This is a genomic window from Lachnospiraceae bacterium (genome assembly GCA_022794035.1).
Lineage (GTDB): Bacteria > Bacillota > Clostridia > Lachnospirales > Bianqueaceae > CALWPV01.
Genome location: JAAWDX010000010.1, coordinates 1 through 57,671 on the forward strand (window position 1 = coordinate 1; position 57,671 = coordinate 57,671).

Below are 57,671 nucleotides of genomic sequence, written 5' to 3' on the forward strand. Positions count from 1 at the left end.
AGCAATTCGCAACCTTCGTCGAACAGACCGACAAATCAAAATATTACAGCTCTTTGAGCCTTAGATACTGCCAAGCGGCAGCGAATACATATAGACAGGAGTGGATGACATGTCGAACTTCGGATTTTTAAAAGATAAAAAGGAGTATGCACTATTTGCCTTGGCTGCGATCGAGGCAGAGAAGGTGTATATTTCCGCACCTGCAATGTGCGCCGTAGGCAGCAGAAAAGCATTGGAATTAGCGGTCAAATGGGTGTACTCGGCTGATAAGACGATGCAGATGCCTTATAAAGATAATTTGCAGGCACTCGTTCATGAGCCGACCTTCCGTTTTGCGGTGGACTACAACACATGGGGCAAGCTGCCGTTTATTATTAAGCTGGGCAATCTGGCCGTTCACACAGAGCGAAGCGTGCAGGCTAGTGACGCCCTCGCTTCCCTGCAGGGACTTTTTGAGTTCATTCAGTGGGTGGATTATTGCTATGGTGCTGATTACAAAGAGCGGCAATTTGATGAGGCTTTGATTCCAACTGAGAAAGTTGTCGTCGACACCAAGAAAATAAAAGAACAAGAGAGTCTGCTCGGTGAGAAAGACGCAGAGATTGAGGTTTTGCGTAAAAAGATCGAGCAGATGTCCGAGCAGATCACTGCAGCAAAGGAACAGCACCAACAAGAACGCACCTTTGTTGCCACAGATCTTTCTGAGTTTAAGACTCGTAAAATATATATCGATGTGGACATGAAGCAGATGGGCTGGAAGTTCTCTGGAGCAGATGCTGACGTTCAGGAAGAGTATCCCGTCGAAGGTATGGCAGGTGTGCTGGGGCAGTTGGGATATGTGGACTATGTGTTGTTCGGAAAAGACGGTTTACCGCTCGCGGTTGTGGAGGCTAAGAGATTCAGCAAAGACCCGAACATAGGCCGTAAACAGGCTGTACTGTATGTTGACTGTCTGGAGAGAAAATTTGGACGTCGCCCCATGATGTTCACGACCAATGGTTTTGAAACCTACTTCTGGGATGATCAGAGCAGCCCGCAGCGTAAAGTCAGTGGTATATTCAGCAAAGACGATTTGCAGAAGCTGATGAACCGTCGTACCGAACGGAAGGATCTGATGACCATCCCGATTGATGACAAAATCACAGACCGTTACTACCAAAAGGAAGCCATCCGTGCAGTATGCGAGCAGATTGGACAAGGGTTTAGAAAGCACCTGCTGGTCATGGCAACAGGAACGGGAAAAACCAGAACAGCATCCAGCCTCACAGATGTACTCAGCCGCGGCAAATACGTCACCAATATTCTGTTCTTGGCAGATCGCACGGCGCTGGTAAAACAGGCAAAGGACGATTTCAAGAACTACCTGCCAGACATGTCTTTATGTAATTTGTGCTCCAATAAGGACGATCGGAGCGCACGGATCGTATTCTCGACATATCCGACAATGCTGAACGCCATAGATGATATGAAAACGAAGGATGGGCAGCGTATGTTTACACCCGCCCATTTCGATCTCATTATCATCGATGAAAGCCATCGTAGTATATTCAAAAAATACCGCGCGATTTTCGAATACTTCGATGCGATTATGGTCGGACTGACTGCAACTCCCAAGACGGACGTTGATCGCAATACTTATGATTTCTTCGAAATGGAGCACGGCGTACCGACGTATGCATATGACTACGAGACAGCAGTATATCAGGATCACGTGCTCGTGCCCTACTATAACTATGAGGTAAAGACAAAGTTCTTGGAAGAGGGTATCACATACGACGATCTTTCCGATGAGGATAAGGAACGGTATGAAGAGGACTTTATCGAGGACGGTTTAATGCCCGACTTCATTCCGTCGGCACAACTGAATAATTTTGTTTTCAATGAGACAACCGTTGACACTGTGCTTCAGGATTTAATGGAGCGTGGTATCCGTGTCGCTGGCGGTGACAGACTGGGTAAAACCATCATTTTCGCACAGAACAAGCGTCACGCGGAGTTTATTTTGGAGCGGTTTAATAAGCTGTACCCTAAATACCATGGCACCTTTGCACAACGCGTTATCTGCGATGATACATACGCGCAGACGATCATCGACGATTTCAAAATGCCAGAGAAAGCCCCGATTATAGCAGTCTCCGTAGATATGATGGATACCGGCATCGATGTACCGGAGTGCGTCAACCTCGTATTTTTTAAGAAGGTGCGCTCAAAGACAAAATTCTGGCAGATGATCGGACGCGGTACTCGTCTCAGCAAGGAGATCACCTGCACCGATCAGATCGACGGAGAGTACACGGCAAAGAGACGGTTCCTTATTTTTGACTATTGCGGAAACTTTGAATACTTTCGCGCTCATAAAGAAGGCTTTGAATCCCGCGAGACGAAGACGCTGTCGGAGAATATATTCGGAAAGCAGATCCGCATTGCGGTTGCGTTGCAGGAAAGTGCGTTTGCTGGGGACGAGTATCAGAACTGGAGATCCGAGCTTGTAGAGACATGCTATTCTCAGGTGTTGGCGCTGAATACCGATCTCATCGCCGTGCGTCTGCACATACAAAGCGTTGAAAAGTTCAAGAAGCAGGGAGCTTTCAATTACATTAGCGAAAGCGATAAAGGTGAACTGATGCAGCAAATCGCACCAATCGTTCATTTAGATGACAACGACGAATTCGCAAAACGCTTCGATAATTTCATGTACGGCCTGATGATTGCCCAGATGGAGCAGATGCCCTCGTTCAAGAATGCGCAAAAGCAGCTCCGAGATATCGGAACATTGTTGGAGCATAAAGTCAGTATCCCACAGGTTAAAGCAAAATTGTCGATCATTAAAGAGGTTAATACCGACGCTTTCTGGGATGCAAACAACGTTCTGCTGTATGAGCGGGTGCGGAAAGAGTTGCGTGACCTGATAAAGTTCCTAAATGATGTTGACCCTCGCAAGCCGATTATTACCCGGCTATCTGATCCGATTATAGATCAGAAAGAAGGAGATCCAATGGAGCCTGGTTATGATTTCGAAGACTATCGCGCCAAGGTCAATCGCTACGTTAACGAAAATGGGAATGCGCTCGCTATCTATAAATTAACACACAACATCCCCCTATCTGCTGCAGATTATAGCGGGCTGGAGCATGCGCTGACGAGCGAATTGGGTAGCAGGGAAGACTATGAAAGAGAGTATGGTGATACACCCTTTGGCTTGCTGATCCGTAAAATCGCCAAGTTAGATCACGAAGCAGCGATGCAGGCTTTTTCACAGTTTATAAACGATCAGTCGCTGAATCAGAAGCAGATTGCTTTTGTGCATAAGATCATTAACCACATCGAGCAGAATGGGTATATGGACAATGTTACTGAATTGCAAAATCCGCCTTTTGACAAGCCTATTAGCTTTGTAAAGCTCTTTGATGCCCGTACACGTGCAGCGTTATTAGCCGCGATCAACAAAGTGAAAGAAAACGCGGTCGTCATTGCTGCTTAATGGCAGCACAAAATATGAAAAATTAAAGATAAGATTTTTCAAAATGTGTTTTGATAACAGGAAAAATATACAGCTGGGAAACAGGCAAAATCTCACTTACTGCTGCACCTCATTTTGGCAGCGTTTCATTCATTTTTTTAACAGTGTGCCAGGCGATCGTATATTGTACAATCCATATAATGATAAAAATGAAAACAAAGATGCCGAAATAACGGAGAATGCCCGCTAGGCTGTGCTCCATCCAGTAGGTGATATAGGCGATGGGCATCATGATCACCGAAATGACCAGAAAATAGATACCGGTCTGTTTTACGAGACCCCAATGCTCAATTTCCCAGATGACAGAGCTGGCGCCGAAGCTTGCGCCTAAGACGCCGCATAAAAGTGTCTGCAGCACGACAGCATATAGCTCATTTCCCAGTCTAAGCGTTAACTCGGGAACACATGGAGAGTAGTGGCCGTCCGCCCATAGGAAAGAAATAAAAATGGTAATTAAATATCCAAGGCAAATGCCGAGCGGGATCCCAAGCAGGCTGCGCAGTAATATCTTTTTTTTCATCGTGATCACCTCATATTCCTAATAATTTTTTTATCTTGGGAACATTACGTCTGGAAACATAGGTTTTGCTGCCATTGGCCAGCATAACGCAAATGGTGCCGGTGAAGCTTAGATCAAAATGCTTTACCTTTTTGATGTTAATAATTTCTGAATTTGAAATGCGAATGAATTGATGAGGGTTCAGCTGTGCTTCGATTTCATATAGCCGCCTCTGCAAAAGATATTCACCTTGGCCGGTCACAGCTAATACTTTGTGATTGCTGGCGTAAATAGTGATGAGCTCATCCGGCTCCAGTATCTCGATGCGGCCTTCTTTGCGGCCGGAAAGAAGATGAGGAGTCTCTTCTGATAATTTCTGAATGATTTGATTTACCTCTTCTGACATGGACGCAGTCAGAATGATGACAGTAGGTTCTATACAGGAGTCATCTATCTTGATTTCAAGCTGCATGATCAACACCTCCCTTATGAAGCAGTAGTATAGAAAAAAGAAAAGGGATTTTCAATGGATTTGTGATAGATGGTCGATTAGCGTATATAAGTGGTATTCTGCATTTTATGAGGTTAGTTTTTAGATACTAATGATTCAGTATGCATTCATATTGAAAACTTACCGGATAGCGGATATAATAGGGAATAAGTCAATGAAAGATTGAGGTGAGTCAATATGGATTATGGAAAATTGCTGCAGATGAAGGAAAAGCTAAGCAGGAAGCGTGACCTGCTTCCTAAAGAGGCGCTGGCCAGTTTTGAACAGAGTTTCAATATTGAATATGCACATAATTCCACGGCCATTGAAGGCAATACCCTGACCTTGATTCAGACAAAGGCGATTATTGAAGACGGTTTATCCGTGGGCGGAAAAACATTGCGTGAAGTTTATGAAGTGGTGAACCATGCAAAAGCGTTTGCTTACGTAAAAAAGTGCACTGCTGAGGGCAGGCTGCTAGATGAGAAAATCGTTAAGGATATCCATGCTCTGCTCATGGAGAATATATTGATCGGAGGCATTTATCGAAATGTAGAGGTACGCATTTCAGGTGCAGGGCATAAGCCGCCGGCACCCAGTGAAATGTACCGGCAGGTTAAAGATTTTTTTGCCGATATACCCTATAAGGCACAATTAAATGCTATTGAACTGGCTGCTTGGACACATGCAGAGTTTGTAAAAATTCATCCCTTTGTGGATGGCAACGGCAGAACCTCTCGTATGATAATGAATTACCAGCTTATGTTACACGGATTTCTTCCAGTTTCTATTGCCAAGGAAGCGAGACTTGAATATTTTACAGCGTTGGAGGCTTATGCGGTGAACAAAGATCTTCAGCCATTTACAGAGATGATTGCACTACTGGAGGAACAGCGGCTGAAAGAATATCTGCGGATTGATCCCTCACCGGAAACGATGTAAAAGCATCAGGCGAGCGGCAGAAATGAAACAGTATTTTAAGGAGGATGCAATTATGAACGTAGAAAATACAAACCAAAGCGTTGCAGGAGTTGTCATTAAGGATAATAGGGTATTACTTGCCCGTCATACATATGGCAATGGCAAAGGAATGCTGATTATTCCGGGCGGCTATGTGAATTTAGGGGAGGCGCCGCAGGATGCCCTCAGACGTGAATTTATGGAGGAAACTCATATACTGGTTGAGCCAAAGAGTATTATCGGCATCCGATTTAATATACAGGATTGGTATATTGTATTTGCTGCAGAATATGTATCAGGACAAGCGCTGTCGGATCATGATGAGAATAGCGAGGTATTATGGATGGATGTTCAGCAGGCGCTGGCAAGGGACGATGTGCCGGAGCTGACCAAAAAAATGATTGAAAGTGCGGTTTCACAATCCTGCGGTTTACAGTATATGGATTATCAGGGAAATCCAAAACAGGCGCCATATTCCCTTTATGCAGTATCTGATTTTGATAAAAAGAGTGCTGCTCTATAAAGAGGGAGAAAATAAAATGATCAAATTGATGCCATATACCGCGGAATTTAAAAGCGACATGATTAAAAGAATAGCAGATTTTTATCATCATCATGCTGCTCTTTTAAATGAAAAAGCTGAATTAACAGAAAGTGCTTATGCAGAGGCAGAAGAGACCTTGGAAAAGTGGCAGAAACCCTCGCATGAATTGTACCTGATTCAGTGGCAGCAGTGTATGGTCGGCTTTTTGCATATTGGATATCGCGGCGGAAATGTAGCTTGGATCGAGGATATTTATGTAGATAGAGATTATCGCAGCAGAGGGATTGCTACAGAGTCCATTCATGTGGCCGAAGAGATTATAAAATCTCATGCAGGATATACATCGATTTGTTTTGAAGTAGCAGCGCGAAATAAGGAAGCCCTGCATTTGTATCATAAATTGGGCTATGACAATCTGAGTATCCTTACAGTAAGGAAAGAGCTGTATGAAAACAAGAGAGATAAAACAGAAAGGCTTATGGGCTTAGATTTTAAATACTAATTCAAAGTGATCGATGAAGTATAGATATGCTTATTAAGCATATCTATACTTTTAAACTAGGTATTGGTTATTTTCTGTTAATACAGGTACAATAGAAGCAGATAAAATTTGGCGGCGGTAGATGTTAGGCCGCCAATACCAATACGGAGGAAAGAGTGATGAATCAAAAGGTGATTTTGCCCGGTACGGATGGACAGCACTATGTACCTTATGAGGAGCGCAGCGGTAATGAGTCTATTGTTTATTTTACCCGTGATCTGTCCGCGGCAGGGCTGCAGAAAATTTATCAGAGAATAAGCGGCAATATAACCGGAAAGGTAGGTATCAAGCTTCATACCGGTGAGAAAAACGGCCCCAATATTATTCCCAGAGATTGGGTAAGACAGCTAATTCAAAAGGAGCTGCCAGAAGCGGCCATCATTGAAACCAATACGTATTATGAAGGCGACCGCTATACTACAGAGCAGCACAGAGAAACGCTGCGTGTGAACGGCTGGACCTTCTGTCCGGTGGACATTATGGATGCAGACGGAGCGCTCATGCTGCCGGTAAATGGCGGTAAATGGTATACAGAAATGTCTGTCGGCAAGAATCTGATTCAGTATGATTCAATGCTGGCGCTTACGCATTTCAAAGGGCATACCAAGGGAGGCTTTGGCGGATCCAACAAAAATATTGGCATTGGCTGTGCGGATGGACGGATCGGTAAAGGCATGATCCACACAACGCCGGGCTCTAAAGATATGTGGGATATCAGCAACGAGGAGTTTATGGAGAGAATGACAGAATCCACCAAGGCGGCGATAGACCATTTTGGGCGGCATGTTGCCTATGTCAATGTGATGCGCAATATGTCCGTTTCCTGTGACTGTGAGGGGGTGGGCGCAGAGCCGGTGGTTACACCCGACATCGGCATCATAGCTTCCACTGATATTCTGGCGGCAGATCAGGCCAGTGTCGATCTGATCTATGCCCTCTCTCCAAGCGACCGGCATGCACTAGTCGAGCGCATGGAAACGCGCCATGGCCTGCGCCAGCTAAGCTATATGAAGGAGCTGGGGATGGGCAATGACCGCTATCTTCTGATAGATATTGATCATGCAGATGCTGTGATTGGTCCCCAAGAAGCCGTAGCAGGCGTAAAGCCCTTTGGACAGTAAATAAAGAGAGAAGGCCTTTTATGGCTTTGAAGTTATAAGTCATAAACAAATAAAACCCGCTGTCTAAGCGGGTTTTTATGATGTCAATATTGACTATATCCAATTTTGATGAATAAATGCTTGACGATTTTTGATAAATAAGTATATACTAATGTCAGAACAATAGAACAAAAGGAGAAGTGAGTATGGAAGAGTTTTGGAAAGATTATGCGGCTCTTGATAAAGATACGCCAATACCGTTATATTTTCAGGTGAAAAACATGGTTAAGAGTAAAATCGAAAATGGGTTGTTAAAAGAGGGGGACAGCATTCCATCAGAAGCAGAATTTTGTGAATATTTGGGGATTAGCCGTGCAACAGTGAGACAGGCTATTACAGAATTAGTGGCAGAAGGATATCTTTATCGAAAGAGAGCGAAGGGAACCTATGTTGCCATTCCTAAGATTTCAGCAGGTTTTTTTAATCGATTAGAAAGTTTCAATACAGAAATGAAAGAAAAAGGGATGAAGCCTAGTACAAAGGTAATTTCTATTAGTAAAATAGAGGCATCAGAAGATATCTGTAACAAATTAGGACTTAATGAGCAAAGTCCTTTGATTTATTTAGAGCGTTTACGTTATGCAGACGGTCAACCGGTTGTTTATGTGGAGACTTATTTGCCTTATCATGGGATGGAGCTGCTTTTAGAGCAGGATTTTGAAAATCAATCTTTATATCAGCTGCTGGAGGAACTGTATGCATATCGCATTACACGGGCTACACGAAAAATCGAAGCGGTTATAGCAAATTCTAAAGAGGCATTACTTTTACAAATGCCAGATCAAGGGGCTATATGCTTGGTACGGACAATCGCTTATACGGCGGAAGGGATACCGATTGAATACTCTAACGCACGCTATCGGGGTGATAGAAATGAGTTTATGGTAGAATTGATTCGTTAAACTTGGAAAGGAGATATTTGTGCAGGTTAAAAGAAATGCTATAGATAAAGCCATTATCATGGAAGCAGAGCTTTTATGTGATTTTTTTACAGCTTCTGATAGGAGAAATCGTGATCTTCTGCGTGAAGCAGAAAAAAGGATTTATGAGGCATTACAACTTGATATTTTTGAGGAAATTGATTTTCGCCGTATTTATTCTATATTAATGTATCGGATAGAGATACAAGAGCGGGAGATATATGATAAAGAAGGAATAGCAAGGAAGGTTTATATGAAAGTATGTAATTTTCATACTCTTGGGGAATTTCATGAAGCATTTGTGAAAAGAATTGACTGTATGGAGCATTTGCATCAGAGCATTTATTCAAGGGCAGTATCTAATACCATATATCATATTCAAAATGAACTTGACAATGAAAATCTGAGTATTCAAATGCTAGCTCGTTATGTACATTTGACGCCAAACTATTTAGCAGCTATATTCAAGAAAGAAACAGGCATCACAATTGGACAGTATTGTTTGAAAGAGAGGATAGAGAAGGCCAAGGCACTTTTAATGAATAGACAGTTCAAATTAAATGAGATTGCTCATCTTATAGGATATTGTGATGCAGGTTATTTTTCAAAAATTTTTAAACGGGAAGTAGGATGCTCTCCTTCTGAGTATCAAAGAGGTAAAATGTCTAATTTATAATGTACGGACAATATAACGTAATATTATACGTATAATCGTAAGAATGACAGATTTTATAATCAATGCAAACATGATATAATACAGGCACAGAACGACCGCAAGAATCCCGAAGGGATTTCTTGCCAAGTTCGGTGAGGGACGAGCCGAACTTGGGGTATAATAAGCGCAGCCAGATATATTTTGGCTATTCATGTATTTGCGCTGCGCTCCAAGTTTGCCAGAGGCAAACTCCGATGTCACTGTGGTATAATTTCAAAATGAAAATCATGGAGGTACAGAAAATGCAAATTAAGAGATTGGATCCTTCTAATGATCCGGTTACGTATGTGAGAGTTGTGGTTACTCAGGGAATTGCTTATTTTACGGATCATATTGCGAGACCTGAATATAAGACAGTACAAGAACAAACTAGGGGAATCCTTGCACGTTATGAAGAACTATTTGAACAATTTGGTTTAAAAAAAGAAAATATAGTTTTTGCTATTAATTATCTGGATAAAAAGTATCAACCGAAAGAGTGTCAGGATATTTTTCAAAAATGGATGGGGGATATTGAAGCGGAAGCTATGTGGATTCCATCCACCTTTTCAATGGATCGCCAGGTAGCCATTACATTTTTTGTAGCAGAGGATGAGGAACATGCTAAACAAGCGCGCGCTGATAAGGAATGGAGATTGACGATGGATGATATGCATCTTGTCAATGGTACATCGATTAGAGTTGCAAAACATAATGGTGTATGCTATTTGGTAGGAGGTGCTTGTTTAGATGGCAGCTCTGAGGCTGAACAAACAAAGAGCTTGTTGAAAGAAATGGAATTGTTATTTAAAATACATGGCTTAAAAAAAGAAAATATGATTTTCCAGTTTTCTTATTTATCAGATAGGCCGGAAGTGGATTTGGATGCGTATGAGGAAATATGGCAAGGATGGGTAGGAAGAGGAACGCCGTATCCGCCATCAGGAATCCGTATGCAGCTTGATACGCCGAAAGACCATGATGTAGATATATCGATTTTAGTAGCAATGGATGATTAAGGGAGAAAGTAAACAGAAGCGTCACAGAGAAGAGGAAAAAAAGGAAGGAATAAATTGAATTTAAAACAAGCATTAACGCCATTATCGTTAGCCCAGTATTTTGATCATACATTACTGAAGGCATATGCAACATCAGCAGACTTTCAAAAACTTTGTGCAGAAAGCGCTGCATATCATTTTAGAATGGTAGCAATCAACCCGGCTGCAGTGACTATATGTAAAGAATATTTAAAAGGGACCGATGTTCATGTCGGAGCGGCTGTTGGGTTTCCCTTGGGGCAAAACATTATTGCAATCAAAAATAGGGAAACGCTAAGTTCTATCGAAGATGGGGCAGATGAAATTGATTATGTTATTAATATTGGTGCGCTGAAAGAAAAAAAGTACGAGTATATCAGCCGTGAAATGGACAGCATAGTGAGTCTCTGCCGTAAGCATAAGGTAATTAGTAAAGTTATTTTTGAAAATTGTTATCTGACAGATGAAGAAAAGCGTACATTATGTAAAATTGCTATGGAAATAAAGCCTGACTATATCAAGACTTCTACTGGTTTTGGAGAGGCAGGCGCAACGTTAAAAGACGTACAATTGATGCTGGATGAAGTGCAGGGCAGTATCAAGGTGAAAGCAGCTGGAGGAATCAGAGATTTGGAAACAGCCATGCGACTGATCGACATGGGCGTGAGTCGCATTGGTTCTACAGCAAGTGTTTCTATTGTAGAAGAATTAAAACATACCATGTAATCAAGACTAATCGAGGAAAGGGGAGAAGAGAATGAATGTAGATCTGGCAAGACGGCTTGCGGATACGATTATGAAAAGGTATCCGAAGGCAGATGATTATCCGTATCGCTCATGGAGTTACCCGCAAGGATATCTTTTAATTGGTATGAAAAAATTGTGGGAAGCAACAGGAGATAGCAGGTATAGAGATTATATTTATGAATTCTGTGAAGCGCATGTAGGAATGGATGGGAGTATATCTGGATTTACCGGGAACAGTATGGATGATATGATGGCAGGTGCTGTTTTGGTGTGGATGTATGAACAGAAGGGCGAGGAGCGATATGCAAAGGCTTGCCATCATATTTATAAGACCTTTTTAGACTATCCCCGTACACGCGAAGGCGGTTTTTTGCATAACCGTTTTGTGTATCCAGGAGAGATGTGGGTAGACGGCGTATTTATGGGTCAAATGTTTTACAGCCGGTATGGCAGAGCCTTTCAAAAACCAGAATGCTTTGATGAAACAAAGCGTCAATTAGAGCTGATTTTTCAGTATTGTCATGCGCATGATGGGCTGTTAAGGCATGCGTATAGTGAAGATAACCTAGCTTCTTGGGCCGGAATGAATGGGCAAAGCGGATATGTGTGGAGCGAGGGGCTGGGCTGGTATGCCCTCATTTTATCTGAGGTTCTTGATATTGTACCGAAAGAGCATATGGCTTGGGAAACGGCCCGGAAGCAGTTAAAAATGCTGCTCGATGGCTTGTTAAAGCTGCAGGATCCGGCAAGCGGCCTTTGGTATCAGGTGGTGGATCGGATATATGAAGATGGAAATTGGTGCGATGTATCTGGTAGCGCTATGTTTACCTATGCGTTTCAGTATGCATTGAAGCATCAACTGGTACAGGGAGAAGAATATGAGCAGGCAGCTGCCCGAGGATATGAGGGCATAGTGCAGCGGGCGGTGACAAATGAACAGGGACTTTTGGATATATATGGTGCTTGTGAAGGACTGTGTGTACAAAATAGTTATGAAGACTATATTCATTATCCTCAGACTGTCAACGGGCAAGAGGCAGTATGCGGATGCCTATGGGCAGCAACGATATCAGAGTGGGGGATTGCATAGGAGGAGCTAACAAGATGAAAGCCTTGACAGTAGATGCAGATGGAGTACTGACAATTAAGGAAATGCCAATGCCTAGTTACGGACGTTGTCAAGCCCTAGTAAAAATGCGCAGCTGCGGTATCTGTAATGGTACGGATACAAAGCTTATCCATCGCACCTTTAAAAATTTTCATACGTATCCAGCTATTCTTGGCCATGAAGGAGTGGGAGAGGTGGTGGAAATAGGAGCTGATGTAAAGAATCTAAAAATAGGAGATATTGTCCTGTTGCCATTTTTAGAATCCCCTATGGATGGATATACTCCGGGCTGGGGAGCCTTTAGTGAATATGCGGTAGTGGGAGATGCGAAAGCATATATAGAGAATGGTATGGGACCGGGAACAGAGGCCTGGAATGAAGGATATTTAGCGCAAACCGTGCTGCATTCAGAAGACAAGGTGAATACGACAGAAGCGGTAATGATTATCACGTTTCGAGAAGTTTTAAGTGCGATTCGGCGTTTTGGATTTGCGCCTAATGAGAATGTGCTCATTTTTGGCGCCGGACCGGTAGGGCTATGCTTCACACAATTTTGCAAATTGCTGGGAATGAGAACGGTAATCAGTACAGATATATTAGATGCTAAAGTAAAAGAAGCGAAGCGGCTGGGAGCAGATTATGCGTTGAATTCGCGTAATTGCGATGTCAATGCCGAAGTCCAGCGTTTGATCCCTGAGGGATTAGACAATGTAGTGGATGCCGTAGGGATCAATTCTTTGTTAAATCAGGCTATGGGGCTCATTCGATACAATGGCAAAATTTGCGGTTATGGGATTTCACCTAAGCTAGGGATGGAGCTTGATTGGAGCTGTGCTCCCTATAATTGGAATTTGAGTTTTGTTCAGTGGCCGAGTAAACGTGAGGAAGCAGAAGCGCATGCACAAATTATGGCATGGATTAATGCGGATGTACTGAAACCAAAGGATTTCATTTCACATACATTTCAGTTTGAAGATGTCGTAGAAGCTTTTGCATTAGTAGAAAGGCATGAACCGGAAACAAAGAAAATTGTTATTGAATTTTAAGGAGAGTAGTATGCGCGAGACAAAATTATTTAGTGTTTTGCCGGAATATATCTGCACACCTGATGGTATGGCCGTAGATAGCAAGGGGAATCTGGTGCTGTCTTGTCCCAATTATGCGGAAGATGCTATGTCTGGTGTAGTGGTGCGCCTGGATAGAGAAGGCAATGTGACGAAATGGTTTGATGTGCCAGTACATCCTGAGACAGGTGTTGCACGAAATATGGGTATTGCTTTCGATGATGAATGGAATATCTATTTGTGCGATAATCAGGGATGGAGCGAGAAGCCCGAATTACTTTATAAGGGGCGGATTTTGAAGTTTACCGTGACAGAGGAAGGAGAGATTCTTAAGACGACCGTCGTTGCTGACGGAATGGAGCATCCTAATGGCATTCGAATTAAAAATGGATATATGTATGTGACGCAGAGCTATCTGCATCCAGTAAAGCGAGAGGATGGAAAGCTTACCAGTTGCGTGTATCGATTTGCTCTAAATGAAGAAAATGTACATGTAACCAATACGCTGGATGATAAAAACATTTTTGCCACCTTTGTAACAGAAAATCCAGCGTGTCAGTATGGTGCAGATGGAATCGCATTTGGACCGGACGGAGCGTTATATGTAGGAAATTTTGGAGATGGAGCCGTATATCGCTTGACCTTTGAAGAGGATGGCAGTCTGAAGGAGAATGCTGTATTTGCACAGGATAGTGCTCAGCTGCAGAGCACGGATGGTATGATTTTTGATGACAAAGGAAATCTATATATCGCCGATTTTTCTGCGAATGCTATTGCAAAAGTTACAGCAGATGGAAAGGTAGAAAGAATTGCACAGAGTCCAGATTGCACGGGCATAGATGGCGGGTTAGATCAACCTGGCGAGCCAATTGTTTGGGATGGACGCGTGATCGTCTCTTGCTTTGATTTAGTTACGGGCCCGGACAAGGTCAATACAAAGCATGAGATGCCCGCAACCCTGGTACAGCTGGCGCTTTAAAAAGGGGGGCTTATGGAGCAATATATTCTTGCTCATGATCTGGGCACTAGCGGAAATAAAGCAACGTTATATCATATAGATGGAACTCTCGCAGCCAGCATGGTAGTGGAATACGAAACATATTACCCGCATTCCGGCTGGGTAGAACAGGACCCTGAGGATTGGTGGAGAGCAGTATGTATATCCACAAAGCGCTTACTGGAGCAGGTTGGGGGCAGGCCCGAAAGCATACTGTGCGTATGCTTCAGTGGGCAGATGATGGGATGCCTGATAGTTGATAAATTGGGGAAGCCCCTGCGGCCGATGATTACTTGGGCAGATATTCGATCTGCCAAGCAAGAAGCTGAAATGATAGAAATAGTAGGGATGGAGAAAGTCTATCAGATTACAGGACATAGAGCGAGCGCCTCATATTCTGCTGCAAAGCTGCTATGGATTCGGGAGAATGAATTTGAGGTATATCAAAGAGCCTATAAAATGATCCATGCAAAGGATTTTATTATCTATTGCCTAACAGGTCGCTTTGTGACCGATTATTCAGATGCCAGCAGCACAAATTTATTTGATCTTAAAAGAAAGGAATGGTCTCAGGAGATTTGTGAGGCTCTTAATATTCCGATGGATTTGTTGCCGGAGGTGCACGCTTCAGCAGATATTGCCGGCAGGGTAACAGCTTCGGCGGCAGCTGATTGCGGGCTTCTCGAGGGAACGCCCGTAGTCATTGGAGGAGGCGATGGAAGCTGCGCATGCGTAGGAGCCGGTGTAGTATCGGATGCCGATGCCTACTGTGTGTTGGGAACATCCTCATGGATTTCCACTGCATCAAAACAGCCGATATATGATCGGAAAATGAGAACCTTTAACTGGATACATTTAGATCCTAATTTATATACGCCATGCGGCACCATGCAGGCAGCAGGAATGTCTTACAGATGGTACAGAGATCAGCTGTGTGAGGCGGAGAGGCGTATGGCAGAAAAAACAGGAGAAAATGTATATGACCTCATGAATACAGCGGCAGAGAACACCTGTCCGGGATCAGGCGGCGTATTATTTTTGCCGTATTTGTTAGGAGAGAGAAGTCCTAGGTGGAACCATGAGGCCAGAGGAGCATTTCTCGGTATGGGAGTAACGACTAGAAAATCAGAGCTTACCCGTGCTGTTATGGAGGGCATAGGATATAACCTGAAAGTGATTCTCGATATTTTGGACAAGCAACACCCGATAGAAGCATTAAAACTCATTGGCGGGGGAGCAAAAGGAAAGCTCTGGAGCCAGATTCTTGCAGATATCTGGCAAAGGCCCCTGATGATTCCTATGTACTTAGAAGAAGCTACGAGTTTAGGAGCCGCCGTATGCGGCGGTGTAGGGATTGGCCTATTTTCAGATTACACGGTAGTGCAGAAATTTAATCGCACCATGGAGATAATCCAGCCTAATCCCATGAATAAAGACTGCTACGCCATGCTTTACAAAGCCTTCAATCAGGCATATCAAGCCTTGATACCCGTGTATAGCAGCTTAGCAGAATTTAGAAGAAAAATCGGCGGATAAAATTAAAAAGGCTCTTCTCTTATGAGAGAAGAGCCTGATCGCTTTTATAACTCAAGCAAAGCCGTATGCGGACGATGGTCGCTCACAACCAGCGCCGGGATCTCCGCCTTCAGGATGCGGACAGGACCGGCCGTCATCACATAATCGATCTTCTGATCTGGCGCATCCGAAGGAAACGACAGATCGCCGCCAGGCGGCAAAAGGCTGCCGGCATCCTCAAAGACGGCGCGTAGCGGAGTCAGTGTAGGACTGTCCGGTGTCAGATTAAAATCACCCATGAGCAGGGTCGGCATGCCGGGCGTTACCTCTTGCAGCACGCTCTGCACTGCATTTTTGGCTTCGGTACTGGCAAGCCCCATATGGGTGACGAGCACCGTCAAAATTGGCGGCTCGCCGCCGTTTTCGGCAGGAAGCTCGATCTCAGCTTTGATGATGCAGCGGGATTCATACCAGGTGGGCTCGTCCTTTACCTCCGGATCGGGGATGGCGATGGTCTGGACGGAGCGGAAGGGGTATTTGGAGACAAGGGCGTTGCCGTAGGGCCCCTTGCCCTCAATGTCGATGGCCTTTCCGAAATGATAATAGTGATAGCCAAGGCCTTCGGCGATGATGCGCGCCTGCGGCAGGAAGCAGGGGTCATGCGCGTCGGATTCGTCGCGGACCTCGTTGATGCCGATGATCTCGGCACCGCAGGTCTGGATGGCCTTTATGGTGAGGGAAAGATCGATCAGAGCAGGATCCTCGCCGCGGGGCGCTTTCTTTTTGAGCGCTTCGAGAAGCTCGGGCTTCATCTCTAAAAAGTCTTTCAGCTCCTGATGATTGCGGCGGTTATAGTCCAGACCGTGCTGGATATTGAATGTCATAACAGGAATTTGCATGTTGGTAGTACCTCCGTAAATTAAGATAGCTTTATTATGCCTCTTTTTGGCGGAAAAAGGAAGAGAGAATTTAAAACAAAAGGAAGATTTTTCTTAAGAAAATCTGAAGTCAATTGACAAGGCGGCAGAGTTCTTGTATAGTGAGGGACAGGATATTTAAAGGAGTAAACGGATGAATAGACGAGAGCTATGGACCATTCCTAATATTCTGGGATATATACGGCTGCTGCTGATTCCGGTTTTTGCCGTTCTGTATCTGAAAGAATATTATCTGGGAGCCAGCATCGCGCTGGCGGTTTCTATTTTAAGTGATTTTTTGGATGGCATTATTGCCAGAAGGTTTAATCAGATTACGGAGCTGGGCAAGTTTTTAGATCCGGTGGCGGACAAGCTGACGCAGGCTACGATCGTGGTATGCTTGGCATTTCGTTATCCGCTGCTGTGGGCGATCTTTGCTGTGGAAGTGCTGAAGGAGGGCTTCATGCTGGTGGCAGGAGCCATTATGCTGAAGGTCAAAGGAAGAAAGCTGAACGGAGCGAAATGGTATGGCAAGGTGACTACTGCCGTCATGGATTTTACATTATTGTTTCTGCTGATTTTTCCGCATATGCCCGGCAGTGTGCGCACGGGCCTGATTTTATTTTGCGGCGCCTGCATGGGGCTGACGCTGGCGCTATACATACCTGAATTCTGCCGCATGGCGCGCAGTCATTGACGGATGGATAAAACCTTTTTTTATACGGTGGGGCAAGGCGAGGACGGGCTGACGCTGGGGCAGGTTCTGCGCTCAGGGCTCGGCCTGACGGCCCGGCAGATCCGGCAGGTCAAGTTTTTGCCGGACGGCCTTTGGATCAATGAACAGAGAGAGCAGAGCGGCCGGCTTGTGACGACGCGCACGCAGGTAAAGGCGGGAGATGCGATCAAGGTATGCTTTCGGGAACGGATGCAGAATGTAGAGGCTACGCCGGGAGAGCTGAGCGTTATTTATGAGGATGAAGATCTGATCTTTGTGGATAAGCCGGCCGGAATGGCGGTGCACCCGGCACACGGGCATTTTACCGATACGCTGGCTAATCTTCTGGCCGCCAGGTATCATGAGCCGGTAAGGCTGATCGGCAGGCTGGATAAGGATACCTCCGGCCTGATCGGCGCCGCCAGAAATAGCGTAGCAGTGACGCGCATGGAGGCGCAGAGAAGGACGCATCGTCTGACCCGTGAATATCTGGCGCTGGTAGAAGGCCGGATGGAAGGAGAGGGCCGCATCTGCCACCCCCTCAAAGAGCAAAGAGGCGCGCTCATGCAGATGTGCGTCGATCCGCAGGGAAAGCCGGCCGAGACCGAGTACCGCGTGTGGCATAGCTGGCGGGATTGCTCACTGGTCTGGCTGCGGCTGCGTACAGGACGGACCCACCAGATCCGGGTGCATATGGCCCATGAGGGGCATCCGCTGCTAGGGGACCCGCTTTACGGAAAGGCAGACAGGCTGCTAAACAGGGCGGCGCTGCATTCGTGGCGCATCCGGGCCGAGCAGCCCTTTACGCAGGTGCCGCTGGAGCTTACATCGCTGCCGCCGGACGATTTCAGATGCAGATGGGAGATTGAAATGAAGAACGAATATAAAGAGTACATGGAGCGTCTCACGTTTCCGCCCGCAGCGGTCGAGGCGCTGCTGCAAAAGGCCGATGCACGCCTTGACGTGCTGTGCCAGCGCTATATGGCAGGGGAGATCACGCTTCAGGAGGCGCAGGAGGCGATCGGCGAGGACTACGGCGCGTATATGGCGTTTCTGGTCGGGTGCCTGCCGGAGCTGCGCCGGTGCTATGCGGCCGCGGGGCTGCCCGAGGAGCTGTTTTGGCATACGATGATGGATCTGAAATATAAGCTGATGGAATGTCACACGGTCAAGGGGCTGTGGGGCAATTTTGCGTTTTGGTGGTATGACCGCTTTTATAAAATGACGCGCTTTACGCTGGGGCGCCTGCAATTTGAAACTGTGACGTATGAATGGCCGGCGTATACCTGCGGCGGCATCACGGTGCAGCCGGGCGATCCGGTAGTGAATATCCATATTCCTTCGGCCGGGCCGCTCACTGAGGAGCTGCGGCGGGAGGCGTATCAGAAGGCGTATGAGTTTTTCCCGGCATGCCGGAAAAAGGACGCGCTGCCCCTGGTTTGTCATTCGTGGCTGCTGGATCCGGAGTACCGGACATTTTTGCCGGCATCGTCCAATCTGATCGGATTTCAGAAGGATTTTGAGATCATTGCCTGCGAGAAGCAGGAGGAATTTAAAGATGCCTGGCGTGTCTTTGGGGCTGACGGCGGCAAGAAGCCGCAGGAGCTGCCACGGGATACGTCGATGCGGCGGGGCTTTGCCGATTTTTTGAGCGCCGGCGGCAGAACGGGCATTGGCAGCGGCATTATGCTGTGGGGACCTGAGGGAAGGATCACAGACGAAAAGGAGGAGCTATGATTTATTCGATTACGTTGATGGTGGTAGGCGCGGTGCTGGCAGTGACCGGGTTTCATTTGATGAAGCCAAAGGATGGGGATATTTCAATTGGCGGCGGCGCCTATGTGCAGGCGGATCCGGAGGAAAGACCGCCGTTTGTGCAGCAGGTAGGCAAAATCCTGCTGGGGATCGGCGTGATTTTATTTGTCGGCGGCTTGGTCTGGATTCTGAGCACTTTATTTATGGCGCTGGCAGGGATCGTGCTGGTGGCAGCAATTGTCGGCATCATTTGGTATGTAGTGCGCAGCTTTGTGCAATGAGAGAGCAGATAGGCAATCAAAAACAGACAGAGAGGGTTCGGGTCTCTCTGTCTGTTTTTTGCTGTGAAATGGTTTATTCTTTGATAAAGGCCTTGTCCTGAACAGGGATGCCGCCTTCATCCGATATATATCGTTCAACCTTCATGTGAAGATCATATTTTTCACGCAGCCTTGCGATTTGGTCCATCATAGGCGATTTGTGGTGCAGGTCAATCGATGCCTGATCCTGCCAGCTGTCGATTAAAAGGACGGTTTCTGCATCCTCCAGCGGAAAAAAGTATTCATACCGGAGGTTCCCGGCTTCACGGCGAATATCGTTTACGATCCCGGTAGAGATCATCTCTTGAGCAAATTTTTGGGCGTTTCCATTTTGACCGCTATAATAAATGTTTATGGTAATGGGCATGGTGCCGACCTCCTTTAAAGTTTTTACAGGTGTAAGGTGTGAATGAGCAAAAGCCAGGCCAGGCCGTAATAGGTGACAACGGCTACGAGGTCGTTGATGGTCGTGATCAGCGGCCCGGAGGCAACGGCCGGATCAATATGCAGCCGCTTGAGCGCTAAAGGAATCACAGTGCCGGATACGCTGGAGATGAGCAGTGCAAGCAGCAGCGCAGTGCCGGTGCAGAAGGATACGGAGAAGGCAAAGACGGGCGTTTGGTTCTTGAATATCAGCAGGTATAGACCGATCAGCAGAAAAGAGAGGAGCCCAAGCACAAGGCCATTGGTGAGACCGATGCGGGCCTCCTTGCCGACGAGATAAAGCTTCTGCCTGCTGCTGATTTTTTCATCCATCAGTACACGGATGGTAACAGCAAGGGACTGCGTGCCTACATTTCCAGCCATGTCGAGGACAAGGGATTGGAAGCTGATGATGAGGGTCAAATGGGCGACTACGGTCTCAAACATGCCGACAACACTGGAGACAACAAGTCCAAGCCCCAGCAGAATCATAAGCCATGGAAGGCGCTTGCCAATGCTTTTGCGGAGGGGCTCATGCAGATCCTCCTCAGAGGAGAGACCGGCCAGCTTGGCGTAATCATCGCCCATCTCATCATCGACAAGCTGTGTGATGTCCTGTGATGTCAGGACGCCGATCAGGCGGTTATCCGCATCGAGCACAGGAATGGAATCCTCGGAGTAGTCTTTGATCTCTTCAATACAGTCTTCAATCTGCTCGCTGGCATACACATATGGATAAGATGTCATGATGATGGCGCTTAGCTCCGTGTTTTCGCGCGCAATGATCAGATCCTTCAGATCGATGGCGCCAAGCAGCGTTTCATCGGGCGTCACGACGTAGATCGTTGAGATATTGTCATTATCGGCGGCCTGATCGATGAGCTGGCGCATGGCCTGCCGCACGCTGATATCGGCATGAATGGAGATATAGTTGGTCGTCATCTTGCTTCCGATTTCATCCTCGTCGAAGGAGCTGAGCAGGGCAATCTCATGCTTTACCTCATCGTCCATGAGCTCGATGAACATGCGGCGGCTATCCTTTTCAAGCTGGCGCAGATAGTCAAGGGTGGTAGTGATCTCAAATTGGGAAAGGAGCTGGATGCGCCTGCGGATGCCAAGCTCATCCAAATAGGCATTGAGCTTTTCTGAATATTCTAATACACGCGCCAGCGTGGGAGTATCTAAAACGCGGTATAGCTTGGCGCGTTCTTCATGGGTGAGAAGCTCTAGGGAAGCGGCGATATCATTTTCATGATATACGATGATCTTCTCCTTTAAAAGGGCTGGTGTGAGATTGCTGCGCAGAATCTGCGCAATTTCGCTTTTATAATCGGGATGCTGTGCGAGCGCTAAGGTTTCATTGGTGTTCATTGTCCTGTTTACCTCCTTGAATGAGTATGGGATCAGATGGCCGCATACTTTTGGGCATACAGGCAAAAGGGCATAAAAATACCATTGCCGTTAAACCTAAGTATGCATAAAATCCATCTTTTGATGCGATGGTGCAGCGTGAGAAACAGGCAATGGTGTTAATATATTAAATGTTAGGCATGTACGGACAGTATCTGAACCGATTTTAGCGCCGTTATATGATATAAAAACACCCTGCCGCTACTTCGACTACTACTGCCGTCCATGATTTCACCTCACTTTTAATTTATGATGATACGTCAGTATATCATATTCTCATGGATTTGGCAATGCAGGAATACAGAACGCCTGTATTTGGGGTGAATGGCGAATGAACAGGGGATCTGAAGGACGACTTGAATGGGGATTTGAAGGACGACTTGAATGGGCGACTTGAATGGGCGGCTTGAATGGGGGGCGCTGCGCCGGGAGTGGCTGAAATTTGCGATATGGCGGAATTCTGGTCAGCTTTTTTTGAGCAGGTCCGTCCCTTGAGGAGTGCCGTAGCCCGTTGTCTTTTTCTGATATCTGTTTTTTAACGTACCTTAGTCCCATTTAGTAAGTTATCTATCTACTGTTTTTGTTAATATAACTGGGTAAATTACCGTCTTTCCCAGTTGCATTGATTTTGAGTCTCTATGATAACGTATGATTTAATACGTTAATTGGTTGTAAAACCGCTATGGTTAACGGTCTTAAAGGCCCCTTTGCACGTTAAAATGATCTCAAATTCTTTCTCTAAACTACCTAAGCATGTGACTGAGAATTTTCTGCCATGAATCGCTGGATTTTTTCAGCTAATTTCAAGTTTTCCACCATACACAGCTGAATTTATGATATAATATAGACACAGAACGACCGCAAGAATCCCGAAGGGATTTCTTGCCAAGTTCAGCGAGGAATGAGCTGAACTTATGATATAATAAAGGCGGCAAGGCAATTTAGGCTAATCGAGCCCCTGAGCCGCCTTCCAAGTTTGCCTTTGGCAAACTTGTGATATCGCCATGATATAATACAGACACAGGACGACCCAAGTTCAGCGAGGAACGAGCTGAACTTTTACCGCCGGGTAAGATGCAATGCGTCAAGTTTTCTATCGTTAGGCCTTTGAAGATAGAAAGCATTGGCGCTATTTTTATGATTCAAACAGAAGACGGCCATTTATACCGCTTCAGAATGGAGGAGCAGAATGAAACAACAATCTTGCAAGCCAATCTTTTTAAAATATACGATATTAAGCATATTGGGAACACTTGGTGTTTCGTGTTATATATTGGCGGATACCTTTTTTGTGTCAAAGGGGCTGGGCAGTCAAGGGCTTACAGCGCTTAACCTAGCGATACCCATTTATAATTTCATTCATGGTACAGGACTGATGCTGGGGATGGGCGGTGCCACAAAGTTTTCCATTTATCAAAGTCAGCATAGAAAAGAAGAGATGGATGAGATATATACCAACACCCTCTATCTTGCCCTTATATTTTCTGCGGTATTTGTCTTCACGGGGCTGTTTTTCTCCGAGCACTTGGCCAAAATGCTGGGAGCGGATCATTACACAGCAGGCATGACCGTTACGTATTTGAGATGGCTTTTGATTTTTGCGCCGGCGTTTATTCTGAATGATATTTTGCTTTGTTTTGTGAGAAATGATGACGGACCGCAGCTTTCCATGATGGCCATGCTGATTGGCAGCTTTTCCAATATAGGCCTAGACTATCTTTTCATTTTTCCCTGTCAGATGGGCATCTTTGGAGCCGTTTTTGCCACAGGACTTTCACCGATCATTAGTATGGCCATGATGCTGCCGCATTGGACAAAAAAGAAAAATACATTTCACCTTATGCGCAGCAGAATGAATACGCTGATGCTTAAGCATAGTATGTCGCTGGGGCTTCCCTCTTTAATCGCACAGCTTTCTTCCGGAGCGGTGATGATTGTTTTTAATAGATTGATTTTGAGGCTGGAGGGAAATATCGGGGTCGCAGCGTATGGCGTGATTGCCAATCTTTCGCTCGTGATTGTGGCGATATATACGGGGATCGCGCAGGGCGTTCAGCCCCTTCTCAGCCGTTTTTACGGGCAGAACGATACAAAACAGCTGCAAACCGTACAGGGATATGCGATGATTCTCATGTTGATAGTTTCGGTCATCTTATATGCGGCCAGTTTCATTTTTGCCGGCCCCATCGCCGCCGTCTTTAACAGCGAGAGGCAGGCGGCACTGCAGCAAATGGCGGAGATGGGCTTAAAGCTGTATTTTATTTCAAATGGATTTGCTGGCTATAACATTATTTTAGCCACCTATTTCACCTCCATCGAAAAGGCAAGGCCTGCACAGATTCTTTCAGTTCTGAGAGGATTTGTTGTGATACTTCCACTGGCTTTTTTAATGGCCGCGGTATGGAAAATGACAGGTATATGGCTTACCTACCCAGTGACAGAGGGAGTCGTGGCATTGGCGGGGATTATCGTATATAAACGGATAAAAAGAAAAGCTGACGCAGAGCACATGGCTTGACGATGGCCGTGCGACGGTTTTGATAGGCGCTCAGCGCCCAAAAGATCACGGCTCCCGGGGTCTATTCGGCGGTGCTGCGAGAACTTACAGAAGGAGCCGCCTTGCGGAACGATAAATTGGCACTACTATGATAAGAGAGAGGGAGTTTGGACGACTACGGTGGTATGTCATCTAAACTCCCTTTCTCTTATTTACGGATTAATAAAATACCGGCGAGTGCCCCTGTAAAAATGATGGGCGCTAAGCGGACAAACAGATATTCAAATGTGTGAAAGGCGGCGCCGAAAACGGCGGTTTCAGGATCATGATAATCCCAGCCTAGATAAGGGCTGTTTAATACAATCAGGGCTGAAAAAATTATGACGATAGCGGCACATAGCGCGATAAGCATCCAGTGAAGCGCATTTCTTTTGGCAGCCCTTTCTCGGGCAAGCTGCAGGTTGATCACTTCCAGTTTTTCAGAAATTGTTCTTACGTCATCCGCCTGCGGCACAGCAACTGTTTCACCAAGCAGTGTGCTGACAGGCGTTTCCAGCACCTCAGACAGGGAGATTAGCATATCCGAATCGGGAACCGACAATCCATTCTCCCACTTGGAGACGGTTTGCCGCACCACATTTAATTTGATAGCCAGTTCTTCCTGCGAAAGCCCTTTGGATTTTCGGATGGTCTTGATGTTTTGATTTAGCATTAGAATAACCTCTTTTCTTCAAATGTTACCGCCATTATAGGAAGAGTGAACCGTTGCGGCAAGCAACGCATAATAACATATGAAGTTTATCTGCCTATGGCCGCCATGGTCTGGCCTTGCCAAGCCAGCCCTGCTCCGCCCAATACCTTCCGTCGAGATAGGCTGGGTCATTTTTATGGAGTTTTTGCTGCATCAGACGGCCGACGAGGAACTTCGCTTTTGTAATCCCATTGGTGCGCGCAGGCTTGGCATAGTCTATCTGGGTAAATTTTTGAGACAGCTTTTGTATTTTTCTTGTCAGCGCTGTCCGCTTTTTTTCGGAAAGCTTTTCCCAGACAATATCGCTCATGAGGGCACCGGTGAAGACTACGATTTTAGAAATGCCCCACCAAGATAAGCTGTGCCTGATATCCTTGGCCGCAGATTTTGCTCCTGCGCCTAAACACTGCGTAATGATGATGGCTCGTTTTCCAAACATCTCAGGAGCAGGGCGGTGTGGTATCCAGCGGTAGGCAAAATGGTCGAGAAATGCTTTCATGGCTCCCGTAGTATGAAATACATAGGCAGGAGAGGTCATGACAATCAAGTCCGCCTCCAAAAGGGATTGTTCTATTTCTGCGATGTATGCGGCGCCCTTGCAGCTATGTTCACCGTTTATGATACAGCTTACACAGCCGCTGCAAAAATGAGGGCAATCCCTTGGTAGATCGTATTCCGTAATGGTCGCTTTATCCCTAAACGCTGCTAAAAATATCTCTTTCAGCTGATAGGTCACGCCGCGTTTTTCCGTTCCGTTTATAACCGTTATGTTCATCCTTACACCTCCAAAAGATCATGCAGGAACTCGGCATGCCATAGCCTGCGGGCTTCCTTCTGTCTTAAATCGATCGCAAGCATCACCGATGCTGCATGGCAGCGAAGAAATGTCTGCTGCATAACTGAGATCAGGTAAAAGGTTTTTCTTTTTACAGTGTCTTCGTTCCAGTCGGGACGGCAGGCGGCAACAAGCGGAAGATAGGCAGCGTAGGTTCTGTACGTATTGTCATTTGGCTTTGGCTGCTTCATATCGGTCAGCATTGAAATTTTGGAAATGGTATAATGCGCAAACAGATAATCAAGAGTCATATTGCCGAGATATTCCAATTTCTTAAAAGGGGTAAAACATTCTGTTTCTTCTTGGATCTCCTGAAACTGTAAAACAATCTTATTGACTATACGCTCAACGCATACTTCAAGGAGCCTGTCCTTATTTCCAAAATGATAATTCACAAGGCCTAAGCCGACACCGGCATTTTTGCATATCTCGCGGACGGTAATGGTTTCCAGCGCCTCGCCTCTTTCCTCAATGAGTGCAATCGTTGCCTGTATAATGCTTTCTTTATGATCCATATATACATCCTCCTGAACAATGTTCAAATCCATTATATTGAACAATGTTCAAAGAGTCAAGGAAGTAGTGAATCATTCTTGGGGATTTAATCGATATAGGTTTGCTTTTCTCTGCATTTCCTTTGAACTTTCCAGTCCATTGATTTGTGTGGTACCAATATCTGTAAGAAAAGTTTGAAGAGAGAATGTTTCTTTTACTTCTCCTTGATGATTATACTCTGTAACATTAAGGGTGCAGGCATATAGTAGATCATCCTGAATCGTAAAATTGATATCAAGACCATAAGTTCCATAACAAAATTCTTCATAAAAATCTTCGAGTTCATCTGAACTTAGTATAGGTGATATACAGGTAATAAATTGAGGCCAGAAGTCACTATATCGGTCAATGCTAAACAAAACCTGTTCTATGTTTTCTTTTTCCACGATGCGGGATTTGCAGGCGTTTTCTATAAATTCCTTGTTTTGAAACAGTTCTTGAAGATGTTCTATTACTTCTGCAATATCTGTATTAGAATGGCTGAACTTTTTCTCTTCTGTAATGATAGTCTCTATATCATCTAAATAAGATCGATCATCTAAAATAAATTTTCCAATAGCATTGATTAAGTAATACTCTCTGAAATAATGATACCACATCCATTCTTGATCGTTTTCCCATTGGTTGTCATAGTAATCCTCCCCAAATAATGCTTCAGAATGCTTGGGATTTGAGGAGCTTAGGAAGAAACTATACTCATTTGTATAGTCTAAATAGACGAGGTATGTATCATAGTCGAACGCAAAATGATCGTCAGGAGTATAGTCTACGGAAAACTTCTTTGAATTGATATTATAACCATCTGCAATATCCATAAAAACGGTGAAGTCATTTTCTTCTAATGTGTTTTGTATTGCAGATATAACACGGTTAAGGGGAGTATTTCTTTCAATTGCGTTTATAATGCAAAAACTGGTGGCTACAATTACTACAGGTAGAATAAGGGTTAATAATAAAGGAATGATTTTTCGGTGTTTTTTGCCGGCAGGCGCAGCTGTAGCAATGGATGAAGCAGACCGAGTTTTTTCAGGAATTGGTGAAGCAGTCGATAAAACTGCCTGTCCACATACGTTGCAGAATTTCGCATTATCCAGCAGCTGAGTGCCGCAATGTTGGCAAAACATAGGTTTGTTCCTCCTATTCAAATACTAATTATATATAATTCAGTATATATAATCCAGTTTCTACAGCAAGAGAAAAGTTCCTTAAAGATAGAGTTAGTATAAAAGAGAGCCATATAAAATAAATCCCCCGCCTCACTGATCAGCATACCACCGTAGCTGTCAGTGAGGCGGGGGATTATCTCAGTGGGGCGTATTATTTAAAAACTATTTAAGCTCTCTTCCTGGAACTGCCGCGTGTACAGGTTATAATAGTATCCATGCGCGCGGAGCAGGTCTTCATGCTTACCGGATTCAATGATTTTACCATCTTTTACAACAAGGATTACATCGGCCTGGCGGATCGTAGAAAGGCGGTGGGCAATCACAAAGGAAGTGCGCCCCTTCATCAGGTGCTCGATGGCATCCTGAATCAGCTTTTCCGTCACCGTGTCGATGGACGAGGTGGCCTCATCGAGTACGAAAATCCGTGGATCAGCCAAAATAGCCCGGGCGAACGACAGCAGCTGTTTTTCTCCTGTGGAGAGAAGATCACCGCCTTCGCCCACATTGCTGTCGTAGCCGTTTTCCATACGGGCGATCACGCCGTCCGCCGATACGCTCTTGACAGCGGCCTCGATCTCCTCCATGGTCGCATCGGGGCGGCCGTAAAGCAGGTTTTCCTTCACCGTGCCGGAGAACAGATGGGGCGACTGCAGCACATATCCGATGTTGCTGTGCAGCCACAGCTGTGAACGCTCGCGGGCGTCGCGGCCGTCGATCAGGATCTGGCCGGAGGTGGGCTCGAAGAAGCGGCACACCAGATTGACCAAAGTGGACTTGCCCGCGCCGGTCTCGCCGACGATGGCCACATTGGTGCCCTGCGGAACCTTCAGATTGAAGTGCTCCAGCACATATTCGTCGCCGTCCGGATATTTAAACGAAACATCCTTAAATTCAATATCGCCGTGCAGCGGCTCCCAGTTTTCGCGCTTCGGCTCAAAGCTGTCGCCGTATTTTTCCAGCACCTCCGGCGTGTCCGCCACATCGGATTCCGTCTCCATCAGGCGGGTAAAGCGCTCTACATTGACCTGCACGGTAATCAGATCAGAGATCGCACGTACGATCCACTGAATCGGATCCATCAGATTCAGCGCATAGGACATGAACACCGAGAGCGTACCCAGCTCCATCACGCCCTCCATGGTGATGATACCGCCGCGCCACAGCACGAGCGCCAGCGCCAAAAAGGATGAGAAAGAAATCATGGTTACAAACAGCGCGCGGAATCTGGCAGCGCGCACCGAAGTGTGCGTCATCTGGCGGCTGGTTTCGTTAAAGCCATCTTCCATCTTGCTTTCAACAACCAGCGTTTTGGTAGTTTTAGCACCGGTAATGCCCTCATTGAAGTTACCGGTAATGCGCGAATTGATCTCGCGGATCTTACGGTTGAGGGCTACTAGCTTTTTCTGGAAAAAGGCCGCCGCCAAGGCGGTAAGAGGGACGATGACCAGCACCATGAGGGCCAGCTTGACATTGATCGAAAGCATGACCACAATGGCGCCGATAATGTAAGAGAGGTTCCATACGCCGTCCATCAGGCTCCAGGATACCAGACCGCCGATGCGGGAGGTATCGCTCATCACGCGGGCATGGATATAGCCTACGCTGTTCTGATTAAAATAGGAAAAGGATAGCGTCTGCAGATGATTAAAGCTCTCGCGGCGCATATCGCGCGAGACATACATCTCGATCTGACCGGCCTGATAGCTGGAGACCGTATTGCCGGCTACCTGCATCAGCAGGATGAAAACATAGGCGATGATAAAGCCAGGTAAGCTGTCCAGCGTGCCTAAAGCGATGAAATGATTCAGGGAGTAGCGCTGAAACAATGGAATGACAATATCGATAATGCCAGCCAGCAGGCAAAGCAGCACCATACTGATGATAATACGGCGGTAGGGCTTTAAGTAGGGAAATAACTTATTAATGCCAAAATAGGGTAAGGAGACATACTCTTGCTTCTGTGTTTCTTTCATATATTACACCTCCTTGCGAGAGTCGGTTGAAGAAGCCAAAATGGCCTCGTCAATCTGCATTTGCATATCATAGATGCGGCGGTAGATTCCGTTTTTCTCCATGAGCTCCTGATGGGAGCCCATTTCGGCAATGCGGCCCTGATCCATGACCATAATGCATTCCGCCTGCATCAGCGTAGTTACGCGGTGGGAAATTAAAATGACAGTGGAATCGCCCAGATTGCTCCGCAGCGCCTGACGGATCTTGGCATCTGTTTCAGAATCCACAGCCGATAAAGAATCATCAAATACCATGATGGGTGCCTTCTGCGTGAGCATGCGCGCGATCGCGGTACGCTGCTTCTGGCCGCCGGAGAGGGTAACGCCTCGCTCGCCGACAATGGTATCGTATCCATTGGTAAATTCTTCGATGGCATCATCCACGCAGGCGATCTGTGCGGCGCGGTGAATTTCCTCCATTGACATATCACGATGAGTGATGCCGATATTTTCCGCAATCGTGCGTGAAAACAGGAAGGGCTCCTGCAGCACCATACCGATATTTTTACGCAGATGCTTCGCCTGAATATCGGTGATATTGATGCCGTTAACCGTGATCTTTCCGCCGTTTTCAGGCAGTTCATAAAGACGGTTGAGCAGGTGCATCAGGGTGGATTTACCAGATCCGGTAGAGCCTAAAATACCAAAGGTTGTGCCCTGCGGGATGGAAAAGCTGACATCGTCGATGATCTTAACATTTGAATCGTAGCCAAAGCTGACATGGTCAAATACGATGTCGCCGTGCATATCCGGCGTGCCGGCCGTAGGCTTATCTTCCTCAGCGGGGGAGTTCATAATGTATAGGATACGTTCCACTGAAACGCCTGCTTTACTCATCTCGGAGATCACACGCCCTAGCTGGCGCACCGGCCAGATGAGCATGGAATTATACGATAGGAAGGCGATGAACTCGCCTGTGCTGAGCGTGCCCTGCACGCAGAAAACGGAACCTAACACCAAAATCAGCATGACCTGCAGGCCGGAGATCAGATCGCCGGCGCCCCAGAAGGCGGACATGAGCTTCATCAGGGAAACCCATAGATTGGTGTAATAATGGTTCTGCTTTTCAAAGCGGTCCTTTTCAAATTTCTCCCGGCCGAAGGCATGCACGACGCGTACGCCGGTCAGGTTTTCCTGTGCAATGGTGGACAGGATGCCTTCGTTTTCGTCGCATTCCAAAAAGTGATTTCCGATTTTAGAATGGAAAAATGCAGAGTAGCTGACGATGATCGGAATGCTGACGACGGCGATGACAGACAGCCGGACGTCCATGGAGAACATAAAGAACAGGGAAAGCGCCATCAGAATGACGATACGAATAATGGATATGAGCTGCTCAGCGACAAAGATTTTGACGCGCTCGACGTCGGAGGTGCAGCGCTGGATGATGTCGCCGGTCTGATTGTTCATATGCCAGGAGAACGGCAGCTTCTGAATGTGTGCAAAGAGCTGCTCTCTCATGGACTGCATGAGCATTTCAGAGCCCTTGGAGTTCATCAGGTTGTTCGCGTAGCGGCACAGCACAGCCAGCAGCGCGATGCCGACGATGACGAGGGCGATGATGCCCAGATGCTCTCTGAAATAGGGGGCGCCGCCCCAATCCTCTAACAGGCGGGTGATGGGCGCCGGAAACGAAAAGGGTTCGCTGCCGATGACAGAATCCACGGTAGAACGAATGATCTGCGGCAGAATCATTTCCAGAAGCGTTACGCCGAATGCCGCCAGAATACTGAATATGAAAAAGTGCAGATTGCCGTGCAAAAAGTGGATAATCAAAGAAGATTTGGTGTATCTTTGATCGATAGTTTTTTTCATGTTTTTAAACCTCCTCATTGATTATTTTCATGTTACAAGCTATAATAAATAGCGGAGTCATAAGCGCAGAAGTCATCCCAAAACGATATTTTAAACTATTGGGTAACCCCATAGTCAAGCTAGAGCTAAAAATGGTTGGGATAATACTGGAAAATCCGAAAGCTTTGAGAAATCGCACAGTCAGCAGGAGGCATAATGGACGAGAAGAAATATTATACCAGCGGAGAATTTGCCAAGATGTGCCTTACAACGAAGGAGACGCTGCGGCATTATGATGAAATTGGCATTCTGCATCCGGCTTATATTGGCGAGAATGGATACCGGTATTATACGACCGGTCAGTTTTTTGATTATGATTTAATTATTACGCTGCAGGAAGCGGGCTGTTCTCTGGCGGAAATCAAGAGCTACATGGAGCATTATGAGGCTCAGGATTTTCTGGCGATGATGAAGGAAAAGGCCAAACAGCTGGAAAAAGAAAAGCGTAAAATTGAAAGTATGCAAAAACTTATTCAAAACTCAATCAAATCCACGGAATACGCGCTTACTGAGGAGTATTATAAACCGCGGCTTGTGAGTTGTGAAGAGGAATATTTGATTACAATTAAAGTCGAACATGGTGAAACGCTTACGCTTACCGAAGAGGTGGAGCGGATCCGGGATCATTTCCTGCATCTGGAAAAGCGGGATCTGTGGGAGGAGTATTCGATCGGCTCTATCATTCTGCAGGAGACGCTGGAGCAGGGAAAGTGCTATGAGAGCTATTATTATACGAGGATTCACAGCCGGAAGGAGGATGAGCGCCTCTGGATTAAGCCGGCGGGGCAGTATGTGACGATGCTGCACAAGGGCTCTTATAGCCAGCTGATTGAATCGTATAAAATCATGAAGGAATTTATCAGAGAAAACGGACTGCGCATTTGCGGCAATTCGTATGAGTATGATATGGTCAGTTATCTGGCGACGCAGAAGATGAAGGATTATGTCATCCAAATCTCAATCGAGGTCTGTCCGCAGTAAGACGGAAATTTTTTGCCTGCCTGGCAGGCGCGATGTTAAATGGAGGAAGCTATGAAATTAAATCCAAATGATGTGTGCTGGTGCGGAAGCGGCCGCAAGTATAAAAAGTGCCATATGGCGATGGATGAGCAGATGGCGATTTATCGGGACCGGGGCTGCCTGGTGCCGGATCGCCGGCTTTTGAAGACGCCGGAGCAGCTGGAGGGGCTGCGCGCGAGCGCGAAGGTGAACGTGGCGGTGCTGGACGCTGTCGCGGCGGAGATCCATGCGGGCATGAGCACGGAGGAGATCGACCGGCTGGTGTACCGGGTGACGACGGAGATGGGCGGCGTGCCGGCGCCGCTGGGATATGAGGGCTTTCCGAAGAGTGTGTGCACCTCGGTGAATGAAGAGGTGTGCCACGGGATTCCGGCGGAGGACCGGATCCTGCAGGAGGGCGACATTGTGAATGTGGATGTGTCTACGATTCTGGACGGGTACTATTCGGATTCGTCACGGATGTTCTGCATTGGCGAGGTGGATGAGAAGAAGCGCCGGCTGGTGGATGTGACGAAGGAGTGCGTGGAGCTTGGACTGGCACAGGTAAAGCCTTGGGGATTTCTGGGTGATGTGGGTGCGGCAGTGCATGCGCATGCGAAGAAAAATGGCTATAGTGTGGTGCGGGAGATTGGCGGTCATGGGATCGGGCTGGAGTTTCATGAGGATCCTTGGGTGAGCTTTGTGACGAAGGAAAACACGGGGATGCTGCTGGTGCCGGGACTGACCTTTACGATTGAGCCGATGGTGAATATGGGCCGGTCAGCGATCTACTGCGATGAGGAGAATGGCTGGACGATCTATACGAAGGATCACAAGCCGTCTGCGCAGTGGGAGATCATGGTGACTGTGACGGAGACGGGATACGAAGTGCTGGCCTGGTAAGGCGGGTATGCACTGCCTGCAATATAATGCTAAGAAGAAAAGAACCCCCAAAAGTCTGGCGGACGGGAAGGTCCGGGCTTTTGGGGGTTTTGTGTATGGGCTTTTGCATGTCGGTGGGAGCCCAAGAACTGCCGTCACCAGCATGCACACTAGTGCATTGCATGTCAGTAGGAGCCTAAATATCGCGGCCATCAGCATGTAAACTGGCACATTGCATGCCGGTAGGAACCCAAGCATCGCCGTCACCGGCATGTAAACCAGCACATTGCATGCCGATAGGAGCCTAAGTATCGCCGCCATCAGCATGCAAACTGGCACATTGCATGCCGGTAGGAGGGCAAGCATCGCCGCCATCAGCATGCAAACCAGCACATTGCATGCCGATAGGAGCCTAAGCATCGCCGTCATCGGCATGCAGACCAGCAAGTATGAAAATTTGTATCAAATATACGACGAAATATCGGTGACAAAGGCATACGGCTCGCAGCGCATTTTATACACGGCCGCGGCAAGGAGCGCCCGCGTATCGATCAGATAGGCGTTAGCCGCCAGCAATTTGCCCTTGCGCAGGTCCGGCTCCTCCAGCAACTCCTCGATGCGCTGAAATTCAGCGCCCCAGCCAAAATCATGGCCGCCGATGTATTCACGCTTTTCACCGTCCACCATATAGGTAGCAGGGAATTCGGGACGGATATAAGGAGGTTTTACTAAATCCTCAATGCCGTGCATGAAGGTGCATTTGTCCAGAATGTCGCCGATGAAAAGCAGCTTTCCTTTATAAAGAGGCAGCAGCATAAAGGGCGAGCGTGGGCCCACTGCTGTTTGGTCCATGGCGTGCCGCACGGTTAGCGTATGGGCAAGGCGGCCTTTGGCGCATACGGAATGCGTGGGGTGAAGGCTGCGCTCTGTGCCGGGGCGCTGCATAAACACAGTTGGCAGCAGACCGATGCAGGGCAGCGTTTTAGCACTTTCAAATACCGGATGCTCTGTATTTACCGTTTCATAGGTCAGTGCCGGCATCAGCAGGGTACCGTCTTCACCTAAAACCTCTTCTAAGGCATCGATGATGGCATCGGGCGTAGCGTTGGTGCCAAGCGCTTTCATAGAAGAATGTACCAACAAAGTGTCTCCGGCACATACGCCAAGCTGGCGCAGATCCTTTTTAAATTGTGTGATGTCTGTCATTTCAGTCAATCCTCCTAAAATTTGAAAACTAGGAAGAAAGGCAGTAAAGGCTTATCTTGGCTGAATGGGCAGCAGAAGATCGATTTTTCCATCGATTCCATCGGGGGGCCATCCCTTATGCGAGGCATATACCCAGTTCAGATGCTCCTCCAGAAACTGACCGACATGGTCGATCTGGTATCTTGGATGACGCTCAGCCCATGCCTTCAGAAATTCCCATTCATGAAAATCAGGAAAGTCAATGGTATAGGCAGCATACAGGCCGCCGGCAAAATATTTTTTAGAAAAGGACGAAGGCACACATAGATTCTCCGGAATACTGACCCAGTTCGCATAGGTATGAAGGTCGTTATGATCGCCGGAAGAAGGCGAAATGCCAAAGAGCCGGGCATCCGGCTTTTTTTCATAGAGCCTCTCATGGCAGATAAACTGATCCATCACGTTACCGACGCTTTCCTCCGGACTTTCGCTGGTTTCCTGATAGGAAGCGACCCAAAGAGGGGGCAGCAGTATCATGCGGATATGCTGTTCTTTTTCAGACAGAATCAAAGGAGAAGCCGCTGCCAGATGATGCTTTTCCAGCGGGAGAGATCCTGCCAGGGCGCTTACTGCCTCCGGCAGCCAGTCATCCCCGCTTTCCCTCTGCAGAGCCAGGCTGTGCAGCGCCTTTTCTATCAGCTGCAGGAGCGCAATGTTCTGCCGGACTTCTAGCAGATGTTCCTGCAAAAGTGCCGTAGCCGCCGCCCGGTCTCCATCTAGTATGCCCTTAATCTTTTTTAATGGAATTCGTAGCTTGCGCAGTAAAATAATTTGCCGAATCCGCCGAACCGTATCTTCATCATACACACGATAGGCATAGTTTTCCCGGTGCATACTCTGAATCAATCCCATCTGCTCATAATAGCGGAGCATGCGCGGTGAGATGTGCTGCTCTTTGGAAACCTCACTGATCGTGCGATAAGCCATTACCTTACCTCCTTGCAGTCAGATCATAGAGGACGACATCGTGTCAGAGTCAAGAGGTATTTCTAATTATTCTCTAAACTGGTACTGATACAAATTGGCGTACATGCCGTTAGCCGCCAGCAGCTCATCATGCGTACCGCGCTCCTGGATGCCCTCCGGCGTAATCACAATGATTTCATCGGCATTCTTAATCGTCGAAAGGCGGTGCGCCACCACTAGACTGGTCCGTCCCTTCGCCAGCTGCTCCAAAGAAGCCTGAATCAGCATCTCCGTTGCATTATCCAGCGCGCTGGTGGCCTCATCCAGAATCAGAATCGACGGGTTTTTCAGGAATACGCGCGCGATCGAGATCCGCTGCTTCTGGCCGCCCGAAAGTTTAATGCCGCGCTCGCCCACATTTGTATCATAGCCATCCTCCATCGTCATGATATAATCATGAATGTTGGCCTTCTTCGCCGCCTCGACGATCTCCTCATCGCTGGCATCCAGATTGCCATAAGCAATATTTTCGCGGATAGTACCGTTAAACAAAAATACATCCTGCGCCACCATGCCAATATTGCGGCGGAGGCTTTCACGCGAAAGCGTGGTAATATCCTGCTCATCAATGAAAATGCTGCCGGCATTCAGCTCATAAAAACGCGGGATCAAATGGCAGAGCGTGGTTTTTCCGCCGCCCGAGGGGCCAACCAGGGCCACGGTTTTGCCCTTCTCAATATTCATGGAGAGGTGATCAATCACCATGTGGTTCCCATCGTCCGGAGCGTCGCTGTCTTCTGTATAGCTGAAGCTTACATCTTTAAATTCGATATGCCCCTCAAGGCGGTCGACAGTATGAGCCTGGGGCGCATCCTCTTCCTCTTGAACGCTCATGATTTCTTCAAAGCGCTGCAGGCCCGTCATGCCGTTTTGCAGCTGCTCAAACAGGGCGATCAGCTGGTTGATGGGCTTGAGGAAAATGTTAATATAGAGCAAAAAGGCAGCATATTCACCGGCATTGATTTTACCGTAAAACAGGAACAGGCCGCCGGACACCAGCGCAACCAGATATAAAAGATCGGTGAGCAGACCGGTGCCGGAATGGAAAAAGGCCATCATCTTATAGGAGCGGCCGCGTGCCTTCTTAAAGCGTTCATTGGCTACGGCAAATTTGTCGTTTTCATGACTCTCCGCAGTATAGGCGCGGCTGACGCGGATACCGGCCAGACTGGTTTCGAGGTTGGAGTTCACCTCACCGATCTCAACGCGCGACTGCAAAAAGGCGTCGTTCATATGGCGCTGCATTTTTACGGCATAAAATACAATAAAAGGAATTACAATGAAAATGATCAGCGTCAGCCATAAATTGATGGAGGCCAGCATAATGAAGGAGCCAGTCAGCATAATCGAGGACAGAAGCAGGCCCTCAGGACCATGATGTGCGAGCTCAGCAATCTCCATAAGGTCGTTGACAAGGCGGGACATGACAGTACCGGTTTTGTTTTCATCATAAAAAGAAAAAGGAAGCTTTTGTAGATGCCGGAACATATCGCGGCGCATATCGCCCTGAATGCGGACGCCCACCACATGCCCCCAATACTGTATGTAAAAGTTGAGCAGGCATTTGAGCACATAGATGCCCAGCAGCGCGCCGGCCCAGATTAAAATAAACCGCAGCGAATCGCGGTAGACATAATCATTGATAATATTTTTAGCAATCATTGGATAAAACAGATCGCACACCGCTACGATGAGCGAGCACAGCATATCGATGTAAAAGAGCCTGCGGTGCGGCTTGTAATAGGAGATTAGTTTTTTAAAGACATTTCGTTTCATGGAGTATGATCCTTTCTGATTTTCTTCCCAAATATTTTAAAATAGTTTTGAAAAGTTGTCAAGCAAGGAGAAAGATAAAAGAAGCTTTGAGATTGGGAGTTGGTTTTCTGTGCCGGGCCTGATGGCTGGCGCTGGTTTCCCCTTCTTGCGTCGCCGATGCTTAGCGATTGTTTGCACTTGCACCGTCAATGGCTGAAATTGAAAATATAGCTGAAGCTTTTCCGCTATTCTGATTTTTTCCTCCATACCCAGTAGAATTTTTTCCACCATACGACTGCTTAGAGGCTGCTCATGACGGGCAATTTTCCACCATTTTCCTTTCTTCCACCACGGCCAGCTGAATTTTTTCAGCTAATTTCTATTTTGCGCTATAGGCAGCTGAACAGCACAAGATAAAACAACCCAAAATAAAAACCGCCCAACACAAAATAGGACGCAAGCGCGTAATCAATTGCTATAACGCAGCATCTATTTCACTATCCAGAGTAGCATATAAAGGCAACAAACAGCAGAAAATACAGCATGAGGAAAAGCTTGATAAAAATATTACTATATGCTATAATCTGAACTAAAATATTCTTTTTAGTTATAATATGGAGACAGATATGGTTAGATTGATTCGGTATTTAAAGCATTACAAAAAAGAAAGTGTAATTGGCCCTTTATTTAAACTGTTAGAAGCCTCCTTTGAGCTGATTGTGCCGCTCATCATGGCACAGATCATGGATATAGGCATCCGAAATGGCGATGCCGCCTATATCCTAAGACAAGGAGGCATGCTAGTGCTGCTCGGCGTGCTCGGTCTTAGCTGCTCACTCATTGCCCAGTACTTTGCCGCCAAAGCCTCCTTTGGCTTCGGGACGGAGCTGCGCAGCGATCTGTTTCGGCATATCAACAGCCTCTCCTATGCCGAGATCGATCAGCTCGGAACCTCTACGCTCATGACAAGAGTAACCAGCGATATCAATCAGGCGCAGAGCGGAGTCAATCTGGTGCTGCGGCTCTTTTTGCGTTCCCCCTTTATCGTAGCCGGAGCCGTGATCATGGCCTTTACAATCAACATAAAGCTGGCGCTGATCTTTGCCGTCGCCGTGCCGGTACTGGCTCTGGTGATCTACTGCGTGATGCTCAAAGGCATCCCGCACTATAAAAAAGCGCAGCGGCAGCTAGATCAAATTTCACAGATCACAAGAGAAAATCTGACCGGCGTGCGCGTAATCCGGGCCTTCTCTAAGCAGGAGGAAGAGCAGAGCCGGTTTGAACAGGCCAATGGAGCACTGCGCAAAACGCAGCTTTTTGTCGGCAAAATTTCAGCGCTTCTCAATCCGCTTACGTATGTAATTGTCAACCTAGCGACTGTGCTGATTGTCTGGCAGGGTGGCCATCAGGTGCATGACAGCGTAATCACGCAAGGCGAGGTAGTCGCGCTCGTAAACTACATGACGCAGATTCTGATCGCGCTGGTCGCGCTCGCCAACCTAATTGTAACCTTTACCAAAGCCTCCGCCTCAGCCAGCCGGATCAATGAAATTTTTGCCGTGCATTCCCAGTTAAGCGATGAAGGAAACGAGCCGCAGCAGGCGGCAAGCCAGACGCCCCATATCGAGCTGCAAAAGGTCAGCTTTGCGTATGCGGCAGGAGAAAACGCGCTTACGGATATCACGCTGCAAGTGGAAAGGGGACAGACCGTTGGGATTATTGGCGGTACGGGATCCGGCAAGACAACGCTGATCAACCTGATTCCGCGCTTTTACGATGTGACAGCCGGAAGCATAAAAATAGACGGTGTTGATGTAAAAAGCTATCCATTTCAGCAGCTGCGCTCCAAAATCGGCATCGTGCCTCAGAAAGCCCAGCTTTTCAAAGGAACGATCCGCGAAAATATGCGCTGGGGAAATCCGCAGGCAAGCGACGCAGAGATCGAAAGGGCACTCGTCATTGCACAGGCCGATGAAGTAGTTCATTCTAAAGAAAAGGGACTGGATGAAATGCTCGAGCAGGGCGGCGCGAATCTTTCGGGCGGGCAGCGGCAGCGGCTTACGATTGCCAGGGCTCTTGCAGCAAGCCCCGAAATTCTGATTCTGGACGACAGCGCTTCAGCACTGGATTTCATGACGGATTTCCGCCTGCGGCGGGCGCTGAAGGAAAATACGGACGGCATGACGGTGCTGATCGTGTCGCAGCGGGCGTCGGCGGTGAAGGATGCGGATCAGATTGTGGTGCTGGAGGATGGCCGGATGGTGGGCTGCGGCACGCATGCGGCGCTTTTGGCGGGCTGCGAGGTGTACCGCGAGATCTGCTCATCGCAGCTTTCGGAGGAGGTGCAGGCAAGATGAAGCAAAAAGAAACGATGCGGCAGGTGCTGGCGCTGATCCGTCCCTACAGTTTATACCTGGTATTGTCGCTGGCATTTGCGGTGCTGAGCACGGCGCTTACGCTTTATGTGCCCATTTTGGTGGGAGATGCGATTGATTATGTGGTGGGTCCGCAGCAGGTGGATTTTGCGGCGGTCTGGCGCCTGCTGGTGCAGATCCTGCTGCTCACAGGCGTGACGGCGCTGGCGCAGTGGCTGATGAATCTGTGCAATAATAAGATCACCTATCATGTGGTGACAGATCTGCGGATCCGTGCATTTGAGAGGCTGCAGATTTTGCCGCTGCGCTATCTGGACGCACAGGCGCATGGCGACATGATCAGCCGCATGATCACGGACGTGGATCAGTTTTCGGAGGGGCTTTTGATGGGCTTTTCGCAGTTTTTTACCGGTATGGTGACGATCATCGGCACGATTGCCTTTATGCTGACGGTGAATGTGAAAATCACGCTGGTGGTCGTGCTGGTCACGCCGGTTTCGCTGCTGGTCGCGCGCTTTATCGCCCGGCGGACCTATTCGATGTTTCAGCAGCAGTCGCAGGTGCGCGGCCGCATGACGGCTCTGGTCGAAGAGATGGTGGGCGGCCAGAAGGTGGTGAAGGCCTTTGGCTATGAGCAGGAGGCGCAGCGGCGCTTTGACGAGGTCAATGAGGAGCTCAGAGCCTGCGGACAGAAAGCGATTTTTTACTCGTCCATCACCAATCCCTGTACGCGCTTTGTCAACGGACTGGTGTATGCGGCGGTCGGCATCGTAGGCGCGGTGTTTGCTGTCAGAGGCCTGCTTTCGGTGGGGCAGCTTTCCTGCTTTCTCACCTATGCCAATCAGTATACGAAGCCTTTTAACGAAATCTCCGGTGTGGTGACGGAGCTGCAAAATGCACTGGCCTGCGCGGCGCGCGTGCTGCAGCTCATTCAGGAGAGGGCGCAGGAGCCCGATGCGCCGGATGCCAAGGTGCTCACGCCCGCAGAGATCGACGGCCGCGTATCGCTCGAAAACGTGTCATTTTCTTATACGCCGGAGCGGCCGCTGATCGAGAACCTAAATCTCAGCGTACAGCCGGGGCAGCGCATTGCCATTGTAGGGCCCACGGGCTGCGGCAAAACAACGATGATCAACCTGCTCATGCGCTTTTACGATGTGCAGCAGGGACGCATCTGCGTCAGCGGATACCCGATCCGGCATCTCACACGCAGCAGTCTGCGCGCGGGATACGGCATGGTGCTGCAGGACACATGGCTGAAGGCGGGCACGATCCGCGACAATATTGCCTATGGCTATCCGCAGGCGAGCGATGAAGAGGTGCGCCGCGCGGCGGCAGCTGCTCATGCGGACAGCTTTATCCGGCGTCTGCCGCAGGGGTATGACACGGTCATTGCCGAGGATGGCGGCAATCTTTCTCAGGGGCAGAAGCAGCTGCTCTGTATTGCCCGTGTGATGCTCTGCCTGCCGCCGATGCTGATTTTGGATGAAGCCACTTCGTCGATCGACACGCGCACCGAGCTGCAGATTCAGAAGGCATTTGCCCGGATGATGCAGGGGCGCACGAGCTTTATTGTGGCGCACCGCCTATCAACGATTAAAGAGGCGGATATCATTCTTGTGATGAAGGACGGCCATGTCATTGAACAGGGCAGCCACGAAGAATTGCTGAGGCAGAATGGGTTCTATGCAGAGCTCTATAACAGCCAGTTTGCGCAGGCATGAAAAAAACGCTAAAGTCTTGTTTATCAGACTTTAGCGTTTTTTTATGAAAGCCTCTCAGTCACGGGCCGCAGCCGCAGGGCCAGAAGCGCCGCTATCACGCACAGCACCGTATCCGGAATCACGGTCACCAAAAAGCAATTGATCCAGACAAGTCCCCATGTCACAGGCATATGAATCACATAATTACTGATCACATAAAAATACAGCATGCCGCACAGATAGTAGGCCAGCATGCCCAGCAGCGCCGCGATCAAAAAGGAAAGAAACCGCTGTTTTTTAGCCAGCATGCCAGTAAGAAAGGCCGTAAGAGCAAAGCCAATTAGAAATCCAAAGGTCGGCCGCAGCAGATAAGCAGGGCCGCCGCCAGCGGCAAATACCGGCATGCCCAGCAGTCCCAAGAGCAGATATATAAGAACGCTGCCAGATCCCAGCTTTGGGCCCAGCAAAAACCCGGCCAGCAGCGCAAATAAAAGCTGGAGTGTAAAATGCATGGGAAAGGGCTGAAGGGGAAGTGAGATTTTAATGAAAGCGCCGGCCGTCAGCAGAGCGGCAAAGAGACCGCACAGAGCGAGGCTACGGATATTATGCCTTTGCTTCATGCAGCTCTCCCTTCTGCCAATAGGTCAAAAAATGCTGCGCAGCTAAGGAAAGAGGCGCATTTTTGAGATGGACGGCGGCCATACAGGTGACCAGATCAGAGCATGCAATGGGCTGTGCGATTAAAGAAGCAGCAAATAAAGCGCTGATAGAGCGCGGCACAAGCGCGACGCCAAGGCCGGCAGAAGCCCACATGAGCGCGGTGCGCGCATCATCGCTTTTGCAAAGACAGGTATGAGAAAGTCCCTCACCGCGGAAGGCCAGATAGATCATCTGTTCAAAGCGCCGGTAATACAGCAGCGGCAAAGAGGAAAGCTCCGTCAGAGAGATCGAGGGCGCATCTGGATGAGGCAGTAAGGAGGGTCTGGCAACGGCCACTAAGGATTCAGCCTCTTTAGAAAAGCAGGTGAGCCCTTTGGTATTAAAGGGCGTACGCACAACGGCAACTTCGATTTGCCCCGTTTTGAGCTTTTCCAAGAGCTCATACGTGTTTCCCTCTGAAATTTCAAACTGAAGATCAGGAAAATCATGGCAAAAATCAAACAGGCAGCTCTGCAGCAGGGCGCTGCCGCAGGACGAGATCGTGCCCAGACGCAGGATGGCTGGTGCGCCGGATTCAAAACGCCGCAGATCCTCCGCAGTGCTTGCCATCATGGAGGTGATGTTTTTAGCGCGCTGATATAAGAAGTAGCCGGCATCTGTGAGCAGCGTGCGCCTTGCGCCGCGCTCGATGAGCTGAAGCCCCAATTCATTTTCTAATTCGGCGAGCTGCTTGCTGAGAGAAGGCTGGGACATACCCAGTCTTTTCGCGGCAGCGGAAATATTGTCGGCTTCTGCAATCTGTGTAAAATAATATAGCTGTCTATCGTTCATGGTTTTCTCCTAATTAAAAAGTGAGGGCTTTGAGCGTGCGGCGCAAAAAGAAGAAGCAGAGAAGGAAAGAGGCGACTTCGGAAATGGGGAAGGCGAGCCAGACCAGATCGAGGACGCCGGAGAGCGAGAGCAGCAGCGCAACGGGCAGGAGCACAAGGAGCTGGCGGGCGATGGATACAATCAGGCTGTAAATGCTGCGGCCGAGGGCCTGAAATACAGTGGAGGCAATGATGTCAAAGCCGGCGAGCAGAAAATGCGGCGCAATGATGCGCAGGGCGGCGCGGCCCATATCCAGCATCGTATCGGAGGCGTTGAAAAGCCGGAGCAGGGCATCCGGAAAGCCTTCAAATAGGATAAAACCAAAAAGCATCAGCAGCGTAGCATAGAGGATGCTGTAGCGGATGGTCTGATGGATGCGGTCCTTTTTTTGCGCGCCGAAGTTATAGGAGATGATGGGCACCATACCGTTGTTGAGGCCGAAAACCGGCATGAAGATAAAGCTCTGCAGCTTGAAATATACGCCGAATACGGCAGTGGCGGTGGTGGAAAATACAATGAGAATTTTATTCATGCAAAAGGTCATCACCGAGCCGATCGAGGACATTAAGATGGAAGGAATGCCAATGGCGTAGATCTCGCGGATGAGCCTGCGCGTGGGTCTGTATTTTTTGAAATGCACCTGGATCTCCAGATTGACGCGGTGATTTAAGTAAAAGCCCAAGGCAGCTGCGATGATCTGGCCGGTGATGGTGGCCAGAGCGGCGCCGGCTACGCCCATGGCCGGCAGTCCTAAGTAGCCGAAGATGAAGATAGGATCGAGAATGATGTTGATGATGGCGCCGAGCCCCTGCGTAATCATGGTATAGAAGGTGCGGCCGGTGGCCTGCAGCAGGCGTTCGCCGATGATTTGGCCGAAAAGTCCAAAGGACAGGCTGGTGACGATGGTCATATAGGTGGTGCCATATTCGATGATCTGCGCATCAGAGGTCTGTACGCGGAAGAAAAATTCAGAGAGTGTGAGGCCCAGCACGGCGAATACCAGAAAACTGGCCAGAGCCAGCAGGATGCCGGTGACGGCCGTGCGATTGGCGCGCTCCTGGTCCTTAGCGCCGAGGCTGCGGGACAGGATGGCATTTACGCCGACGCCGGTACCGGTCGACACGGCAATCATCAGATTTTGCACCGGAAAAGCAAGTGATACAGCGGTGAGAGCGTTTTCATTGATCTGCGCGACAAAAATACTGTCGACGATGTTATAGAGTGCCTGTACCATCATGGAGATCATGATCGGTAGCGACATAGTAATTAAAAGGCGGTTAATCGGCATAACGCCCATTTTGTTTTCTTTTGGAGAAACGACTTGCATAGAAATCCTCACTTTCAGTTCATCGCATCAATAACATAAAAAGAGCCTGTGATATCAGCACAGGTTCCTACTAGAGCTATATACTAGTATAGAAAATTTTGCCGAAAAAGTCAAGATGATTGTCAAAAAGAGGCGGGCGTGATACAATCCTAATATAGAACAACAAGAAGGAGGCGCCTCGGTGTCAAAGCGCTTTGGAATGGAGGATACTATGAAAAATGTAACACAGATCATTCAATATGAGGGTGACAACAGCACATTTATATGGAAGCACCCTACAGAGGATTTTAACAGCCTGACCCAGCTCATTGTGCATGAGAGTCAGGAAGCCATTTTCTTTATGAACGGGCAGGCATTGGATCTTTTTACGGCCGGGCGCTACACGCTGGAAACGCAGAACATTCCCCAGATCGGAAAGCTGCTGAACCGGACGACCGGCGATCAGACGCCCTTTCACTGCGAGGTGTATTTTATCAACAAAACCGAGCAGATGGCAATCAAATGGGGAACCGACAGCAAGGTGCAGTATATCGAGCCCACCTATGGATTCCCAATTTCAATTGGCGCCTCTGGAGAGATGAGCCTGCGGGCGGCCGACAGCCGCAAGCTGCTCCTGAAGCTGGTGGGGACGGAGAGTACACTGGGACGGGAGAAGCTAGTTGGATTTTTTAAGGCGTTTCTGATGACAAGGGTAAAAAGCTATATTGCGCAGGTCATGAAGGCAAACGCGATCAACATATTTGAGATTGACGAACAGCTGCTCACTTTTTCAGAGGCGATCAAAAGCTTGCTGATAGAAGATTTTGCCGGTTATGGAGTGGCATTAGAGCAATTTTTTGTCACCAATATTGTAAAGCCCGACGGGGAGCGGCAGTATGAAAAATTTAAAGAGCTGCATTTCCGTCAGTATGCCGATATTGCAGAGGCAAAGCTGCATCAGCAGACGGATTTGATTCAGGCACAGACACAGGCGCAAAAAACGGTGATTGCTTCGCAGGCTATGGCGACCAAACGCGCACAGGAGGGATATACCTATCAGCAGGAGCGCGGCTATGATGTAGCGGAAAAGGTGGCTCAGAATGAGGCCGTGGGCGAATTTACCAATATGGGCGTTGGACTTGGCACGATGGCAGGCGTTGGCGGCGCAGTCGGCGGTATGGTTGGCGGCATGATGAAGGAAAGCCTTGGCGCAGCCCAAAAGCCGGTGGCCGCACAGGGCTTTTGCGAAAGCTGCGGCGCCAAACTAGCAGAGGGAGCTGCGTTTTGTGAAGAATGCGGCGCGGCAGTGGCCCCTTTGGGCGTTTGTAAAAATTGCGGATATTCATTTGAGCGCGCAGGCAAATTCTGCCCGCAGTGCGGTACAAAGAGGGAGGGATAAAAAATGAAGAGAAATTTTAAATATTATGGGATGGCATGGGCAGTTTTAACCGTTCTTTTTCATGTGTTTGCCTTTGTCTTGCCGCATGCCTATACGGCTTCTTTTTGGATTGGCTACGGGACAATTTTGATAGCGCTGATCGGACAGCTTATATGTGCCTACGTTGTTTTTAAAAAGGAGAATCCACAGGCTCGTTTTTATCATATTCCGCTGATTACCATCAGCTTTGGCGGACTGATTGCTTCTTTTGCTATAGGGAGCCTGTGCATGCTGATTTCGGTACTGCCGTACTGGATAGGCACTATTTTATGTGCCCTTGTACTGGCTTTTACCGCCATCTCTGTGATCAAGGCACAGGCAGCGGCAGAGATGGTCTCAGCGATGGATCAAAAGATCAAAGAACAGACCTTTTTAATGCGCGCTCTCACGATGGAAGCCGAGGGCCTAATGGCAGCTGCTGCTTCAGAGGCAGGCCGCAAGGCTTGTCAGAAGGTATACGAGGCTTTTCGGTATGCGGATCCAAAAAGCTGTGAGGAGCTGGCGCCTTTGGAGGACGAAATTAAACAGCGGTTTGCAGAGTTTAAGCTGGCGGCAGGTACGTCAGAGGAGAAAACGGAAGAGGCTGCAGCTGTGCTGCTGAGGGCGGTGGCGCTTAGAAATGAAAAGTGTAAATTATATAAATAGGCAGAGGAAAGAAGGACTACATGGCGATATTTAAGTGCAAGATGTGCGGCGGCGCGCTGGAGGTAGCGGAGAATGAGACGACAGCGGTGTGTGAATATTGCGGGACCAGGCAGACGCTGCCAAGGTTAAATGATGAGGGTAAGGCGAATTTGTATGACCGGGCCAATCATTTTCGGCGGAATAATGAATTTGATAGGGCCATGGGGATTTATGAGCAGATTCTGAATGCGGACCCGGAGGACGCGGAGGCGTATTGGTCGCTGGTGCTGTGCCGCTATGGCATTGAATATGTGGAGGATCCGGATACGCATAAGAGAATCCCTACGGTGAACCGGACGCAGCTTACGTCGATTTTTGCGGATCCGGATTATAAGCAGGCGCTGCAGCATGCGGATGGGATGCAGCGCGAGATGTATGAGGAAGAGGCGAAGGCGATCGATCAGCTGGAAAAGAACATTTTGGCTATCTCAGAGCAGGAGGATTCGTTTGATGTCTTTATTTGTTATAAAGAGACGGATGCGCTGGGCAGTCGTACGCCGGATTCGGTGCTGGCGAATGAGCTGTATCATGAGCTGACCGAGGAAGGCTTCAAAGTGTTTTTTGCCCGCATCACGCTGGAGAATAAGCTGGGGTATGCCTATGAGCCCTATATTTTTGCAGCGCTTAATTCGGCGAAGGTGATGGTAGTCATCGGCACAAAGCCGGAGTATTTTAATGCGCCTTGGGTGAAAAATGAGTGGAGCCGGTATCTGGCGCTGATTAAAAACGGCGCGTCAAAGATGCTGATTCCGGCGTACCGGGATATGGATCCCTATGATCTGCCAGAGGAGTTTGCTCATCTGCAGGCGCAGGATATGGCAAAGCTGGGCTTTATGCAGGATTTGATTCATGGCATTAAAAAGCTGGCGGCAGAGCCGCAAAAAGGGGATGTTAGAAAGCCGGACGCAGTCAGTGCGGCGCCGGGGGCCGCCCCGCTTTTGCGCAGAGCTTTTTTGTTTCTGGAGGATGGGGATTTTGCGAGCGCCGATGAATACTGTGAGAAGGTGCTGGATCTGGAGCCGGAGAATGCGCAGGCTTATTTAGGAAAGCTGCTGTCACGCCTGGAGCTGAGAAAAAAAGAAGAGCTTTCGGGGTGCTGGGAGCCTTTTGATGAGGAGCCAGAGTATCAAAAAATCGTTCGCTTTGGAGACAGTGAGCTACTTGCGATTCTGCAGGGATATATCAATGAGATCACCAAGCGCAATGAAGCGGCTCGGATTGAAAGCATGTATCAGGAGGCAGTCCTTTTGATGAGCAAAGCGAGATGGGAGGATGCCTATCAGGAGGCGGCTCGCAAATTCTCGGAGCTTTCCGGATATAAGGATTCGGAGGCGCGTATACAGGAATGTCTGGATATGGCAGAGATTATGCGCAAGGACAGCATCTATGCGGATGCAATCAGAACGATGAAAGATCGGAGTGTGAGAGCCTGTGATTCGGCCATCCGAAAGCTTGAACTGATCCCAGGATGGAAGGATGCAGATGAAAAGCTTTCGGAATGCCGGATTTTATTGGAAGAGCTGAAAATAAAGGCTGAAGAAGAGCGAAAGGAGCAAGAGCTGAGAAGAGAGCAAATGCGCCGGAGGGAGCTGGAGAAGGCCAAACGGGCTAGGATATTTAAGTGGATCAAGATGGGGGCAGCGATTGCGGTAGGTATAGGAGTGATTTTAAAAATTGTATTATCCTCACAGGCAGTGCAGTACAGCAGGGCGCGGAGCCTGCAGGAAGATGGCCGATATGAAGAGGCAGCGGAGAAATATCTGGCGCTCACGGGCTATAAGGATGCGGCCGATCAAGCGGAAAACTGCTATAAAGAGCTGTATGGAGCAGCCTATGATAAACTGAGAAAGCTAGTCCCGGGCGCCACCTATCGGTTTGGAACGTATAACCAGCTGAATGACGCCAATGAAAAACAAAAAATTGAGTGGATTGTGCTGGAAAAGGAAGGGCGCAATCTGTTGCTGGTAAGCAAATATGCATTAGATGTACAGCCGTATCATACAGAAAGGACGGAGGAGCCGATATCGTGGGAGGAGTGCTCTTTGCGGCAGTGGCTGAATACGGTTTTTATCGAAACGGCTTTTGATGAAAAGGAGCGCGAATTTATTTTAGGCACTAAAGTCGTGCAGGAACGCGAACGGAATACATTTGATTGGATCTTTTTATTGAGCGAAAGTGAAGTTCAGCAGTACTGGAAGGAAAAAATATTGAAAGGGAGCCTAGAAACGCCTTATACGGAAGCGCTGAATATCTACTGCATAGGACGGCATGTGGAGTGGTGGCTTCGTACGCCGGGCAAGGACCGGGGCTGTAAGATGCTGGCCTATAATGATATAGACATTTTAGAGAGAGGACAGCCGGTTGATTATAGCCGAGGCGGCGTTCGCCCAGCTATGTGGGTTACGTTTAGCGCCGAATAAACCGTATTTTATAGCATTTCCGCGAGCGGCGGCTAAAGGGGGAGTTAGCTTTACGAGCTGCTTAGAAATTAACGTATCTAGGCAGCTTGTAAGCCCGTTATGCGGGTAAGAAAAGGGCACTTTTAACGGGGCAGATGGATAATTTTACCCGTTATGGTAGGCTGCTTCAGCTGCTCATAACGGGTAAAATAGCAGATTAGATACGTTAAAAGCAGCGCCGCGAGCAGGTGATAACGTTGAAAAACAGACAAAGAGCAGTTAATTTTCGAGCTGCATGGAATGAGTAACTGATGATTGTTCAAAAGGGACGGATCTGAATTAGAATTAGAGTCAGAATCAGAATTTGAATTTAAACTGTTCTCTCATTTTCACCTCTTGCATTTTTGAAAAGGCTGGGCTATAATAAATAGCATAACTGCGATGATGAAAGCTGCGGTCTGATGAGCCTTGCAGAGAGCCGGCGGAGGGTGCGAGCCGGCAGGCGGCAGGATCTTTCCACTTTCGGAGCAGCCGGTGAAAGCCGGAGGGTCGTATCCTCTAGCATACGAAATGAAGAGGCTGCCTGCAAAGCAATGAGGCAGCAACTTGGGTGGCAACGCGGAATCCTTTCGTCCCATGGGTACATTGGCTTGGGACGGAGGATTTTTTATATTCTCGCAGGGATGTCCCAAACCAAAGACAACAACATTTGCCGCTGTGCGGCGCTGTAGAATGGAGGAGCATGATGTTAGATTTAAAGTTTGTCAGAGAAAATCCGGAGGCTGTGAAGCAGAATATCCGCAATAAATTTCAGGATCGGAAGCTGCCTCTGGTGGATGAGGTGATTGAGCTGGATGCGACGAGCCGCAGGGTGAAGCAGGAGGCGGATACGCTGCGGGCAAACCGCAATAAGATCTCTAAGCAGATTGGTGGGCTGATGGCCAAGGGCCAGCGCGAAGAGGCAGAGCAGGTGAAGAAGCAGGTGACGGAGGCCTCGGCGCATCTGGAGGAACTGGAGAAGCAGGAAGCGGAGCTTGCCGAGAAGATCCGCAGCATTATGCTGACGATTCCTAATATTATTGATCCGAGCGTGCCGATTGGCAAGGATGACAGTGAAAATGTGGAGCTGGAGCGCTTCGGCGAGCCGGCGGTGCCGGATTTTGAGATTCCCTATCATACGGAGATCATGGAGCGCCTGCATGGGATCGATCTGGACAGCGCCCGCAAAGTGGCCGGCAATGGCTTCTATTATCTGATGGGCGATATCGCGCGGCTGCAGTCGGCGGTGCTGACCTATGCGCGTGATTTTATGATTGACCGCGGGTTTACGTACTGCATTCCGCCGTTTATGATCCGCAGCAATGTGGTGACGGGCGTCATGAGCTTTGATGAGATGGAAGCGATGATGTATAAGATCGAAGGCGAGGATCTGTATCTGATCGGAACCAGCGAGCATTCGATGATCGGCAAATTTATTGATACGATTCTGCCGGAGGAGGAGCTGCCGAAGACGCTGACCAGCTATTCGCCGTGCTTTCGCAAGGAAAAGGGCGCGCACGGGCTGGAGGAGCGCGGCGTATACCGCATCCATCAGTTTGAAAAGCAGGAGATGATCGTGGTCTGCAAACCCGAGGATAGCATGCTCTGGTATGAGAAGCTCTGGAAGAACACGGTGGATTTGTTCCGCAGCCTCGATATACCGGTGCGCACGCTGGAGTGCTGCTCGGGCGACTTGGCAGATCTGAAGGTGAAATCGGTGGATGTGGAGGCGTGGTCGCCGCGGCAGAAGAAATATTTTGAGGTGGGCAGCTGCTCCAATCTGGGCGATGCGCAGGCGCGCCGCCTGAAAATCCGCGTCGTAGGAGAAGAGGGCAAATATTTTGCTCATACGCTGAATAACACCGTGGTAGCGCCGCCGCGTATGCTGATCGCATTTTTGGAAAATAATCTGCAGGCCGACGGCAGCGTGAAGATCCCGGAGGTACTGCGTCCGTATATGGGCGGCAAGAGCGAGATCCGCGCCTAAGGGAGGTAGCCGATGCGAACAAGAACCAAATTAAAAGACCGCAAGCTCCCCGACTACACGCGGGGCGAAGAGATTTTCAATATGACGAGTCACATCGTAGGCAGCGCCATTGCCATTGTAGTGCTGGTGACCTGCGTGGTCATGGGCGCGCTGCGCGGCACCGCCTGGTCCGTGGTCGGCGGCGCGATCTACGGCGCCTCGATGATCCTTTTATATACCATGTCCAGTATCTATCACGGGCTGCGGCCGGTCAAAGCCAAAAAGGTCATGCAGGTGATCGATCACTGCACGATCTATCTGCTGATTGCCGGAACCTATACGCCCATTATGCTGGCCGCCGTGCGGCAAGTATATCCCGCGATTGCATGGACGGTGTTTGGCGTGGTTTGGGCCTGCGCGATCGTAGCCATTGTGCTGACGGCGATTGATCTGAAGAAGTTTAAAATATTCTCCATGATTTGCTATCTGGGGATGGGCTGGTGCATCATCTTTTTTGTCAAGCAGACTGCAGAGGTGCTGGGAGGTCCGGCGATGTGGCTGCTGGTGCTCGGAGGCGTGGCCTATACGGTGGGAGCCGTGCTGTATGGTCTTGGCAAGAAAAAGCATTATATTCATTCTGTGTTTCATATTTTCTGTATTATCGGCAGTCTGTTTCATTACTTTTTGATTCTGTTTTATGTGATGCCGATTCGTTAAAATGGAGGTTCGTGTGGAAGACGTTAGTAAAAAACCAATGTTCACTAGAAAAATGATTGTTGCACTGATCGTGCCGCTCATTTTGGAACAGATTTTAAATGTATTTGTCGGCATGGCTGACTCGCTCATGGTATCCAGCGTGGGCGAGGCGGCCGTCTCCGGCATCAGTCTGGTGGATTCCGTTAATTTTCTGCTGATACAGCTTTTTGCAGCGCTGGCAACAGGAGGTGCCGTCATTTGCTCGCAGTATATAGGAAAAGGAGAGCCCGACAGCGCAGGAAAGGCAGCGAAGCAGCTGCTGTATTTCAGCGTATTATTCGCTGCAATTTTAGGCGTGATTGCGATCGTGTTTAACCGGCCGCTGCTGCAGCTGATCTTTGGACAGGTCGAGGACAGCGTCATGCAAAACGCCGTAACGTATTTTTGGCTCAGCGCTCTGTCCTATCCGTTTCTGGCACTCTATAATGCCGGTGCGGCGCTGTTCCGTTCTATGAATAAAAGCCGGGTGACTTTATACATATCGCTGATGGTTAATATCATCAATATCATTGGCAATGCCATTTTAATCTATGGGTTTAAAATGGGCGTGGCCGGCGCAGCTACGGCAACGCTGTTTGCCAGAGCTGCCGGAGGAATTGTTGTCTTTACGCTGCTTTGCAAACCCAAACAGACGATTCATATCAGCAGTCCAATGCAGTACCGTCCGGATGGGAGGATGCTCGGCCGGATTTTAAAAATCGGAATTCCCACAGGGATGGAAAACAGTCTGTTCCAGCTGGGCAAGCTGATGCTCAGCCATCTGGTGGCCACGTTTGGCACGGCCGCCATTTCTGCAAATGCCATCAGCAATACGCTGGTGAGTCTTTCTAATATTCCGGGATCTGCCATTGGACTGGGGCTGGTGACCATCGTGGGACAGTGCATGGGAGCGAGAGAAACAAAGCAGGCAGTTCAGTATACGAAAAAGATGCTGCTGCTTACTTTTGTGTTGATGAATACCATGAATGTGATTATGTATGTGGGCGCTGGCTGGCTGGCTGGGCTTTATAATCTGAGCGAGGAGGCCACGTCGACGGCCGTAGAGCTGATTCGCAGCTTTGCCCTCTTTGCTGCTGTATTCTGGCCCCTTTCCTTTACGATCCCCAATGCGCTCAGAGCGGCTGGCGATGCCAAGTTTACGATGGTTACATCGGTCAGCAGTATGTTTGCATTTCGTGTAGGGCTGGCTTATCTGCTGGCTTACACAACGGATATCGGCGTAATGTGCGTGTGGCTCGGCATGTATGCCGACTGGATCGTCAGAGGCCTGGTATACGTTACGCGCTTTTTACGCGGAAAATGGAAAAATATTCGGCTTGTATAATTTGGCAGCCGCAAATCTGACATTTGCGCCGCAGCTCTCGCGCTAACGCGCTCGAAATGGAGGAAGTATGAAAAACTAGCTCGAATAGCTAGTTTTTCATACCAGTATTTGTTGCCTGCGGCACAAATAACTTTTTTGCAGGCGCAAATCTCGCGCTGACGCGCTCGATATGGAGGAAGTATGAAACTCTTATTCATTCGTCATGGCGATCCGGATTATGCCGCGGACTCCTTGACAGAAAAAGGCTGGCGCGAAGCGAAGGCGCTGGCTGACCGCATGGAAAAGCTGGATATCGCTAAATTTTACTGCTCGCCGCTGGGCAGGGCGCGTGATACGGCCGGCGTAACGCTGCGCCGAATGGCGCGTAATGCAGAGGTCTTTGATTTTCTGCAGGAATTTCGTTATCGGATCGAAGATCCGCGCACAGGAAAGCCGCGCGGCGCATGGGATCTGTATCCCAGCGACTGGACAAAGCAGGAGGCGCTCTTTGACAAGGACCTTTGGTGGCAGTCGCCGATGATGCAGACCGGGACAGAAATTAAGCCCCGCTACGACGAGGTATGCGCGGGGCTGGACAGTCTGCTAGAGAAGCATGGCTATCGACGGGACGGGTATCTGTATCAAGTGCAGAAAGCCAATACCGATACCATTGCCGTGTTTTGTCACCTGGGCGTAATGTGCATCCTGCTTTCGCATCTTCTAAACTGCGCGCCAACCATCTTTTGGCAGGGGAGCTTTGTAGCGCCAACCTCGATCACGATGCTGGAGACCGAGGAGCGCGACAAAGGTACCGCCGTTTTTAGAATGCGCTGTCTGGGCGATACGGGGCACCTGTATATGGCAGGCGAGCCGGTATCCGATTCCGGATTTTATGAAGAGGTGCATGTGCACTAGAAAAGCCAGACCTTGAGCACGGCAAGCGCTTCCCGCAGGAAATAATTGATTTTCAAAAGAAAGCTGGACGTGGGAGCGGCAAGTCCGGTTGGATCATACCCTAGTTTACGGGCAATCCACTTGGCTCTGTACAAATGATATTCGCTAGAGACGATGGCAACGGAAGGCGCCGCCGTCTCTTTTTGTATGATGGCATAAGAAAAGGCAATATTCTGCTCAGTATTTTCAGCCTGATCCTCCTTTAAAATGCGCGCAGCGCTAATATGCTGCTGCAATAGATAATTCTCCATGGCCTGCGCCTCGGAGATGTCTTCGCCGGGACCCTGTCCGCCGGTCACGACGACCTTGCAGTCAGGATGCGATTTTAAATAAGAGGCGGCCGCCTCCAGACGGTCTAACAAAGACAGCGACGGGCTTGTGCCATTCACGCCGGCGCCCAGAAGAATCAGGTAATCCACATCATCCGGCGCATCCGTGCGGGACCCTTGAAGGATAGGAATTTCTATGATCAAAAGCGCAGAGAAAAAAAGAATCAGCAAGCTAATGACCAGCTTACGATAATGCGATAGCAGACAGAGCGCAGCAGCAAAGATAAACAGAAGGCCGATCATCTGATAGCCAAAGGGCAGCAAAAGGATGATCATGCCGAGTAATGCGCAAATTACAGATGCAAGCTTCATGCGTACCTCCTTAGAATAAAAAAGAAGGGTAATTTCACATGGAAATTACCCGAATCACTGAATCCTGCGATTCAGTGTTGTGATAGACGGTAATCACGAGACCGTCACCACAAAAGAGGACTAATGAGAAAAATGTTACAAAGACGGGCGAGGATGCACCCCCGCCCGTGATAGGTGCAAAAAATTAAATGAACCAAAATATGATTCAGTATCATGATTATAACAGCTACGAAGAGGGTTGTCAAGAAAAATATCGGAAGCACAGGGAGAGATTTTTGCATATAGTAAAATAAATCAAAAAGGAGTCAGTCTGCATGAATATTTTATATCCGTGTTTCTTAGCCCTGTTGGGGACGGGATTCACATATGCTATGACGACCTTAGGGTCAGCCGCTGTGTTTTTGGTCAAGGGAGGAGGCTCTAAAAAAACAGAGCAGCTGTTTCTTGGCTTTGCCTCCGGGGTGATGATGGCGGCCTCGGTATGGTCGCTTTTGCTGCCGGCCTTAGAGCAGGCCGAGGGACTCAGTATGATCCCCTGGATCCCGACTGCCTGCGGATTTTTAATCGGCGGAATCTTCTTCTATGTGTTAGACGTCACGCTTCCGCATCTGAATGCGGCGCATAACCGTCCAAGCAGCCTAAAGGGGACAACCAAATTGCTTACAGCCATTACACTGCATAATATACCGGAGGGCATGGCGGTGGGTCTTGCCTTCGCTTTAGCAGTGCAGGGGCAGGTGAGCGGCGCCAGCATGGCGGCGGCCATTGCGCTGGCAATGGGTATCGGCATTCAGAATTTCCCGGAGGGCGCCGCCGTAGCGCTGCCCCTGTGTCAGGAAGGAATGCCGAAGAGAAAGGCCTTTTGGTACGGCAGCCTTTCCGGCATTGTAGAGCCAATTGGCGGAGTCTTGACGGTTTTGATTGCCGGCACTGTGCAGGTGCTGATGCCATGGCTGCTGTCCTTTGCAGCCGGCGCCATGATTTATGTGATCGTGGATGAGCTCATTCCGGATGCGCATATGAACGGCTCTTCTAATATGGGGACGCTGGGCGCCATGGCCGGCTTTTTAGTGATGATGGTTCTGGATGTAGCTCTGGGATAAGGGAGTAGCAAGTGCGTCTTGACGTTTGGGCAGTAGTTTGGCATAATAACCTAAAACGGAGGTTAGTGTGTATATGGATTTACAAGAGCTAAAAAAGAAAAAAGGATTTATCTGTGATATGGACGGCGTCATTTATCATGGAAATAAGCTGCTGCCCGGCGTCAAAGAATTTGTAGCATGGCTATATCAGGAAAAAAAGGAGTTTTTATTTTTAACAAACTCCAGTGAGCGTTCGCCCAAGGAGCTGCAGCAAAAGCTGGAGAGAATGGGGCTGACTGTACCGGAGCAGCATTTTTATACGAGTGCGCTGGCTACCGCTAAATTTATTGACAGTCAGGCGCCAGGCTGCACGGCGTACGTGATCGGTGCGCCCGGTCTCGTGAATGCGCTGTATGAAGCAGGGATTACCATGAACGATACGGATCCGGATTATGTGATTGTGGGAGAGACAAGCTCCTATAACTATGACGTGCTGCTGAAAGCAGTCAAATATGTGCAGCGGGGCGCAAGGCTGGTGGCCACCAATTCCGATCTGACAGGGCCGTCCGAGCAGGGGATCATCCCGGCCTGCCGGGCGCTGGTAGCCCCCATCGAGCTGGCAACAGGAAAGCCCGCATATTTTGTGGGTAAGCCCAATCCGCTGATGATGAGAACAGGTCTTAAGCTGCTGGGAGTGCATTCGCATGAAGCCGTTATGATTGGAGATCGCATGGACACCGATATTGTGGCCGGCATGGAGACCGGACTCGATACAGTGCTGGTTCTGTCAGGATGCACTAAAAAAGAGGAAGTGGAGCAATACTCCTATCGACCCAAATATATTTTGGATGGCGTGGGCGATATTGCAAAATGAAAGATTTTCATTGACAAGATGCAAACTGCGTTTTATAATAATTCAAAAAGATTTTAAAAATACTTTAGAAAGGGTAATAAGATGAAAACAACGTATACGTACGATCATTTCTATCTGTACGGTGAGATCACAGAGATTTTGCAAAAATACGCGCAGGAGCATCCAGAGCTTTGCCGTATGTATTCTCTGACCAAAACGCCGGAAGGACGCGACGTTTGGGCAATAGATGTGACCAATACCAAAACAGGAAGCTATGAGGACAAGCCTGCTTACTGCATAGATGCCAATATCCATGCCGGAGAGGTAACAGGCTCGATGGTGGCCATGCATTTTCTGGATACGATTTTCTCTAATCTGGAGGATGCCGAGATCCAAAAGCTGCTGGATCGCTATACCTTTTATGTGATTCCCAGAATCACGCCGGATGCAGGTGAATGCTACCTGACAACACCGGAGATGGTGCGCTCCTCCACCAAGCTGTATCCCTATGAAAGTCTGATGCCAGGCCTGCAGCCAAAGGATATGGACGGAGACGGCCTGATCCTGAAAATGAGAGTGAAATCGCCCTATGGCGTGTGGAAAATCAGCGATCGGGATCCGCGCCTGATGACAAAGAGAAAGCCGGACGATGTGGACGGCGAGTTCTACAATGTCTATTCAGAGGGGTATATCGAGGATTTTGACGGGCATACAATTAAAACGGCTCCGGGAAGATGGGGCAACGATTATAACCGTAACTTCCCGCTGTCCTGGACGCCCGAGTACAGTCAGCGCGGCGCCGGCGCTTATCCGCTGGCAAATGATGAGACCCGTGCGATCGCAGAGTTTGTCACCAGCCATAAAAATATATGTAGCATCATCAATCTGCATACGATGACGGGCGTATATTTATATCCGCCGGGAGCCAAACATGTAAATGAAGCACCGGCTGAGGATATCAGACGGTATAAAGAGATTGGCAAAATAGCAACCGAAGAGACAAGCTATCCGGCTGTCAGCATTATTGAAGAATATATGCCAAAAGGTGCTAAGCCGCTGACCGGCTCCTTTGATGATTTTCTGTACAGCCTGATGGGACTGCACAGCTATGCCATCGAGTGCTGGGATCTGAATCCGCGCGCCGGCATTCCGCTGGTATTCCCGCAGCCTAAGGATACAGATCTGACTGATGAAGAAAAGGAAGAGCAGCATTACAAATACATCAAATGGATCGACGAGCATAATGACGGTGAAGGCTTTAAGCCGTGGACCAAGTTCCAGCATCCGCAGCTGGGCGAGGTAGAGATCGGCGGTATCGATTATAAGCATATCGTGCAGAATCCTCCGGTCAAGTATCTGCCTCAGGAAGTGGAAAAGCATACCCGCTTCTTCCTGCGCGCCGTAAAGACACTGCCCCTCATTCGCTTTACCAACGTAACGGCCGAAAGAATTGACGGCGATGTGTACAAGGTAAAGGCAACGCTGGCGAATCAGGGCTATCTGCCGACCTATATCACAGCAGAAGCTCAAAATGCCAAGATCGTCCGCGATCTGACCGTAAGCATTGAAGGCGAAGGCATCGAGCTCGTGCAGGGCAAGCAGACAGAGACCATCGGTCAGCTGGGCGGCTTCTCCACGCTGGGCGCCTCCATGTCTACGCTGGGTGCCGCAACCGGAAACGGAGACAGCTGTGAGAAGGTCATCACATGGGTGATCAAAGCAAAAGCCGGCACTACGCTTACCTTTACAGGCGGCAATGCCAAGGTGGGCAAGACAAGCACACAGTTTA

At 48.5% G+C, this 57,671-nt stretch carries 50 protein-coding genes (1 of these 50 running past the window's edge); 31 read left to right on the forward strand and 19 right to left on the reverse strand.

From position 1 onward, the window contains the following. Positions 1-109 precede the first annotated feature (109 nt). Positions 110-3,481, forward strand: coding sequence for a DEAD/DEAH box helicase family protein (locus tag HFE64_08270; protein ID MCI8633452.1), 3,372 nt, complete (start codon positions 110-112; stop codon positions 3,479-3,481). Positions 3,482-3,590: 109 nt separating this feature from the next. Here the strand turns inward: HFE64_08270 and HFE64_08275 are convergent, their stop codons facing one another. Both HFE64_08275 and HFE64_08280 read right to left on the reverse strand, forming a co-directional pair. Then, positions 3,591-4,040, reverse strand: a complete 450-nt coding sequence (locus tag HFE64_08275; GenBank protein MCI8633453.1) for a DUF3021 domain-containing protein — start codon at positions 4,038-4,040, stop codon at positions 3,591-3,593. Between the two features lie 10 nt (positions 4,041-4,050). Beyond that, complete coding sequence (locus HFE64_08280) at positions 4,051-4,491, reverse strand: LytTR family transcriptional regulator (GenBank protein MCI8633454.1); 441 nt, start codon at positions 4,489-4,491, stop codon at positions 4,051-4,053. Positions 4,492-4,707: 216 nt separating this feature from the next. Between HFE64_08280 and HFE64_08285 the strand changes: the two genes are divergently transcribed. The 12 genes from HFE64_08285 (at position 4,708) to xylB (ending at position 15,817) form a co-directional block, all read left to right on the forward strand. Beyond that, positions 4,708-5,451, forward strand: a complete 744-nt coding sequence (locus HFE64_08285; GenBank protein ID MCI8633455.1) for a Fic family protein — start codon at positions 4,708-4,710, stop codon at positions 5,449-5,451. A 49-nt stretch (positions 5,452-5,500) separates the two neighbouring features. Continuing rightward, the gene (locus HFE64_08290; GenBank protein ID MCI8633456.1) at positions 5,501-5,992 is read left to right on the forward strand and encodes an NUDIX hydrolase; all 492 of its coding nucleotides are present in this window, start codon (positions 5,501-5,503) and stop codon (positions 5,990-5,992) included. After that, complete coding sequence (locus tag HFE64_08295) at positions 5,952-6,515, forward strand: GNAT family N-acetyltransferase (protein ID MCI8633457.1); 564 nt, start codon at positions 5,952-5,954, stop codon at positions 6,513-6,515. Before HFE64_08290 ends, HFE64_08295 begins: the two co-directional genes overlap by 41 nt. 158 nt (positions 6,516-6,673) lie before the next feature. After that, a complete protein-coding gene (locus HFE64_08300) occupies positions 6,674-7,675 on the forward strand; it encodes a DUF362 domain-containing protein (protein MCI8633458.1) in 1,002 nt (333 codons plus the stop codon). Between the two features lie 185 nt (positions 7,676-7,860). Next, complete coding sequence (locus HFE64_08305; GenBank protein MCI8633459.1) at positions 7,861-8,616, forward strand: GntR family transcriptional regulator; 756 nt, start codon at positions 7,861-7,863, stop codon at positions 8,614-8,616. Positions 8,617-8,635: 19 nt separating this feature from the next. Next, the gene (locus HFE64_08310; GenBank protein ID MCI8633460.1) at positions 8,636-9,310 is read left to right on the forward strand and encodes a helix-turn-helix transcriptional regulator; all 675 of its coding nucleotides are present in this window, start codon (positions 8,636-8,638) and stop codon (positions 9,308-9,310) included. Positions 9,311-9,591: 281 nt separating this feature from the next. After that, positions 9,592-10,347 carry a hypothetical protein gene (locus HFE64_08315; protein ID MCI8633461.1) on the forward strand — a complete coding sequence of 252 codons (756 nt, stop codon included), beginning with the start codon at positions 9,592-9,594 and terminating at the stop codon, positions 10,345-10,347. A 54-nt stretch (positions 10,348-10,401) separates the two neighbouring features. Then, entirely contained in the window at positions 10,402-11,091 is a 690-nt protein-coding gene (deoC, locus tag HFE64_08320; protein MCI8633462.1) for a deoxyribose-phosphate aldolase, read from the forward strand. A gap of 31 nt (positions 11,092-11,122) precedes the next feature. Further along, positions 11,123-12,202, forward strand: a complete 1,080-nt coding sequence (locus tag HFE64_08325) for a hypothetical protein (protein MCI8633463.1) — start codon at positions 11,123-11,125, stop codon at positions 12,200-12,202. A 14-nt stretch (positions 12,203-12,216) separates the two neighbouring features. Next, on the forward strand, positions 12,217-13,266 hold the full coding sequence (locus HFE64_08330; GenBank protein MCI8633464.1) for a zinc-binding dehydrogenase: 1,050 nt from the start codon (positions 12,217-12,219) through the stop codon (positions 13,264-13,266). A gap of 10 nt (positions 13,267-13,276) precedes the next feature. Beyond that, on the forward strand, positions 13,277-14,263 hold the full coding sequence (locus HFE64_08335) for a phage head-tail adapter protein (GenBank protein MCI8633465.1): 987 nt from the start codon (positions 13,277-13,279) through the stop codon (positions 14,261-14,263). Between the two features lie 12 nt (positions 14,264-14,275). After that, entirely contained in the window at positions 14,276-15,817 is a 1,542-nt protein-coding gene (xylB, locus tag HFE64_08340; GenBank protein ID MCI8633466.1) for a xylulokinase, read from the forward strand. A 44-nt stretch (positions 15,818-15,861) separates the two neighbouring features. Here xylB and HFE64_08345 read toward each other — a convergent pair whose 3' ends face one another. Next, on the reverse strand, positions 15,862-16,695 hold the full coding sequence (locus tag HFE64_08345) for a hypothetical protein (GenBank protein ID MCI8633467.1): 834 nt from the start codon (positions 16,693-16,695) through the stop codon (positions 15,862-15,864). A 172-nt stretch (positions 16,696-16,867) separates the two neighbouring features. On the opposite strand from HFE64_08345, the gene HFE64_08350 reads away from it, so the two are divergent. From HFE64_08350 to HFE64_08360, 3 genes are read left to right on the forward strand one after another with little or no spacing between them, the layout of a single operon-like run. Continuing rightward, on the forward strand, positions 16,868-17,410 hold the full coding sequence (locus tag HFE64_08350) for a CDP-alcohol phosphatidyltransferase family protein (GenBank protein ID MCI8633468.1): 543 nt from the start codon (positions 16,868-16,870) through the stop codon (positions 17,408-17,410). 3 nt (positions 17,411-17,413) lie between these two features. After that, positions 17,414-19,165, forward strand: a complete 1,752-nt coding sequence (locus tag HFE64_08355; GenBank protein ID MCI8633469.1) for an RluA family pseudouridine synthase — start codon at positions 17,414-17,416, stop codon at positions 19,163-19,165. Then, positions 19,162-19,464 carry a hypothetical protein gene (locus HFE64_08360; GenBank protein MCI8633470.1) on the forward strand — a complete coding sequence of 101 codons (303 nt, stop codon included), beginning with the start codon at positions 19,162-19,164 and terminating at the stop codon, positions 19,462-19,464. Before HFE64_08355 ends, HFE64_08360 begins: the two co-directional genes overlap by 4 nt. Before the next feature lie 73 nt (positions 19,465-19,537). Here the strand turns inward: HFE64_08360 and HFE64_08365 are convergent, their stop codons facing one another. Together HFE64_08365 and mgtE are read right to left on the reverse strand one after the other, a co-directional pair. Continuing rightward, positions 19,538-19,870: an antibiotic biosynthesis monooxygenase gene (locus HFE64_08365; GenBank protein ID MCI8633471.1), complete on the reverse strand. Its 333-nt coding sequence runs from the start codon at positions 19,868-19,870 to the stop codon at positions 19,538-19,540. 23 nt (positions 19,871-19,893) lie between these two features. Further along, positions 19,894-21,297, reverse strand: coding sequence for a magnesium transporter (gene mgtE / locus HFE64_08370; GenBank protein ID MCI8633472.1), 1,404 nt, complete (start codon positions 21,295-21,297; stop codon positions 19,894-19,896). A gap of 1,228 nt (positions 21,298-22,525) precedes the next feature. On the opposite strand from mgtE, the gene HFE64_08375 reads away from it, so the two are divergent. Further along, positions 22,526-23,854 carry an MATE family efflux transporter gene (locus HFE64_08375; GenBank protein MCI8633473.1) on the forward strand — a complete coding sequence of 443 codons (1,329 nt, stop codon included), beginning with the start codon at positions 22,526-22,528 and terminating at the stop codon, positions 23,852-23,854. A 187-nt stretch (positions 23,855-24,041) separates the two neighbouring features. Here the strand turns inward: HFE64_08375 and HFE64_08380 are convergent, their stop codons facing one another. From HFE64_08380 to HFE64_08405, 6 genes are all read right to left on the reverse strand, one after another. Further along, positions 24,042-24,545, reverse strand: a complete 504-nt coding sequence (locus tag HFE64_08380) for a helix-turn-helix transcriptional regulator (protein ID MCI8633474.1) — start codon at positions 24,543-24,545, stop codon at positions 24,042-24,044. A 94-nt stretch (positions 24,546-24,639) separates the two neighbouring features. Then, a complete protein-coding gene (locus HFE64_08385) occupies positions 24,640-25,359 on the reverse strand; it encodes an NAD(P)H-dependent oxidoreductase (protein ID MCI8633475.1) in 720 nt (239 codons plus the stop codon). Positions 25,360-25,361: 2 nt separating this feature from the next. Beyond that, positions 25,362-25,934 (reverse strand): TetR family transcriptional regulator, encoded by a 573-nt coding sequence (locus HFE64_08390; GenBank protein ID MCI8633476.1) that lies wholly within the window; start codon positions 25,932-25,934, stop codon positions 25,362-25,364. Positions 25,935-26,006: 72 nt separating this feature from the next. Beyond that, the gene (locus HFE64_08395; GenBank protein MCI8633477.1) at positions 26,007-27,098 is read right to left on the reverse strand and encodes a zinc ribbon domain-containing protein; all 1,092 of its coding nucleotides are present in this window, start codon (positions 27,096-27,098) and stop codon (positions 26,007-26,009) included. Between the two features lie 197 nt (positions 27,099-27,295). After that, the gene (locus HFE64_08400) at positions 27,296-29,113 is read right to left on the reverse strand and encodes an ABC transporter ATP-binding protein (GenBank protein MCI8633478.1); all 1,818 of its coding nucleotides are present in this window, start codon (positions 29,111-29,113) and stop codon (positions 27,296-27,298) included. Positions 29,114-29,116: 3 nt separating this feature from the next. Beyond that, positions 29,117-30,985 carry an ABC transporter ATP-binding protein gene (locus HFE64_08405; GenBank protein MCI8633479.1) on the reverse strand — a complete coding sequence of 623 codons (1,869 nt, stop codon included), beginning with the start codon at positions 30,983-30,985 and terminating at the stop codon, positions 29,117-29,119. A 177-nt stretch (positions 30,986-31,162) separates the two neighbouring features. On the opposite strand from HFE64_08405, the gene HFE64_08410 reads away from it, so the two are divergent. Together HFE64_08410 and HFE64_08415 are read left to right on the forward strand one after the other, a co-directional pair. Then, positions 31,163-31,987: a MerR family transcriptional regulator gene (locus HFE64_08410; GenBank protein MCI8633480.1), complete on the forward strand. Its 825-nt coding sequence runs from the start codon at positions 31,163-31,165 to the stop codon at positions 31,985-31,987. 39 nt (positions 31,988-32,026) lie between these two features. Then, on the forward strand, positions 32,027-32,908 hold the full coding sequence (locus HFE64_08415) for a methionyl aminopeptidase (protein MCI8633481.1): 882 nt from the start codon (positions 32,027-32,029) through the stop codon (positions 32,906-32,908). Between the two features lie 441 nt (positions 32,909-33,349). Here HFE64_08415 and HFE64_08420 read toward each other — a convergent pair whose 3' ends face one another. The 4 genes from HFE64_08420 to HFE64_08435 form a co-directional block, all read right to left on the reverse strand. Then, complete coding sequence (locus HFE64_08420; GenBank protein ID MCI8633482.1) at positions 33,350-34,093, reverse strand: AAC(3) family N-acetyltransferase; 744 nt, start codon at positions 34,091-34,093, stop codon at positions 33,350-33,352. Positions 34,094-34,144: 51 nt separating this feature from the next. Beyond that, positions 34,145-35,059 carry a MerR family transcriptional regulator gene (locus HFE64_08425; GenBank protein ID MCI8633483.1) on the reverse strand — a complete coding sequence of 305 codons (915 nt, stop codon included), beginning with the start codon at positions 35,057-35,059 and terminating at the stop codon, positions 34,145-34,147. A gap of 66 nt (positions 35,060-35,125) precedes the next feature. Next, the gene (locus tag HFE64_08430) at positions 35,126-36,874 is read right to left on the reverse strand and encodes an ABC transporter ATP-binding protein (GenBank protein MCI8633484.1); all 1,749 of its coding nucleotides are present in this window, start codon (positions 36,872-36,874) and stop codon (positions 35,126-35,128) included. A gap of 36 nt (positions 36,875-36,910) precedes the next feature. Then, the gene (locus HFE64_08435) at positions 36,911-37,144 is read right to left on the reverse strand and encodes a hypothetical protein (protein ID MCI8633485.1); all 234 of its coding nucleotides are present in this window, start codon (positions 37,142-37,144) and stop codon (positions 36,911-36,913) included. A gap of 335 nt (positions 37,145-37,479) precedes the next feature. Here HFE64_08435 and HFE64_08440 point away from each other — a divergent pair, with 335 nt between their 5' ends. Further along, the gene (locus HFE64_08440; GenBank protein ID MCI8633486.1) at positions 37,480-39,210 is read left to right on the forward strand and encodes an ABC transporter ATP-binding protein; all 1,731 of its coding nucleotides are present in this window, start codon (positions 37,480-37,482) and stop codon (positions 39,208-39,210) included. Further along, on the forward strand, positions 39,207-40,952 hold the full coding sequence (locus HFE64_08445) for an ABC transporter ATP-binding protein (protein MCI8633487.1): 1,746 nt from the start codon (positions 39,207-39,209) through the stop codon (positions 40,950-40,952). Before HFE64_08440 ends, HFE64_08445 begins: the two co-directional genes overlap by 4 nt. Before the next feature lie 41 nt (positions 40,953-40,993). On the opposite strand, the gene HFE64_08450 is transcribed toward HFE64_08445, so the two are convergent. From HFE64_08450 to HFE64_08460, 3 genes are read right to left on the reverse strand one after another with little or no spacing between them, the layout of a single operon-like run. Next, on the reverse strand, positions 40,994-41,551 hold the full coding sequence (locus HFE64_08450) for a biotin transporter BioY (protein ID MCI8633488.1): 558 nt from the start codon (positions 41,549-41,551) through the stop codon (positions 40,994-40,996). Then, positions 41,535-42,422 (reverse strand): LysR family transcriptional regulator, encoded by an 888-nt coding sequence (locus HFE64_08455; protein MCI8633489.1) that lies wholly within the window; start codon positions 42,420-42,422, stop codon positions 41,535-41,537. The genes HFE64_08450 and HFE64_08455 overlap by 17 nt, the downstream gene beginning before the upstream one ends. Before the next feature lie 13 nt (positions 42,423-42,435). Further along, positions 42,436-43,788, reverse strand: coding sequence for an MATE family efflux transporter (locus HFE64_08460; protein ID MCI8633490.1), 1,353 nt, complete (start codon positions 43,786-43,788; stop codon positions 42,436-42,438). Between the two features lie 211 nt (positions 43,789-43,999). Between HFE64_08460 and HFE64_08465 the strand changes: the two genes are divergently transcribed. The 7 genes from HFE64_08465 (at position 44,000) to HFE64_08495 (ending at position 53,267) form a co-directional block, all read left to right on the forward strand. Beyond that, positions 44,000-45,166, forward strand: a complete 1,167-nt coding sequence (locus HFE64_08465; GenBank protein MCI8633491.1) for a zinc-ribbon domain-containing protein — start codon at positions 44,000-44,002, stop codon at positions 45,164-45,166. A gap of 3 nt (positions 45,167-45,169) precedes the next feature. Continuing rightward, on the forward strand, positions 45,170-45,850 hold the full coding sequence (locus HFE64_08470) for a hypothetical protein (protein MCI8633492.1): 681 nt from the start codon (positions 45,170-45,172) through the stop codon (positions 45,848-45,850). A 20-nt stretch (positions 45,851-45,870) separates the two neighbouring features. Then, positions 45,871-48,309 (forward strand): TIR domain-containing protein, encoded by a 2,439-nt coding sequence (locus HFE64_08475; GenBank protein MCI8633493.1) that lies wholly within the window; start codon positions 45,871-45,873, stop codon positions 48,307-48,309. 724 nt (positions 48,310-49,033) lie between these two features. Further along, entirely contained in the window at positions 49,034-50,314 is a 1,281-nt protein-coding gene (gene serS, locus HFE64_08480) for a serine--tRNA ligase (GenBank protein MCI8633494.1), read from the forward strand. A gap of 12 nt (positions 50,315-50,326) precedes the next feature. Further along, a complete protein-coding gene (locus HFE64_08485; GenBank protein ID MCI8633495.1) occupies positions 50,327-51,010 on the forward strand; it encodes a hemolysin III family protein in 684 nt (227 codons plus the stop codon). 37 nt (positions 51,011-51,047) lie between these two features. Next, the gene (locus tag HFE64_08490) at positions 51,048-52,373 is read left to right on the forward strand and encodes an MATE family efflux transporter (protein MCI8633496.1); all 1,326 of its coding nucleotides are present in this window, start codon (positions 51,048-51,050) and stop codon (positions 52,371-52,373) included. A 180-nt stretch (positions 52,374-52,553) separates the two neighbouring features. Further along, positions 52,554-53,267: a histidine phosphatase family protein gene (locus HFE64_08495; protein MCI8633497.1), complete on the forward strand. Its 714-nt coding sequence runs from the start codon at positions 52,554-52,556 to the stop codon at positions 53,265-53,267. On the opposite strand, the gene HFE64_08500 is transcribed toward HFE64_08495, so the two are convergent. Then, complete coding sequence (locus HFE64_08500; protein ID MCI8633498.1) at positions 53,264-53,947, reverse strand: YdcF family protein; 684 nt, start codon at positions 53,945-53,947, stop codon at positions 53,264-53,266. The two genes, HFE64_08495 and HFE64_08500, sit on opposite strands and share 4 nt — an antisense overlap. Before the next feature lie 314 nt (positions 53,948-54,261). Between HFE64_08500 and HFE64_08505 the strand changes: the two genes are divergently transcribed. The 3 genes from HFE64_08505 to HFE64_08515 all read left to right on the forward strand — a co-directional run. Then, positions 54,262-55,050 (forward strand): ZIP family metal transporter, encoded by a 789-nt coding sequence (locus HFE64_08505; protein ID MCI8633499.1) that lies wholly within the window; start codon positions 54,262-54,264, stop codon positions 55,048-55,050. Between the two features lie 73 nt (positions 55,051-55,123). Continuing rightward, positions 55,124-55,903 (forward strand): HAD family hydrolase, encoded by a 780-nt coding sequence (locus HFE64_08510; GenBank protein MCI8633500.1) that lies wholly within the window; start codon positions 55,124-55,126, stop codon positions 55,901-55,903. Between the two features lie 81 nt (positions 55,904-55,984). Next, a protein-coding gene (locus HFE64_08515; protein MCI8633501.1) for a zinc carboxypeptidase crosses the window boundary here: on the forward strand, positions 55,985-57,671 show its 5' portion. The gene runs 8 nt beyond the window's last position; only the first 1,687 of its 1,695 coding nucleotides appear in the window; it begins with the start codon at positions 55,985-55,987; its stop codon lies beyond the right edge, outside the window.

Coding starts and splice junctions, on each gene's coding strand:
- HFE64_08420 (MCI8633482.1), bottom strand. CDS start 34,093: ATGACAGACATCACACAATTTAAAAAGGATCTGCGCCAGCTTGGCGTA.
- xylB (MCI8633466.1), top strand. CDS start 14,276: ATGGAGCAATATATTCTTGCTCATGATCTGGGCACTAGCGGAAATAAA.
- HFE64_08300 (MCI8633458.1), top strand. CDS start 6,674: ATGAATCAAAAGGTGATTTTGCCCGGTACGGATGGACAGCACTATGTA.
- HFE64_08305 (MCI8633459.1), top strand. CDS start 7,861: ATGGAAGAGTTTTGGAAAGATTATGCGGCTCTTGATAAAGATACGCCA.
- HFE64_08460 (MCI8633490.1), bottom strand. CDS start 43,788: ATGCAAGTCGTTTCTCCAAAAGAAAACAAAATGGGCGTTATGCCGATT.
- HFE64_08410 (MCI8633480.1), top strand. CDS start 31,163: ATGGACGAGAAGAAATATTATACCAGCGGAGAATTTGCCAAGATGTGC.
- HFE64_08270 (MCI8633452.1), top strand. CDS start 110: ATGTCGAACTTCGGATTTTTAAAAGATAAAAAGGAGTATGCACTATTT.
- HFE64_08495 (MCI8633497.1), top strand. CDS start 52,554: ATGAAACTCTTATTCATTCGTCATGGCGATCCGGATTATGCCGCGGAC.
- HFE64_08430 (MCI8633484.1), bottom strand. CDS start 36,874: ATGAAACGAAATGTCTTTAAAAAACTAATCTCCTATTACAAGCCGCAC.
- HFE64_08405 (MCI8633479.1), bottom strand. CDS start 30,985: ATGAGGAGGTTTAAAAACATGAAAAAAACTATCGATCAAAGATACACC.
- HFE64_08455 (MCI8633489.1), bottom strand. CDS start 42,422: ATGAACGATAGACAGCTATATTATTTTACACAGATTGCAGAAGCCGAC.
- HFE64_08355 (MCI8633469.1), top strand. CDS start 17,414: ATGGATAAAACCTTTTTTTATACGGTGGGGCAAGGCGAGGACGGGCTG.
- HFE64_08285 (MCI8633455.1), top strand. CDS start 4,708: ATGGATTATGGAAAATTGCTGCAGATGAAGGAAAAGCTAAGCAGGAAG.
- HFE64_08385 (MCI8633475.1), bottom strand. CDS start 25,359: ATGAACATAACGGTTATAAACGGAACGGAAAAACGCGGCGTGACCTAT.
- HFE64_08505 (MCI8633499.1), top strand. CDS start 54,262: ATGAATATTTTATATCCGTGTTTCTTAGCCCTGTTGGGGACGGGATTC.
- HFE64_08395 (MCI8633477.1), bottom strand. CDS start 27,098: ATGTTTTGCCAACATTGCGGCACTCAGCTGCTGGATAATGCGAAATTC.
- HFE64_08390 (MCI8633476.1), bottom strand. CDS start 25,934: ATGGATCATAAAGAAAGCATTATACAGGCAACGATTGCACTCATTGAG.
- HFE64_08275 (MCI8633453.1), bottom strand. CDS start 4,040: ATGAAAAAAAAGATATTACTGCGCAGCCTGCTTGGGATCCCGCTCGGC.
- HFE64_08345 (MCI8633467.1), bottom strand. CDS start 16,695: ATGCAAATTCCTGTTATGACATTCAATATCCAGCACGGTCTGGACTAT.
- serS (MCI8633494.1), top strand. CDS start 49,034: ATGTTAGATTTAAAGTTTGTCAGAGAAAATCCGGAGGCTGTGAAGCAG.
- HFE64_08475 (MCI8633493.1), top strand. CDS start 45,871: ATGGCGATATTTAAGTGCAAGATGTGCGGCGGCGCGCTGGAGGTAGCG.
- HFE64_08330 (MCI8633464.1), top strand. CDS start 12,217: ATGAAAGCCTTGACAGTAGATGCAGATGGAGTACTGACAATTAAGGAA.
- HFE64_08445 (MCI8633487.1), top strand. CDS start 39,207: ATGAAGCAAAAAGAAACGATGCGGCAGGTGCTGGCGCTGATCCGTCCC.
- HFE64_08500 (MCI8633498.1), bottom strand. CDS start 53,947: ATGAAGCTTGCATCTGTAATTTGCGCATTACTCGGCATGATCATCCTT.
- HFE64_08360 (MCI8633470.1), top strand. CDS start 19,162: ATGATTTATTCGATTACGTTGATGGTGGTAGGCGCGGTGCTGGCAGTG.
- HFE64_08425 (MCI8633483.1), bottom strand. CDS start 35,059: ATGGCTTATCGCACGATCAGTGAGGTTTCCAAAGAGCAGCACATCTCA.
- HFE64_08510 (MCI8633500.1), top strand. CDS start 55,124: ATGGATTTACAAGAGCTAAAAAAGAAAAAAGGATTTATCTGTGATATG.
- HFE64_08465 (MCI8633491.1), top strand. CDS start 44,000: ATGAAAAATGTAACACAGATCATTCAATATGAGGGTGACAACAGCACA.
- HFE64_08315 (MCI8633461.1), top strand. CDS start 9,592: ATGCAAATTAAGAGATTGGATCCTTCTAATGATCCGGTTACGTATGTG.
- HFE64_08470 (MCI8633492.1), top strand. CDS start 45,170: ATGAAGAGAAATTTTAAATATTATGGGATGGCATGGGCAGTTTTAACC.
- HFE64_08350 (MCI8633468.1), top strand. CDS start 16,868: ATGAATAGACGAGAGCTATGGACCATTCCTAATATTCTGGGATATATA.
- HFE64_08490 (MCI8633496.1), top strand. CDS start 51,048: ATGTTCACTAGAAAAATGATTGTTGCACTGATCGTGCCGCTCATTTTG.
- HFE64_08450 (MCI8633488.1), bottom strand. CDS start 41,551: ATGAAGCAAAGGCATAATATCCGTAGCCTCGCTCTGTGCGGTCTCTTT.
- HFE64_08295 (MCI8633457.1), top strand. CDS start 5,952: ATGCAGTATCTGATTTTGATAAAAAGAGTGCTGCTCTATAAAGAGGGA.
- HFE64_08440 (MCI8633486.1), top strand. CDS start 37,480: ATGGTTAGATTGATTCGGTATTTAAAGCATTACAAAAAAGAAAGTGTA.
- HFE64_08280 (MCI8633454.1), bottom strand. CDS start 4,491: ATGCAGCTTGAAATCAAGATAGATGACTCCTGTATAGAACCTACTGTC.
- HFE64_08435 (MCI8633485.1), bottom strand. CDS start 37,144: ATGGTGGAAAAAATTCTACTGGGTATGGAGGAAAAAATCAGAATAGCG.
- HFE64_08400 (MCI8633478.1), bottom strand. CDS start 29,113: ATGAAAGAAACACAGAAGCAAGAGTATGTCTCCTTACCCTATTTTGGC.
- HFE64_08380 (MCI8633474.1), bottom strand. CDS start 24,545: ATGCTAAATCAAAACATCAAGACCATCCGAAAATCCAAAGGGCTTTCG.
- HFE64_08325 (MCI8633463.1), top strand. CDS start 11,123: ATGAATGTAGATCTGGCAAGACGGCTTGCGGATACGATTATGAAAAGG.
- mgtE (MCI8633472.1), bottom strand. CDS start 21,297: ATGAACACCAATGAAACCTTAGCGCTCGCACAGCATCCCGATTATAAA.
- HFE64_08335 (MCI8633465.1), top strand. CDS start 13,277: ATGCGCGAGACAAAATTATTTAGTGTTTTGCCGGAATATATCTGCACA.
- HFE64_08375 (MCI8633473.1), top strand. CDS start 22,526: ATGAAACAACAATCTTGCAAGCCAATCTTTTTAAAATATACGATATTA.
- HFE64_08485 (MCI8633495.1), top strand. CDS start 50,327: ATGCGAACAAGAACCAAATTAAAAGACCGCAAGCTCCCCGACTACACG.
- HFE64_08365 (MCI8633471.1), bottom strand. CDS start 19,870: ATGCCCATTACCATAAACATTTATTATAGCGGTCAAAATGGAAACGCC.
- HFE64_08415 (MCI8633481.1), top strand. CDS start 32,027: ATGGAGGAAGCTATGAAATTAAATCCAAATGATGTGTGCTGGTGCGGA.